Origin of the sequence: Rhodobacter capsulatus SB 1003 (assembly GCF_000021865.1) — a bacterium.
GTDB classification, from domain to species: Bacteria; Pseudomonadota; Alphaproteobacteria; order Rhodobacterales; family Rhodobacteraceae; genus Rhodobacter; species Rhodobacter capsulatus_B.
Genome location: NC_014034.1, coordinates 1,687,065 through 1,741,202 on the forward strand (window position 1 = coordinate 1,687,065; position 54,138 = coordinate 1,741,202).

The 54,138-nt window shown below is 67.0% G+C and carries 56 protein-coding genes (2 of these 56 running past the window's edge); 17 read left to right on the plus strand and 39 right to left on the minus strand.

Annotated elements, in window-relative coordinates:
• On the plus strand, window positions 1–599 hold the 3' portion of the coding sequence (lpdA, locus tag RCAP_RS07710; RefSeq protein WP_013067280.1) for a dihydrolipoyl dehydrogenase. It extends 796 nt beyond the left edge of the window; 599 of the gene's 1,395 nt are visible here — the last part of the coding sequence; the start codon falls outside the window, past its left edge; its stop codon occupies window positions 597–599.
• Window positions 600–745: 146 nt separating this feature from the next.
• Here the strand turns inward: lpdA and RCAP_RS07715 are convergent, their stop codons facing one another.
• Window positions 746–1,162, minus strand: coding sequence for a rhodanese-like domain-containing protein (locus RCAP_RS07715; protein ID WP_238530231.1), 417 nt, complete (start codon window positions 1,160–1,162; stop codon window positions 746–748).
• A 187-nt stretch (window positions 1,163–1,349) separates the two neighbouring features.
• On the opposite strand from RCAP_RS07715, the gene uvrA reads away from it, so the two are divergent.
• Together uvrA and RCAP_RS07725 are read left to right on the plus strand one after the other, a co-directional pair.
• Window positions 1,350–4,223 carry an excinuclease ABC subunit UvrA gene (gene uvrA / locus RCAP_RS07720; protein WP_013067282.1) on the plus strand — a complete coding sequence of 958 codons (2,874 nt, stop codon included), beginning with the start codon at window positions 1,350–1,352 and terminating at the stop codon, window positions 4,221–4,223.
• On the plus strand, window positions 4,220–4,837 hold the full coding sequence (locus RCAP_RS07725) for a class I SAM-dependent methyltransferase (protein ID WP_013067283.1): 618 nt from the start codon (window positions 4,220–4,222) through the stop codon (window positions 4,835–4,837). The genes uvrA and RCAP_RS07725 overlap by 4 nt, the downstream gene beginning before the upstream one ends.
• An 86-nt stretch (window positions 4,838–4,923) precedes the next feature.
• Here RCAP_RS07725 and RCAP_RS07730 read toward each other — a convergent pair whose 3' ends face one another.
• The 6 genes from RCAP_RS07730 to RCAP_RS07755 form a co-directional block, all read right to left on the minus strand.
• Window positions 4,924–5,124 carry a YgaP family membrane protein gene (locus RCAP_RS07730; RefSeq protein ID WP_013067284.1) on the minus strand — a complete coding sequence of 67 codons (201 nt, stop codon included), beginning with the start codon at window positions 5,122–5,124 and terminating at the stop codon, window positions 4,924–4,926.
• 85 nt (window positions 5,125–5,209) lie between these two features.
• Window positions 5,210–5,866 carry a Crp/Fnr family transcriptional regulator gene (locus tag RCAP_RS07735; protein ID WP_013067285.1) on the minus strand — a complete coding sequence of 219 codons (657 nt, stop codon included), beginning with the start codon at window positions 5,864–5,866 and terminating at the stop codon, window positions 5,210–5,212.
• A 53-nt stretch (window positions 5,867–5,919) separates the two neighbouring features.
• Window positions 5,920–6,792, minus strand: a complete 873-nt coding sequence (gene mmsB / locus RCAP_RS07740; protein WP_013067286.1) for a 3-hydroxyisobutyrate dehydrogenase — start codon at window positions 6,790–6,792, stop codon at window positions 5,920–5,922.
• A 30-nt stretch (window positions 6,793–6,822) separates the two neighbouring features.
• The gene (locus tag RCAP_RS07745; RefSeq protein WP_013067287.1) at window positions 6,823–7,863 is read right to left on the minus strand and encodes an enoyl-CoA hydratase/isomerase family protein; all 1,041 of its coding nucleotides are present in this window, start codon (window positions 7,861–7,863) and stop codon (window positions 6,823–6,825) included.
• Window positions 7,860–9,008: an acyl-CoA dehydrogenase family protein gene (locus RCAP_RS07750; RefSeq protein ID WP_013067288.1), complete on the minus strand. Its 1,149-nt coding sequence runs from the start codon at window positions 9,006–9,008 to the stop codon at window positions 7,860–7,862. Before RCAP_RS07750 ends, RCAP_RS07745 begins: the two co-directional genes overlap by 4 nt.
• Before the next feature lie 224 nt (window positions 9,009–9,232).
• Window positions 9,233–10,732, minus strand: a complete 1,500-nt coding sequence (locus RCAP_RS07755; RefSeq protein WP_013067289.1) for a CoA-acylating methylmalonate-semialdehyde dehydrogenase — start codon at window positions 10,730–10,732, stop codon at window positions 9,233–9,235.
• A 100-nt stretch (window positions 10,733–10,832) separates the two neighbouring features.
• On the opposite strand from RCAP_RS07755, the gene RCAP_RS07760 reads away from it, so the two are divergent.
• From RCAP_RS07760 to RCAP_RS07770, 3 genes are all read left to right on the plus strand, one after another.
• Entirely contained in the window at window positions 10,833–11,762 is a 930-nt protein-coding gene (locus RCAP_RS07760; RefSeq protein ID WP_013067290.1) for a LysR family transcriptional regulator, read from the plus strand.
• 91 nt (window positions 11,763–11,853) lie between these two features.
• Complete coding sequence (gene coaD / locus RCAP_RS07765; protein ID WP_013067291.1) at window positions 11,854–12,348, plus strand: pantetheine-phosphate adenylyltransferase; 495 nt, start codon at window positions 11,854–11,856, stop codon at window positions 12,346–12,348.
• 8 nt (window positions 12,349–12,356) lie between these two features.
• A complete protein-coding gene (locus RCAP_RS07770; RefSeq protein ID WP_013067292.1) occupies window positions 12,357–12,863 on the plus strand; it encodes an RES domain-containing protein in 507 nt (168 codons plus the stop codon).
• 42 nt (window positions 12,864–12,905) lie between these two features.
• Here RCAP_RS07770 and purF read toward each other — a convergent pair whose 3' ends face one another.
• The 9 genes from purF to pyrC form a co-directional block, all read right to left on the minus strand.
• The gene (gene purF / locus RCAP_RS07775) at window positions 12,906–14,372 is read right to left on the minus strand and encodes an amidophosphoribosyltransferase (RefSeq protein WP_013067293.1); all 1,467 of its coding nucleotides are present in this window, start codon (window positions 14,370–14,372) and stop codon (window positions 12,906–12,908) included.
• Window positions 14,373–14,488: 116 nt separating this feature from the next.
• Window positions 14,489–15,091: a CvpA family protein gene (locus tag RCAP_RS07780; protein ID WP_013067294.1), complete on the minus strand. Its 603-nt coding sequence runs from the start codon at window positions 15,089–15,091 to the stop codon at window positions 14,489–14,491.
• Between the two features lie 21 nt (window positions 15,092–15,112).
• On the minus strand, window positions 15,113–16,480 hold the full coding sequence (gene radA, locus RCAP_RS07785; RefSeq protein WP_013067295.1) for a DNA repair protein RadA: 1,368 nt from the start codon (window positions 16,478–16,480) through the stop codon (window positions 15,113–15,115).
• A gap of 68 nt (window positions 16,481–16,548) precedes the next feature.
• Window positions 16,549–17,292, minus strand: a complete 744-nt coding sequence (locus RCAP_RS07790) for an ABC transporter ATP-binding protein (protein ID WP_013067296.1) — start codon at window positions 17,290–17,292, stop codon at window positions 16,549–16,551.
• Complete coding sequence (locus tag RCAP_RS07795; protein ID WP_031321150.1) at window positions 17,289–18,065, minus strand: MlaE family ABC transporter permease; 777 nt, start codon at window positions 18,063–18,065, stop codon at window positions 17,289–17,291. Before RCAP_RS07795 ends, RCAP_RS07790 begins: the two co-directional genes overlap by 4 nt.
• Window positions 18,065–19,114, minus strand: a complete 1,050-nt coding sequence (gene alr / locus RCAP_RS07800) for an alanine racemase (protein WP_013067298.1) — start codon at window positions 19,112–19,114, stop codon at window positions 18,065–18,067. Before alr ends, RCAP_RS07795 begins: the two co-directional genes overlap by 1 nt.
• 252 nt (window positions 19,115–19,366) lie before the next feature.
• The gene (locus tag RCAP_RS07805; protein ID WP_013067299.1) at window positions 19,367–20,848 is read right to left on the minus strand and encodes a replicative DNA helicase; all 1,482 of its coding nucleotides are present in this window, start codon (window positions 20,846–20,848) and stop codon (window positions 19,367–19,369) included.
• Between the two features lie 241 nt (window positions 20,849–21,089).
• Window positions 21,090–21,770, minus strand: a complete 681-nt coding sequence (locus RCAP_RS07810; RefSeq protein WP_013067300.1) for an orotate phosphoribosyltransferase — start codon at window positions 21,768–21,770, stop codon at window positions 21,090–21,092.
• A gap of 103 nt (window positions 21,771–21,873) precedes the next feature.
• The gene (gene pyrC, locus RCAP_RS07815; protein WP_013067301.1) at window positions 21,874–22,914 is read right to left on the minus strand and encodes a dihydroorotase; all 1,041 of its coding nucleotides are present in this window, start codon (window positions 22,912–22,914) and stop codon (window positions 21,874–21,876) included.
• Between the two features lie 150 nt (window positions 22,915–23,064).
• Between pyrC and RCAP_RS07820 the strand changes: the two genes are divergently transcribed.
• The 3 genes from RCAP_RS07820 to RCAP_RS18445 all read left to right on the plus strand — a co-directional run bounded on the left by RCAP_RS07820 (window position 23,065) and on the right by RCAP_RS18445 (window position 24,194).
• Window positions 23,065–23,382: a lipoprotein gene (locus tag RCAP_RS07820; protein ID WP_013067302.1), complete on the plus strand. Its 318-nt coding sequence runs from the start codon at window positions 23,065–23,067 to the stop codon at window positions 23,380–23,382.
• A gap of 136 nt (window positions 23,383–23,518) precedes the next feature.
• The gene (locus RCAP_RS07825; RefSeq protein ID WP_013067303.1) at window positions 23,519–23,755 is read left to right on the plus strand and encodes a hypothetical protein; all 237 of its coding nucleotides are present in this window, start codon (window positions 23,519–23,521) and stop codon (window positions 23,753–23,755) included.
• A gap of 109 nt (window positions 23,756–23,864) precedes the next feature.
• Entirely contained in the window at window positions 23,865–24,194 is a 330-nt protein-coding gene (locus RCAP_RS18445; protein ID WP_023911334.1) for an urease accessory protein UreE C-terminal domain-containing protein, read from the plus strand.
• A gap of 39 nt (window positions 24,195–24,233) precedes the next feature.
• Here RCAP_RS18445 and RCAP_RS07835 read toward each other — a convergent pair whose 3' ends face one another.
• From RCAP_RS07835 to RCAP_RS07845, 3 genes are all read right to left on the minus strand, one after another.
• A complete protein-coding gene (locus tag RCAP_RS07835) occupies window positions 24,234–25,199 on the minus strand; it encodes a hypothetical protein (RefSeq protein ID WP_013067305.1) in 966 nt (321 codons plus the stop codon).
• A gap of 156 nt (window positions 25,200–25,355) precedes the next feature.
• Window positions 25,356–26,405, minus strand: a complete 1,050-nt coding sequence (locus RCAP_RS07840; RefSeq protein WP_013067306.1) for a glycosyltransferase family 2 protein — start codon at window positions 26,403–26,405, stop codon at window positions 25,356–25,358.
• Window positions 26,405–28,795, minus strand: a complete 2,391-nt coding sequence (locus tag RCAP_RS07845) for a glycosyltransferase family 2 protein (RefSeq protein WP_013067307.1) — start codon at window positions 28,793–28,795, stop codon at window positions 26,405–26,407. The genes RCAP_RS07840 and RCAP_RS07845 overlap by 1 nt, the downstream gene beginning before the upstream one ends.
• A gap of 245 nt (window positions 28,796–29,040) precedes the next feature.
• On the opposite strand from RCAP_RS07845, the gene RCAP_RS19565 reads away from it, so the two are divergent.
• Both RCAP_RS19565 and RCAP_RS07855 read left to right on the plus strand, forming a co-directional pair.
• Window positions 29,041–29,811, plus strand: a complete 771-nt coding sequence (locus tag RCAP_RS19565) for a class I SAM-dependent methyltransferase (protein ID WP_013067308.1) — start codon at window positions 29,041–29,043, stop codon at window positions 29,809–29,811.
• Between the two features lie 14 nt (window positions 29,812–29,825).
• Window positions 29,826–31,136, plus strand: a complete 1,311-nt coding sequence (locus RCAP_RS07855) for a glycosyltransferase family 61 protein (RefSeq protein ID WP_013067309.1) — start codon at window positions 29,826–29,828, stop codon at window positions 31,134–31,136.
• 15 nt (window positions 31,137–31,151) lie between these two features.
• Here RCAP_RS07855 and RCAP_RS07860 read toward each other — a convergent pair whose 3' ends face one another.
• The 12 genes from RCAP_RS07860 to cobA all read right to left on the minus strand — a co-directional run bounded on the left by RCAP_RS07860 (window position 31,152) and on the right by cobA (window position 41,971).
• Window positions 31,152–32,228, minus strand: a complete 1,077-nt coding sequence (locus tag RCAP_RS07860; RefSeq protein WP_013067310.1) for a GSCFA domain-containing protein — start codon at window positions 32,226–32,228, stop codon at window positions 31,152–31,154.
• Window positions 32,225–33,037, minus strand: coding sequence for a hypothetical protein (locus RCAP_RS07865; RefSeq protein ID WP_013067311.1), 813 nt, complete (start codon window positions 33,035–33,037; stop codon window positions 32,225–32,227). The genes RCAP_RS07860 and RCAP_RS07865 overlap by 4 nt, the downstream gene beginning before the upstream one ends.
• Complete coding sequence (locus RCAP_RS07870) at window positions 33,034–34,041, minus strand: GSCFA family protein (protein ID WP_013067312.1); 1,008 nt, start codon at window positions 34,039–34,041, stop codon at window positions 33,034–33,036. Before RCAP_RS07870 ends, RCAP_RS07865 begins: the two co-directional genes overlap by 4 nt.
• Before the next feature lie 445 nt (window positions 34,042–34,486).
• Window positions 34,487–35,074 (minus strand): L,D-transpeptidase, encoded by a 588-nt coding sequence (locus RCAP_RS07875; RefSeq protein ID WP_013067313.1) that lies wholly within the window; start codon window positions 35,072–35,074, stop codon window positions 34,487–34,489.
• Between the two features lie 181 nt (window positions 35,075–35,255).
• The gene (infC, locus tag RCAP_RS07880) at window positions 35,256–35,843 is read right to left on the minus strand and encodes a translation initiation factor IF-3 (protein WP_444431523.1); all 588 of its coding nucleotides are present in this window, start codon (window positions 35,841–35,843) and stop codon (window positions 35,256–35,258) included.
• 86 nt (window positions 35,844–35,929) lie between these two features.
• Window positions 35,930–37,006, minus strand: a complete 1,077-nt coding sequence (locus RCAP_RS19570) for a hypothetical protein (RefSeq protein WP_131725970.1) — start codon at window positions 37,004–37,006, stop codon at window positions 35,930–35,932.
• Window positions 37,007–37,108: 102 nt separating this feature from the next.
• A complete protein-coding gene (locus tag RCAP_RS07890; RefSeq protein ID WP_013067315.1) occupies window positions 37,109–37,999 on the minus strand; it encodes a ferredoxin--NADP reductase in 891 nt (296 codons plus the stop codon).
• Between the two features lie 78 nt (window positions 38,000–38,077).
• Window positions 38,078–38,464 (minus strand): DUF934 domain-containing protein, encoded by a 387-nt coding sequence (locus tag RCAP_RS07895; protein ID WP_013067316.1) that lies wholly within the window; start codon window positions 38,462–38,464, stop codon window positions 38,078–38,080.
• Window positions 38,461–39,225, minus strand: coding sequence for a phosphoadenylyl-sulfate reductase (locus RCAP_RS07900; protein WP_013067317.1), 765 nt, complete (start codon window positions 39,223–39,225; stop codon window positions 38,461–38,463). Before RCAP_RS07900 ends, RCAP_RS07895 begins: the two co-directional genes overlap by 4 nt.
• On the minus strand, window positions 39,215–40,876 hold the full coding sequence (locus tag RCAP_RS07905) for a nitrite/sulfite reductase (protein WP_013067318.1): 1,662 nt from the start codon (window positions 40,874–40,876) through the stop codon (window positions 39,215–39,217). The genes RCAP_RS07900 and RCAP_RS07905 overlap by 11 nt, the downstream gene beginning before the upstream one ends.
• A complete protein-coding gene (locus RCAP_RS07910) occupies window positions 40,869–41,183 on the minus strand; it encodes a DUF2849 domain-containing protein (RefSeq protein WP_013067319.1) in 315 nt (104 codons plus the stop codon). The genes RCAP_RS07905 and RCAP_RS07910 overlap by 8 nt, the downstream gene beginning before the upstream one ends.
• Complete coding sequence (gene cobA, locus RCAP_RS07915) at window positions 41,180–41,971, minus strand: uroporphyrinogen-III C-methyltransferase (RefSeq protein WP_013067320.1); 792 nt, start codon at window positions 41,969–41,971, stop codon at window positions 41,180–41,182. Before cobA ends, RCAP_RS07910 begins: the two co-directional genes overlap by 4 nt.
• Window positions 41,972–42,100: 129 nt before the next feature.
• Here cobA and RCAP_RS07920 point away from each other — a divergent pair, with 129 nt between their 5' ends.
• Complete coding sequence (locus tag RCAP_RS07920) at window positions 42,101–42,562, plus strand: Lrp/AsnC family transcriptional regulator (RefSeq protein WP_013067321.1); 462 nt, start codon at window positions 42,101–42,103, stop codon at window positions 42,560–42,562.
• Between the two features lie 152 nt (window positions 42,563–42,714).
• Here RCAP_RS07920 and tpiA read toward each other — a convergent pair whose 3' ends face one another.
• The 4 genes from tpiA to RCAP_RS07940 all read right to left on the minus strand — a co-directional run bounded on the left by tpiA (window position 42,715) and on the right by RCAP_RS07940 (window position 45,512).
• Window positions 42,715–43,458 (minus strand): triose-phosphate isomerase, encoded by a 744-nt coding sequence (gene tpiA, locus RCAP_RS07925; RefSeq protein WP_013067322.1) that lies wholly within the window; start codon window positions 43,456–43,458, stop codon window positions 42,715–42,717.
• Between the two features lie 69 nt (window positions 43,459–43,527).
• A complete protein-coding gene (locus tag RCAP_RS07930) occupies window positions 43,528–43,887 on the minus strand; it encodes a HesB/IscA family protein (RefSeq protein WP_013067323.1) in 360 nt (119 codons plus the stop codon).
• Between the two features lie 70 nt (window positions 43,888–43,957).
• A complete protein-coding gene (locus RCAP_RS07935; protein ID WP_013067324.1) occupies window positions 43,958–45,031 on the minus strand; it encodes an alkene reductase in 1,074 nt (357 codons plus the stop codon).
• A 115-nt stretch (window positions 45,032–45,146) separates the two neighbouring features.
• Entirely contained in the window at window positions 45,147–45,512 is a 366-nt protein-coding gene (locus RCAP_RS07940) for an SUF system Fe-S cluster assembly protein (RefSeq protein WP_013067325.1), read from the minus strand.
• Window positions 45,513–45,914: 402 nt separating this feature from the next.
• Here RCAP_RS07940 and tgt point away from each other — a divergent pair, with 402 nt between their 5' ends.
• The gene (gene tgt, locus RCAP_RS07945) at window positions 45,915–47,042 is read left to right on the plus strand and encodes a tRNA guanosine(34) transglycosylase Tgt (RefSeq protein WP_013067326.1); all 1,128 of its coding nucleotides are present in this window, start codon (window positions 45,915–45,917) and stop codon (window positions 47,040–47,042) included.
• Here tgt and trhA read toward each other — a convergent pair.
• From trhA to RCAP_RS07960, 3 genes are all read right to left on the minus strand, one after another.
• Window positions 47,039–47,683 carry a PAQR family membrane homeostasis protein TrhA gene (trhA, locus tag RCAP_RS07950; RefSeq protein WP_013067327.1) on the minus strand — a complete coding sequence of 215 codons (645 nt, stop codon included), beginning with the start codon at window positions 47,681–47,683 and terminating at the stop codon, window positions 47,039–47,041. The genes tgt and trhA overlap by 4 nt on opposite strands.
• A 192-nt stretch (window positions 47,684–47,875) precedes the next feature.
• Complete coding sequence (locus tag RCAP_RS07955; protein WP_013067328.1) at window positions 47,876–48,559, minus strand: nucleoside/nucleotide kinase family protein; 684 nt, start codon at window positions 48,557–48,559, stop codon at window positions 47,876–47,878.
• Window positions 48,559–49,176: a thiamine phosphate synthase gene (locus RCAP_RS07960; protein WP_013067329.1), complete on the minus strand. Its 618-nt coding sequence runs from the start codon at window positions 49,174–49,176 to the stop codon at window positions 48,559–48,561. Before RCAP_RS07960 ends, RCAP_RS07955 begins: the two co-directional genes overlap by 1 nt.
• 81 nt (window positions 49,177–49,257) lie before the next feature.
• Here RCAP_RS07960 and RCAP_RS07965 point away from each other — a divergent pair, with 81 nt between their 5' ends.
• From RCAP_RS07965 to RCAP_RS07980, 4 genes are all read left to right on the plus strand, one after another.
• The gene (locus tag RCAP_RS07965) at window positions 49,258–49,995 is read left to right on the plus strand and encodes an RNA methyltransferase (RefSeq protein WP_013067330.1); all 738 of its coding nucleotides are present in this window, start codon (window positions 49,258–49,260) and stop codon (window positions 49,993–49,995) included.
• Between the two features lie 290 nt (window positions 49,996–50,285).
• Window positions 50,286–51,020, plus strand: coding sequence for a hypothetical protein (locus RCAP_RS07970; protein WP_013067331.1), 735 nt, complete (start codon window positions 50,286–50,288; stop codon window positions 51,018–51,020).
• 28 nt (window positions 51,021–51,048) lie between these two features.
• Window positions 51,049–52,233, plus strand: coding sequence for a COX15/CtaA family protein (locus RCAP_RS18450; protein ID WP_013067332.1), 1,185 nt, complete (start codon window positions 51,049–51,051; stop codon window positions 52,231–52,233).
• Entirely contained in the window at window positions 52,230–53,699 is a 1,470-nt protein-coding gene (locus RCAP_RS07980; protein WP_013067333.1) for a carboxypeptidase M32, read from the plus strand. The genes RCAP_RS18450 and RCAP_RS07980 overlap by 4 nt, the downstream gene beginning before the upstream one ends.
• 134 nt (window positions 53,700–53,833) lie before the next feature.
• On the opposite strand, the gene RCAP_RS07985 is transcribed toward RCAP_RS07980, so the two are convergent.
• Window positions 53,834–54,138, minus strand: the 3' end of a protein-coding gene (locus RCAP_RS07985; protein ID WP_013067334.1) for a hypothetical protein. The gene runs 910 nt beyond the window's last position; 305 of the gene's 1,215 nt are visible here — the last part of the coding sequence; the start codon falls outside the window, past its right edge — the gene reads right to left on this strand; it ends in the stop codon at window positions 53,834–53,836.

The window sequence follows — 54,138 nt, forward strand, 5'->3', positions numbered from 1 at the left end:
TTTCGGCGGTGGGGATTGTCGGCAATGTCGAGGGGCTGGGGCTGGAAGCTTTGGGCGTGAAGATCGACCGGACGCATGTGGTGGTGGATGAGTTCTGCCGCACCGGCGTTCCGGGGCTTTACGCCATCGGCGACATCGCCGGGGCGCCGTGGCTGGCGCACAAGGCCAGCCATGAAGGCGTGATGGTGGCGGAACTGATCGCGGGCAAGCACGCCCATCCGATCAAGCCGGGCACGATTGCCGGCTGCACCTATTGCACGCCGCAGGTCGCCTCGGTCGGGCTGACCGAGGAAAAGGCGAAAGCCGCGGGCCATGAGGTGCGGGTCGGCCGCTTCCCCTTCATCGGCAACGGCAAGGCGATTGCGCTTGGCGAGCCCGAGGGGATGGTGAAGACCGTTTTCGACGCGAAGACCGGCGAGTTGCTCGGCGCGCATATGGTCGGCGCCGAGGTGACCGAGCTGATCCAGGGCTATGTGATCGGCCGCACGCTGGAAACCACGGAAGAAGATCTGATGCACACCGTCTTCCCGCATCCGACGCTGAGCGAGATGATGCATGAAGCGGTGCTCGACGCCTATGGCCGCGCGCTGCACATGTGACGGCAGGGGGGCTCTGCCCCCCGTCCGCAAGCGGACTCCCCCCGGGATATTTGGAGCAAGATGAAGGGCGCCCATCGCGGAGCGCCCTTTGTGTTTCATCTTGCCGCAAATATCCTGGGGGTGCAGGGGGCAGCGCCCCCGCTTTCTTACACCCGAACGACCGCGCCGCCGCCCGAGACCCAGTCGTTGAAGCCGCCAAGGTTGTAGACCTCCTTGTAGCCCATTTCGACCAGCATCTGCGCCGCGCCCGCGCTGCGCCCGCCCATCGCGCAGAAAAGAACCACGGGTTTGTCCACCGACAGCTCCTTCAGGCATTCCGGGCTTGACGGGTCGCATTTCATCTTCACCGTGGCCAGCGGCACATGCAGCGCCCCCTTGGCCGTGCCCGAGGCGCGCAGCTCCATCCCGTCGCGCACGTCGATCAGGGTGATCTCGCCCGCCGCCGCCTTGGCCACCGCCTCGCGCGGGTCGATCTTTTGCACGCGGGCCCCGCCCGACACGGCGGAGCGCAGGAAGTTGAACATCGAAAACTCCTTTTCATGCGCCCCGACCGGCGCGTTCATTTCATGCCGCCAAAGCCGGGCGGGTTTCAAGTCTCTTCATATTATACATGCGAAGGTTTGAATGCAACGGTTGCATCGCCCGGTTTTTCGGGGGTGGCGCGGGAAAAGTTCCTGTTCCGTTCGCAATTTCTCGTTGGAGACTCGGGCGCAACCCCCTATCTATGGGGCCTGACATCTGGGGGCGGGCATGGCCGAGCAAAAGTTCATCGAAGTGCGCGGGGCGCGCGAGCATAACCTCAAGGGCGTCGATCTCGACATTCCGCGCGATGCGCTGACGGTGATCACCGGGCTTTCCGGCTCGGGCAAGTCCTCGCTCGCCTTTGACACGATCTATGCCGAGGGGCAGCGCCGCTATGTCGAAAGCCTCTCGGCCTATGCGCGGCAGTTTCTGGACCAGATGGGCAAGCCCGATGTCGATCACATCTCGGGGCTGAGCCCCGCGATTTCGATCGAGCAGAAGACGACCTCGAAGAACCCGCGCTCGACCGTCGGCACGGTGACCGAGATTTACGACTATCTGCGGCTGCTCTTTGCCCGCGCGGGCACGCCCTATTCGCCCGCCACCGGCCTGCCGATCGAGGCGATGCAGGTGCAGGACATGGTCGATCGCGTCATGGCGATGGAGGAGGGGGCGCGGGGCTATCTGCTGGCCCCCGTCATCCGCGACCGCAAGGGCGAATATCGCAAGGAATTCGCCGAATGGCGCAAGGCGGGCTTTCAGCGGGTGAAGGTGAACGGGGCGTTTTACGACCTCGAGGAGCCGCCCGTGCTGGACAAGAAATTCCGTCACAACATCGATGTGGTGGTGGATCGGATCGTCGTGCGGCCGGGGCTGGAGACGCGGCTGGCGGACAGTTTCCGCACCGCGCTCGATCTGGCCGACGGCATCGCGCTGTGGGAAGACGCTCTGTCAACCGAGGAGACCGAGGCGGGCAAGGAAGCGCAGCGCATCACGTTCTCGGAGAAATTCGCCTGTCCGGTCAGTGGCTTCACCATTGCGGAAATCGAGCCGCGGCTGTTTTCCTTCAACGCGCCCTTTGGCGCCTGCCCGGTTTGCGACGGGCTGGGGGTGGAGCTGTTCTTCGATGACCGGCTGGTGGTGCCCGACACATCCCTGACGCTGGCCGCCGGGGCGCTGGCCCCCTGGGCGAAGTCGAAAAGCCCCTATTTCATCCAGACCATCGACGCGCTTTCGAAACATTACGGCTTTGACAAGAAGAAGCCGTGGAAATCGCTGCCGCCCGAGGTGCAGCGGCTGTTCCTTTATGGCTCCGGCAAGGACGAGATCAAGTTCCGCTTTGACGAGGGCGGCCGGGTCTATGAGGTGACGCGCAGTTTCGAAGGCGTGATCCCGAACATGGAGCGACGCTATCGCGAGACCGACAGCGCCTGGGTGCGCGAGGAATTCGAGCGCTATCAGAACAACCGCCCCTGCGGCGCCTGCGGCGGCTACCGGCTGAAACCCGAGGCGCTGGCGGTGAAGATCGCCGGGCTGCACATCGGCCAGATCGTCGAAATGTCGATCAAGGAGGCCTTCGCGAAGATCGAGGACATCCCCGTCCAGCTGAGCAAGCAAAAGAACGAGATCGCCCGCCCGATCCTCAAGGAAATCCGCGAGCGGCTGGGCTTTCTGATCAATGTCGGGCTGGATTATCTGACCCTGAGCCGGGCGGCGGGGACGCTTTCGGGCGGCGAAAGCCAGCGCATCCGGCTGGCGAGCCAGATCGGCTCCGGCCTGACCGGGGTGCTTTACGTGCTCGACGAACCGAGCATCGGGCTGCATCAGCGCGACAATGACCGGCTGCTTTCGACGCTGAAAAACCTGCGCGATCAAGGCAATACGGTGCTGGTGGTCGAACATGACGAAGATGCGATCCGCCATGCCGATTATGTCTTCGACATCGGCCCGGGCGCGGGGGTGCATGGCGGGCAGGTGGTGGCGCAGGGCACGCCCGCCGAGATTGCCGCCGATCCGGCCAGCCTGACCGGGCAATATCTGGCGGGCACGCGGCGCATCGAAGTGCCCGTGCAACGGCGCGAGGGGAATGGCAAGAAGCTTGTGATTTCAAAGGCCTGCGGCAACAACCTGAAAGATGTGACGGCTGCGTTTCCGCTGGGCAAATTCGTCTGCGTGACCGGCGTCTCGGGCGGCGGCAAATCCACGCTGACCATCGAGACGCTTTACAAGACCGCGGCGATGCGGCTGAACGGCGCGCGGGAAACGCCTGCGCCTTGCGACAGCATCAAGGGCTTCGAGCATCTCGACAAGGTGATCGACATCGACCAGCGGCCGATCGGGCGCACGCCGCGCTCGAACCCCGCGACCTATACCGGCGCCTTTACCCCCATCCGCGACTGGTTCGCGGGCCTGCCCGAGGCGCAGGCGCGCGGCTACAAGCCCGGGCGGTTCAGCTTCAACGTCAAGGGCGGGCGCTGCGAGGCCTGTCAGGGCGATGGCGTGATCAAGATCGAGATGCACTTCCTGCCCGACGTGTACGTCACCTGCGAGACCTGCAAGGGCCACCGCTACAACCGCGAGACTTTGGAGATCAAGTTCAAGGACAAGAGCATCGCCGATGTCCTTGAAATGACGGTGGAAGATGCGCAGGAATTCTTCAAGGCCGTGCCCTCGATCCGGGAAAAGATGGATGCTTTGGTCGAGGTGGGGCTGGGCTATATCAAGGTCGGGCAGCAGGCGACGACGCTTTCGGGCGGCGAGGCGCAGCGGGTGAAGCTGTCAAAGGAACTGGCGCGCCGCGCCACCGGGCGGACGCTTTACATCCTCGATGAACCCACGACGGGGCTGCATTTCGAGGATGTTCGCAAACTTCTGGAAGTTCTGCATTCTCTGGTCGATCAGGGCAACACGGTCGTGGTGATCGAGCACAATCTTGACGTGATCAAGACCGCCGACTGGATCATCGACATCGGTCCCGAGGGCGGCGATGGCGGCGGGCGGATCGTGGCCGAGGGCACGCCGGAACAGGTGGCGGCCCATCCGGCCAGCCATACCGGGCGCTATCTGGCGCCGATGCTGGGGATGAAGGTGGCGGCGGAATGAGCGCGGATCAGATTGGTTTCTGGGATCGGGTGGCGGACCGCTATGCGGCGCGGCCGGTCCGCGACGTGGCGGCCTATGAGGCGATGCTGGCCGAGGTGGCGGCGCGGCTGCACCCCGGTGACAAGGTTCTGGAAATCGGCTGCGGCACCGGGTCCACGGCGCTGCGGCTGGGGCCGGGGGTGGGGCTCTGGCTCGCCACCGATCTTTCGCCGGAAATGCACCGCATCGCCTGTGCCAAGCCCGGCTGCGCTCAGGTGCAGTTCCGCCAGACCGCGGCCGAGGCCCGCCATGCCGAGGCGCCCTTTGACGTGATCTGCGCCTTTCACATCCTGCATCTGGTCCCCGATGCCGCGGCGACGCTGGCCGCGCTGTTCGGGCAGCTGAAACCGGGCGGGCTCTTCCTGTCGAAAACCTGGTGTCTGGCGGATCTGCCGTTCTGGATGAAGGCAATCCTGCCGCTTCTGCGGCTGCGCGGCTGGATGCCGCCTGCCCGCGCGCTGCGGGCGCCCGAGCTGCGGGCGCTGATCACGGCCGCGGGTTTCGTGATCGAGGAAGAGCGCACCTTCGGCAAGGGCGCGCACAGCCGCTACATCGTCGCGCGCAAGCCGGTCTGACCGGGCCGGTCTGAGCGGGGCGCCGCAAGGAAAACCCGCCGCGACCGGGGCCGCGGCGGGACAGCAGAGGCGGTCCGAGCCTGCGGTCAGTTCTTGCAGGTGTTGATGCCCAGCACGCTGTAAAGCGGGCAGGTGTTCATCAGCCCGGTGGCCAGCGGCACGATGCCGATCAGGAAAATCCAGTTGTAGCCCGCTTCACCGCCGGTCAGAAACCCGGCGACCAGCAGGACGATGCCCGCCGCGATGCGCAGTTTCTTGTCCATGCCGCCCACATTGGTCTTGAACATCTCTTGCTCCCTTGGTGTCAGAAGGCCGGGTCTCCGGCCGATGGCTGACCTTAGCAGGGCGGCTGTGCCGGTGTCGGTGACCTCGTCACAAAGCCTCGGTCGCGGCGAGCCGGGCCAGCGCGGGCGCATCGCGCAGCTCGACCGCGCCGCGTTCGGTGCGCACCCAGCCGCGCCGCGCAAAGGCGTCAAGGCGACGCGACACCACCTCGCGCGCGGAGCCGATCTGCACCGCGATTTCCGCATGGGTGGCCTGCACCCGCCCGGCCTCGGCCCGCGCCACCAGCCAGCCCGCCAGACGGCTTTCGACCGACTGGAACGAGACCCGCTCCATCAGCCGGATCACCTCCTCCATCCGCACCGCCATGGCGGCAAAGACAAGGCTGCGGAAGCCCGGGGAATTTTCCATCAGTTTCAGGAAGATGGGGCGGGGCACAAGGACAAGGCGGCAAGGCGCGGTGGTGATCGCCTCACCGCTGTAGGTGGCCTCGCCCAAAAGGCCGAGTGTCGTCTGCACGCAGGTCTGCCCCGGTTCGACCGCATAAAGCAAGAGTTCGCGGCCGTTCGCCCCGGTCAGGAAGACCTCTATCCGGCCGTCGAGCATCAAGACGAAGCCCTGCACCGCATCGCCGGGGCGAAACAGCACGGTGCCCTTTGGCACCTCGCCCGGCACAAGCGGCGCCAGCGCGGCGCGGGCCGGGGCGTCAAGGCAGGCAAGCGAGGGGGAGGTGTCGATCCAGTCCATGCGTCTTATCTAATCACCCCCCCGCCCGGTGCAAGCGCAACCGGGTGAGGCGCTCAGCCGCGGCCGCGCTTTTCGAACCGCGGCAGCATGGCGGAAAAGTCCATTCCCTTGCCGTCCTCCTCCTCGACGAAGCGGGCGTAAAGGGCGGCGGCCAGTTCGCCCATCGGCGTGTCGGCATCGGCGCCCGTCGCCGCCTGTTGCGAAAGCCGCAGGTCCTTCAGCATCAGTTCGGCCGCAAAGCCGGGCTTGTAGCCATTGTCCGCCGGGCTTTTCGGCCCGATCCCCGGGGCCGGGCAATAGGCGTTCATCACCCAGCTGTAGCCGGACGAGGTCGAGACGACATCGAACATCTTGCCCCGGTCCAGCCCCAGCTTGTCGGCCAGTGCAAAGGCCTCGCAGGTGGCGATCATCGTGACGCCCAGGATCATGTTGTTGCAGATCTTCGCCGCCTGACCCGCGCCGGAGGCACCGCAATGCACGGCCTTTTGCCCCATCACGTCAAAAAGCGGTTTCACCGTGGCAAAGGCGGCGTCAGAGCCGCCGACCATGAAGGTCAGCGTGCCCGCGCTCGCCCCGCCGACCCCGCCCGAGACCGGCGCGTCAAGCGCCCCCATGCCCGCCGTCGCCGCCTCGGCCGCCACGGCGCGGGCGCTTTCGACATCGACGGTCGAGCAATCGCAAAGCACCGCACCGGGGGTCATCGCCGCCAAAGCCTCGTCGGCCACCGCGCGCAGGATCGCGCCATTGGGCAGCATGGTGATCACCACCTCGGCGCCCTGCACCGCCGCGGCGATGCTTTTCGCCGCTGCGACGCCTTCGGGCACGGGCGCGGCCAGATCGAAGCCCGTCACCGCATGGCCCGCCTTTGCCAGGTTCGCCGCCATCGGCGCGCCCATGTTCCCAAGTCCGATGAACCCGATTTTCATTTTGTCTCCCAAGGATTTGTGACGCGATCTTCAGGCGTCGAAAGGAATTTCCCAGCCCGCGGGCAGGGGGGCAAGCAGCTCGGCCAGAAGCGGCTCGGGCAGGGTGTCGAGGCTGTGGCGCCAGTTCGGCTTGCGGTCCTTGTCGATGATCTGCGCCCGCACGCCTTCCAGAAATTCCGCCTTTTCGACCGCGCGCAGGGTAAAGCGGAACTCGTTCGAGAGCGCCTCGCGGATCGTCGGCGTCGCCCGCGTCATGCGGATCAGCCGCAGCGTCGCCTCGGCCGAGAGCGCCGAGACCCGGCGCAGCGTCGCGGCCGTGTCCTGCGCGAAATCGCACGGCATCCGGTCAAGGGTTCCGACGATTTCGCGCAGGCTTCCCCCGCCGAAAGCCGCTTCGATCTCGGGGCGGAGATCGGCCAGACGACCCTTTTGCGCGGGGGAATGCTGTTTCGGCAGGCAGCCGGGATCGCCGGTCTCGGCGATCTTCGCGATCAGGCCGGGCCAGTCCGCCTCGGGGATGTAAAGATCGGCAAAGCCCGCATAGATTGCATCCGCCGCGCCGATCCGCCCGCCGGTCAGGCCCAGATATTCGCCCACCCGCCCGGGGGCGAGGGCCAATATCAGCGTGCCGCCCACATCCGGGATCAGGCCTATGCCGGTTTCGGGCATGGCGATTTGCGTCGTGTCGCCGACGATGCGGTGCCGCGCGTGCCCGCCGATGCCGACGCCGCCGCCCATCACGAAGCCCTGCATGAAGGCGAGGATCGGCTTTTCATATTCCTTGATCCGCGCATTGAGCCGGTATTCGGCCCGCCAGAACCGCGGCCCGATCTCGAAATCGCCTTCTTTGCCAAGGTGATAGATCGTGGCAATGTCGCCGCCCGCGCAAAAGGCGCGCTCCCCCACGGCGTCGATGATCACGACCTCAACCGCGGGATCATGGCGCCAGCCCTCCAGCGCGGCTTCGATCGCCCCGGCCATGTCGTGATCGAGCGCATTCAGCGCCGCGGGGCGGTTGAAGGTGATGCGGCCCGCGCGGCCCTCTTTGCGGGCCAAAATCCAGTCACTCATCGGTCGCGCTCCGCCATCAGGTTGCGGGTGATGATCAACCGCATGATTTCATTCGTGCCTTCCAGGATCTGATGCACGCGCAGATCGCGCACCAGTTTCTCGATGCCGTAATCGGCCAGATAGCCGTAGCCGCCATGCAGCTGCAGGCATTGGTTGGCCACATCAAAGGCCGCATCGGTGACGTAAAGCTTTGCCATGGCACAGAATTTCGTCGCATCCGGGGCGGCGTGATCCAGCTTCCAGGCCGCCTGCCGCAGGAAGATCCGCGCCGATTGCAGCTTGACCTCCTGCTCGGCCAGCCGGAACTGCAGCGCCTGGAACTGGTCGAGCGACTGGCCAAAGGCCTTGCGCTCGCCCATGTACCGCAGCGTCGCGTCAAACGCCGCCTGCGCGCCGCCAAGGGCCGAGGCTGCAATGTTCAGCCGCCCGCCATCGAGCCCCGCCATCGCATAGGCAAAACCCTTGCCCGCGACCCCCACAAGGTTCTCGGCCGCAACCATGCAATCGTCGAAATTCACCTGCGCGGTCGGCTGCGCGCGCCAGCCCATCTTGTCTTCCAGCCCGCCGAAAGACAGCCCCTTTGTCCCCGCCTCGACCACCAGCGTCGAGATGCCCTTCGGCCCCTCGCCGCCGGTGCGCACCATGGTCACATAGGCGTCGGAATAGCCGCCGCCCGAGATGAAGGCCTTGGTGCCATTGAGCTTGTAGCCCCCCGGCACGGCTTCGGCGCGGGTGCGCAAGGCGGCGGCATCCGAGCCCGAGCCGGGTTCGGTCAGGCAATAGGAAAAGATCGTCTCCATCGTGCACAGCTTGGGCAGGAACCGGGCCTTCGTCTCCGGGCTGCCGAATTTGTCGATCATGCCGCCGCACATGTTGTGGATCGACAGGAACGAGCCCACCGCCGGGCAGGCCATCGCCAGCGCCTCGAAGACGAGCGTCGCGTCAAGACGGCTCAGCCCCGAGCCGCCGTAGTCCTCGGACACATAGATGCCCCCCAGCCCCAGCGCCGCCACCTTGGGCCACAGATCGCGCGGGATCGTCCCCGCCGCCTCCCAGTCGCGCGCATGCGGCGCGATTTCCTCCTGCCCGAAGGCGAAGGCCATGTCGAAGATCGCCTGCTGCTCCTCGCTCAGCGCGAAATCCATGCGCTCCTCCCAAAGTGCCTGAATTGAACGTCTGTTTAATTTCGAATCCTTGCACGAATTTTGCAAGGAGGGGAGAAGGGCAGCTTGCCCCTCATGGCCTTTCGGCAATTCCACCCGGGAAGGTTGGGCCAAAGGGTGAAACCACCCTGGCTTTTTCTTGGCGCAAATACGCCTCTGGCCCGAAGGGCAAGCCGCGCCGAAGGCGCGGCCCCCCTGATCGTGCCTCAGTCGAGCGCCTTGAAGTTCAGCGCCACGCCATCCTTGATCCCCGAGAACCAGCGCGCAGTGACGGTTTTCGTCTTGGTGTAGAAGCGGAAGGCGTCGGGCCCGTATTGGTTCAGATCGCCAAAGGCCGATTTCTTCCAGCCGCCGAAGCTGTAATAGGACAGCGGCACCGGGATCGGGAAGTTGATCCCGACCATGCCGACATTGACCCGGCTGGCGAAATCGCGCGCGGTGTCGCCATCCGCCGTGAAGATCGCCGTGCCGTTGCCGTAGTCGTTGTCCATGACCAGCTTCAGCGCCTCCTCGTAGCTCTCGGCGCGCACGACGCTCAGCACCGGGCCGAAGATCTCCTGCTTGTAGATCTCCATCTCGGGGGTGACGTGGTCGAACAGCGACGGGCCGGTGTAGAACCCGTTTTCATAGCCCTGGATCGTCAGGCCCCGCCCGTCGATGAGCAGTTGCGCGCCCTGTTCCACGCCCGAGGCGATCAGCCCCTCGATCCGGTCACGCGCCTGTGCGGTGATCACCGGCCCGAAATCGACATCGGCGCCGCCCGTATAGGGGCCGACCTTCAGCTTTTCGATCTTCGGGATCAGCCGCGAGATCAGCGCCTCGGCCGTGCCCTTGCCCACCGGCACCGCGACCGAGATCGCCATGCAGCGTTCCCCCGCCGCACCGTAGCCCGCGCCCACCAGCGCATCGGCGGCTTTGTCCATGTCGGCATCGGGCATGATCAGCATGTGGTTCTTGGCGCCGCCAAAGCACTGCGCGCGTTTGCCATTCGCACAGGCGCGGCCATAGATATATTGCGCGATCGGCGTCGAGCCGACAAAGCCCACGGCCTGGATGGTCTCGTTGTCAAGGATCGCATCGACCGCGTCCTTGTCGCCGTTCACCACCTGCAGCACGCCATCGGGCAGGCCCGCTTCCTTGGCCAGTTCCGCCAGACGCAGCGCGGTCGAGGGGCAGCGCTCGGACGGTTTCAGCACCATCGCATTGCCCGCCGAGAGCGCCGGACCCATTTTCCACAGCGGGATCATGGCGGGGAAGTTGAAGGGCGTGATCCCCGCGACAACGCCCAGCGGCTGGCGCATCGCATAGATGTCGATCCCCGGACCCGCGCCATCGGTATATTCGCCCTTCAGCATCGCGGGTGCGCCCATGCAGACCTCGATCACCTCGAGCCCGCGTTGCACGTCGCCGCGGCCATCGGCCAGCACCTTGCCATGCTCGACCGAGACGAGTTCGGCCAGCTCGTCCATATGGGTGTTGATCAGATCGGCGAATTTCATCATCACCCGGGCGCGGCGCTGCGGGTTCGTTGCGGCCCAGCCGGGCTGCGCGCGTTCGGCGGCGGCGACGGCGGCGTCAAGTTCCGCCTTGGTGGCCAGCGCCACTTTCGCCCGCACCTCGCCCGTGGCCGGGTTCATCACCTCGGCAAAGCGGCCCGAAGTGCCCGCGACCATCTTGCCGTCGATCCAATGTCCGATCTCTTTCATTCTATCCTCCCTGACAGGTTTGGCGCAGATTACCCTTGCGAAAATGCCGCCAAAAGAGGAAGTCAGGCAAAAGCATTTTGCAATTTTGCAAAGGTGGCGGATGGATTGGGATGATCTGCGGGTGTTTCTGGCCGTCGCGCGGGCGGAAAGCCTGTCCGGTGCCGGGCGGGGGCTGAAATGCGATGCGGCGACGGTGGGGCGGCGGGTGGCGCGGCTGGAGGAAGCGGTCGGCGCGAAGCTGTTCGCGAAATCGCCGCAGGGCTATGCGCTGACCGCCGAAGGCGCGCGGCTGATGCCGCATGCCGAGGCCGCCGAGGCCGCCTTTGCCGCCGCGACCGAGGAGCTTTCGGGCGCGGCAGGCCAGATCACCGGGCAATTGCGCATCGGCGCCCCGGATGGTTGCGCCAATTACCTGCTGCCGCAGGTCTGCGCCGAGATCTGCGACAGCCATCCCGGGCTGGAAATCCAGATCGTCGCGCTGCCGCGGGTCTTCAACCTCTCGAAACGCGAGGCGGATATGGCGATTGCCGTCTCGCCGCCCTCGGCCGGGCGGCTGACGGTGCAGAAACTGGTGGAGTATCAATTGCATCTGGCCGGGCACGAGGCCTATCTGCGCCGCCATCCGCCGATCCTGGAACGCGCGCAGCTCAAGGGGCACCGCATCGTCGGCTATATTCCCGACATGATCTTCGACAAGGAGCTCGATTATCTGGCGCAGACCGGGGCTTCGACGGTGGAACTCGCCTCGAATTCGGTCTCCGTGCAGATGCAGATGCTGCGGGCGGGGGCAGGCTTGGGCATCGTGCATGATTTCGCGCTGCCCTTCACGCCGGGGGTGCTGCGGGTTCTGCCCGGGGATATCGCGCTTTCCCGCGCCTTCTGGCTGATCCGGCATGCCGATGACCGCCGCTCGGAACGGCTGGACCGGCTGGCCGAGGCTTTGGGGCGCGGCATGCGGCGCGAGGTGGCGCGGCTCGAGGCGCTGGCTGCGGCGGGGGCGGCGGTGGGCTCGCCGACGCGCGCGCTGTGACGCTGCGGCGCGGGTGCTTCGGCTTGCAAATTCCGCGCCGATGCTGTTGCGTGCGCTCACCTTTCGGTGAGTGCGGTCTGAGGAGGACTGGATGCGGATCGGCCTTTACCCCGGAACCTTCGACCCGGTGACCCTTGGGCATATCGACATCATCGAGCGCGCTTTGGCGCTGGTGGATCGGCTGGTGATCGGGGTGGCGATCAACCGCGACAAGGGGCCGCTGTTCTCGCTCGAGGAGCGGGTGGAGATGCTCAAGGCGGAATGCGCGCCGATCACCGCAAGGCGCGGTGGCGAGATCGTCGTGCATCCGTTCGAGAACCTGCTGATCGACTGCGCCCGCGATGTCGGCGCCGGGGTGATCGTGCGCGGGCTGCGGGCGGTGGCCGATTTCGAATATGAATTCCAGATGGTGGGGATGAACCGGGCGCTGGATGCCAGCGTGGAAACCGTGTTCCTGATGGCCGATGCGCGGCGGCAGGCGATCGCCTCGAAGCTCGTCAAGGAGATCGCCCGGCTGGGCGGCGACGTGTCGAAATTCGTCACGCCGACGGTGGCCGAACGGCTCGCCGCACGGCTGAGCCGCTAGGCCGCGCCGTGGCGGGGGAGCGCGGATTTCACCAGATCTCCGGCCGCTTCTATCGCATCGTTCCCGCCGCCCGTGTCAAGACGGCGCTGGACCGCGCGCCAAGCCGCGAGGGGCGGTTTCACCACGACTTTCAGCCGACGCTTTATGTCTCCTCCCGGCCCGACTGGGCGCAGCATGCGGTGCGCGTTTACATCGGGCCGGATGATCCGCCGCGGGTGATCTGCGAGATGACGATCGGGCCCACGCGGGTGCTGGATCTGCGCGACAGCGCGCAATGCGCCGCCTGGGGCGTCGATCCGCGGCTGGCGGCGGTGCCCTGGTTGCCCGAACGCGCGCAGGGTCTTGCGGCCTCAAGCTGGCAGGTGGCCGATGCGGCGCGCGCGGGCGGCGCGGCGGGGATGATCTACACCGCCCGCACCGCGCCCGAGCGCTGGCATCTGGTGCTGTTTCGCTGGAGGGAGCCGCCGATCTCGGCGCAACTGACCGGCCATCGCCAGCCTGCGGATTTCGGTTGAGGGAAGAGTTTCGCCTCGGCTGCGCCGAGGCGAAATACCCCCTCAGCCCTTCATCTTGAAGCCCTTGCCGATCTGATCGGAGGGCTTCACCGGATAATCGCCCGAGAAACAGGCGTCGCAATATTGCGGACAGGCGTTGTCGCGCCCGGCCTCGGCCCCCGCGGCGCGGTAAAGACCGTCGAGCGAGATGAACTCGAGGCTGTTTACCCCGATCCACTCGCGCATCTCCTCGACCGACATCCGCGCCGCCAGAAGCTTGTTCCGGTCGGGCGTGTCGACGCCGTAAAAGCAGGGCCAGGCGGTGGGCGGGCTGGCGATGCGGAAATGCACCTCGGCAGCACCTGCTTCGAGGATCATCTCCTTGATCTTGCGGCTGGTCGTGCCGCGCACCACCGAATCGTCCACCAGCACCACCCGCTTGCCCTTGATCAGGCAGCGGTTGACGTTCAGCTTCAGCCGCACGCCCATGTTGCGGATATGCTCGGTCGGCTCGATGAAGGTGCGGCCCATGTATTGGTTGCGGGTGATCCCAAGCGCGAAGGGAATCCCCGATTCCTGGCTGTAGCCGATCGCGGCGGGGGTGCCGCTGTCGGGCACCGGGCAGACCAGATCGGCCTCGACGGGCGCCTCGCGCGCCAGCTCCACCCCGATCTGGCGGCGCGTCTCATAGACCGAGCGGCCGCCGATGATGCTGTCGGGCCGCGAGAAATAGACATGCTCGAAGATGCAGAACCGCGGTTGCGCCGCATGGAAGGGGCGCGTGCTTTCGATCTGGCCTTCGTGGATGATCACCATCTCGCCGGGCTCGATCTCGCGCACCAGTTCCGCCCCGATGATGTCGAGCGCGCAGGTCTCGGACGAGAGCACATAGCCGTTTTCACCCAGCCGCCCCAGCACCAGCGGCCGCACGCCCAAGGGATCGCGCACGCCGATCAGCTTGGTGCGCGTCATCGCGATCACCGAAAACGCCCCCTCGACCCGGCGCAGCGCATCGGCGATGCGCTCGGCATGGTTGGTCTGGATCGAGCGTGCCATCAGATGGATGATGCATTCGCTGTCCGAGCCGGATTGAAAGATTGCACCGCGGTCGATCAGCTCGCGGCGCAGCGCATCGGCATTCGTCAGGTTGCCGTTATGGGCGATCGCACAGCCGCCCATCGAAAACTCGCCGAAGAAGGGCTGGATGTCGCGGATCACCGCCGCTTTCGAGCCCGCCGTCGAATAGCGCACATGGCCGATGGCCAGCGGCCCCGGCAGCGTCTCCATCAGCGAGGCCTTGGTGAAATTGTCGCGCACATAGCCGAAGCGATGCGCCGAATTGAAGCCCTTGGCCGGATCATGGGCGACGATGCCGCCCGCTTCCTGGCCGCGGTGCTGCAGCGCATGCAACCCGAGCGCCACGAAATTCGCCGCATCGGCAACGCCGATCACGCCGAAGACGCCGCATTCCTCCTTCAGCTTGTCGTCGTCAAAGGGATGCGACAGGAAGGTCTTTTCGGCAACGGTCATGGGAAGGCTCCAGGGATCTTGGGCTTGGCGCGGCTTTAACGCGAAACGGGAGGGGTGTTAAGCCCTCCCGCTCGGAATTCCTTACAAAGCTGTCACGATTTCGCGCGGGTCATGGCTCAGTTCGTGGCGGGGGGCGTCACGCCGCCGGGCAAAACCGTCTCGGCGGCGGGGGTGCATTTCGCCACCAGGGTTTCATAGCGCGCGACGATCCAGCCCGGCGCATCATCGGGCATCGTGTCGTCCATCTGCCCGCTCAGCTTCGAAAACACCTTGGCCGAGCGGGAATTTTCCACCACCGGCATCGCCTGCGCCGTGACCAGCTTGTCATAGACGACAAAGGCCACGGCAACGAGGATCACGCCCCGCGCGACGCCGAAGAGAAAGCCGAGCCCCTGATCGAGCCCCCCCAGAACCGAGCGCTGCACCAGCGTCGCAAAAAGCGGCGTCAGGATCGAGAAGAGCACCAGCGAGAGCGCAAAGACCGCGGCGAAACCGCCGATCGTCGCCAGTTCGCAGCTGTCGGCCAGGAATTTGTTCAGGACCGGCAGCTGCGCGATCAAGGGCTTGGCGGCATCGGCAAAAGTATAGGCCAGCACCGCGGCGCCGATCCAGCCCATGATGGCCAGCCCCTCGCGCACGAAGCCGCGGCTGTAGGCGAGGATCGCCGACAGGATGATGGTGATCGCCACGATGGCGTCGACGATGGTGAACCCTTCCATGGTTCCAAACCCCCTGTGACGCTAGCCCGCGCCGAACATGTCCCCAACGAATGTCACGAGGTCGGGCAGCTTGCGCAGCGCCATCCCCGCCCCGCCTTCAAGCTTGGTGCCCACCGGCAGGATCGCCTGTGAGAAACCAAGTTTCTCCGCCTCTTTCAACCTGTTTTCCGCCTGACCCACCGGGCGCAGCGCCGCCGAAAGCGAGATTTCCCCGAAAATCACCAGATCGGCCGGAAGCGCCACATCCTCGCGCGCCGAAAGCAGCGCAGCCGCCAAGGCGAGATCGGCGGCGGGCTCCAGCACCTTCAGCCCGCCCGCGACATTGAGGAACACATCCAGCCCGGCAAAGGGAATGCCGCAGCGGCTTTCCAGCACGGCCAGAATGGTCGAGACCCGCCCCGAATCGAGCCCCACCACCGTGCGCCGGGGGCTGGCGAGTGAGGAGGGGGCAACAAGCGCCTGAATTTCGGTGAGCACCGGCCGCGTGCCCTCGATCCCCGCAAAGACCGCCGAGCCGGGGGCGGGCTGGCCGCGCTCAGAAAGAAAGAGGGCCGAGGGGTTGGCGACCTCGGCGAGGCCCCCGCCGGTCATCTCGAAAACGCCGATCTCGCTGGCCGGGCCGAAGCGGTTCTTCACCGCGCGCAGGATGCGGAACTGATGGCCGCGTTCGCCCTCGAAATACAGCACGGTGTCGACCATGTGTTCGACGACGCGCGGACCGGCAATCTGGCCTTCCTTGGTGACATGGCCCACCAGGATCACCGAAACCCCGCGCGATTTGGCAAAGCTCACCAGCTCATGCGCGGCGGCGCGGACCTGGCTGACCGAGCCCGGGGCGGCTTCGACCATGTCGGCCCACATCGTCTGGATCGAGTCGATCACCACCAGATCGGGCCGTTCGGCTTCAAGCGTCGTCAGGATGTCGCGCAGGTTGGTCTCGGCGCCAAGGCTGACGGGCGCATCGGCCAGACCCAGCCGCAAGGCCCGCATCCGCACCTGCGCCGAGGCTTCCTCGCCCGAGATGTAAAGGCATTTCAACCCCTTGCGGGCGAAAGCCGCAACGGCCTGCAAGAGCAGCGTCGATTTCCCGATCCCCGGATCGCCCCCCACCAGGATCGCCGAGGCGGGGACAAGCCCGCCCCCCAGCACCCGGTCAAACTCCGCCATGCCCGAAAGCGTGCGCGGCGGCGGCGCCTCTTCATGGGCAAGCGTCGTCAGATCGATGCGCCGCCCCTTGGCCCCGCCCAGGCTCTTGCCCGCGGGGCCGGTCGAAAGCGGCGCCTCTTCGACGATCGAATTCCACGCGCCGCAGGCGTCGCAGCGCCCCGACCATTTGCGATGGACAGCACCACAGCCGGTGCAGGTGAAGTTTGCGGATGCCTTGGCCATGCGCCCTTGTGGCAGAGCCCCGCGCAGCCTGCAAGCGCCGGGCAGAGAAGGGGGCGCCGCAGCCTGTCTCAGCGGATCGCGGCGATCGGGCCCTCGGCCCGGCCATGGATGAATTGCGTCACATAAGGGTCTGACGTCGCGTCCATTTCCGCAATCGAGCCATGCCAGCGAATGAGCCCGTCATGCAGCATGGCCACCCGGTCGGCGATGGCCCGGACCGAGGACATGTCATGGGTGATGGTGATCGCGGTCGCCCCCATCTCGCGCACGACGGAATTGATCAGATCGTTGATCACGCCTGACATGATCGGATCAAGCCCCGTCGTCGGCTCGTCGAAGAAGATCACCGTGGGGTCGGTGGCAATGGCGCGGGCCAGCCCCACCCGCTTTTGCATGCCGCCCGAGAGTTCGGCCGGGAAAAGATCGGCGACCTCGGGGCCAAGGCCGACGCGGGCGAGTTTCTCCACCGCCACGGCGCGGGCCTCGGCCTTGGGGCGCTTGTGCGGGCCGCGCAGCAGCCGGAAGGCGACGTTTTGCCAGACGCTCAGGCTGTCAAACAGCGCCGCGCCCTGAAACAGCATGCCGAAGCGCGACAGAAACTCTTCGCGCGCCGCGACCACGGGGGCGCCGTTGACCCGGATCGACCCGGAATCGGGCGTCACGAGGCCGAGGATGCATTTCAAAAGCACCGATTTCCCGGTGCCCGAGCCGCCGATGACCACCAGGCTTTCGCCGCGTTCGATGCGCAGGGACACGCCGCGCAGCACCTGTTTCGACCCGAAGGATTTCGCGAGGGTTTCGATCTCGATCATTTGGAGAAGAACACCTCGGTCAGCAGGTAGTTAGAGGCAAGGATCGCGACCGAAGCCGCGACGACCGCGGATTTCGTCGCCCGGCCCACGCCCTGCGCGCCGCGGCCCGAATTCATCCCGTAATAGCAGCCCATCAGCGCGACCAGGAAGCCGAAGGCCGCGCCCTTGACCAGACCCGAGCCGACATCCCACAGTTCCAGATATTCCCAGGTGTTGCGGATATAGGTCGCCGAGTTGAAACCGAGCCGCTCCGTCCCGATCAGCCAGCCGCCCAGAACACCGATGACATCGCCCACGGCCACAAGCAGCGGCACCGAGAGCGTCGCCGCCAGAACGCGCGGAACCGCCAGATATTTCAACGGGTTGGTGGACAGTGTGACCAAAGCGTCGATCTGTTCGGTCACCTTCATCGTGCCGATCTCGGCCGCGATGGAACTGGCCACCCGCGCCGCGACCATCAGTCCGCCCAGCACCGGGCCCAGTTCGCGCACCATCCCGATCGCGACGATCGAGGGCACGACGCTTTCGGCCGAAAACCGCGCCCCCCCCGCATAGATCTGCAGCGCCAGCGCCGCGCCGGTGAAGAAGGCCGTCATGCCGACGACGGGCAAGGACAGCCAGCCGATCTGCAAGAGCGCCTGCAGGAATTCGCGGCTGTAAAAGGGCGGGCGCAGCATGTGGCTCAGCACAGCACCGGTGAAAAGGCTGATCCGGCCCGCGCCCGCAAGCGCCGCCAGAACGGTGCGGCCAAGCCCGGCCAGGGCCGAGAGGATCACGCCAACCCCCCGACATAGCTGCGCTGATAGCGTTGCCCCAGCGCGGTCAGGATTTCATAGCCGATCGTGCCCGCGACCTCGGCCAAAGCATCGACACCCTGATGCGGCCCAAGGATCTCAAGGCTTTGCGGCACCTCGGGCAGATCGGTGACATCGACGGTGATCAGATCCATCGAAACGCGGCCGACGAGCGGGCAGGGGGTGTCGCCCGCCCAGAGCGTCGCCTTGCCCGAAAACCGGCGCGAGAGCCCGTCGGCATAACCCGCGGCGACGGTGGCGATGCGGCTTTCGCGCGCCGCCGTCCAGCTGTTGGCATAGCCCACCGTCTCGCCCGGCGCGACGGTGCGGATCTGCACCACCGGCAGCGACAGCCGCACCACCGCACGGGCGGTTTCGAACGGCAGCCCGCCATAAAGACCGATGCCGGGCCGGGTGACGTCGAAATGATAGTCGGGGCCCAGCAGGATGCCGCCCGTCGCCGAAAGCGCGCGTTTCAGCCCCAGACCGTCGGTCATGGCGCGGAAATTCTTCAACTGCATCGCATTCATCGGATGCTCGGGTTCGTCCGAACAGGCCAGATGGCTCATCACCAGCTTCGGCCCGGCGGCGATCAGCTCGGCCGAAACCGCCGCCCAATCGGCGGGCTCAAGGCCAAGCCGGTTCATCCCAGTATCCAGCTGCACGCCAAAAGCCGCGCCGGGCAGGGCGTCGACATGGCGCTTCACCTGCTCGACCGAGTTCAGCATCGGCGTCAGGCCCAGATCGCCGATCATCTCGGTGTCGCCCGCCATATGGCCGGAAAAGACAAAGATCTCGGGGCCTTCGCCCAGGGCCTGGCGGACGGCGGCGCCCTCCTCGGCGGCGGCGACAAAGAACTTGCGTGCCCCCGCCCGGGCCAGAACCCGCGCCACCCGCGCGGCGCCAAGGCCGTAGCTGTCGGCCTTGACCACCGCCCCGGTCTCGGTGGCGGCGGAAGTCATTGCGTCAAGCGCCCGCCAATTGGCAAGCACGGCGTCAAGATCGATGCGGAGCGATGCTGTGGTCATGCGGTTTTCTTGAGCCTGAGGGGCCGAAGGTCAAGCGCAAACATCCGTGAACGCGCGCGCCCGCGGCAGATGTGGCAGGGGGGCTCGTTCAGGGGGCTTGCGCGGCGCCACTGGCGCCACGGTCCCCCTTCACCCCGTCCGCAAGCGGACTCCCCGAGGTATTTCGGGCAAGATGAAAACACCCCGGGTCGGCTTTCATCTTGCCACAAATATCCCGCGGGGGTCCGGGGGCGCGAAGCCCCCGGCCTTGGCTCAGAACCCGTCCGAGCCGTCGCCCTGCCAGGGCCGGGCGAGGTCCGAAAACCGGGTGAAGCGGCTTTCGAACGCCACTTCGACGGTGCCGATCGGGCCGTGGCGCTGCTTGCCCAGGATCACCTCCGCCTTGCCATGCACGCGTTCGGCCTTTTGCATCCATTCGGCGAATTTCGGATCGTCCTCCGGCGGCTTCAGACGTTCGTGATAATATTCGTCGCGATAGACGAACATCACCACGTCGGCATCCTGTTCGATCGAGCCCGATTCGCGCAGGTCGCTCAGCTGCGGGCGCTTGTCCTCGCGGCTTTCCACCGTCCGGCTCAGCTGCGAGAGCGCCATCACCGGAATGTTCAGCTCTTTCGCGATCGCCTTCAGCCCCATCGAGATCTCGCCGATCTCCTGCACCCGGTTGTCGGTCCGCCCCGAGCCGCGCAGCAGCTGCAGATAGTCGACGATCACCACATCCAGCCCATGCGTGCGCTTGAGCCGCCGACAGCGCGCCGCCACCTGCGAGATCGGCAGGGCGGGGGTGTCGTCGATGTAAAGCGGGCAGGTTTCCAGCGCCTTCGCCGCCTCGACGAAACGGCGGAATTCGGCCTCGGTCATGTCGCCGCGGCGGATCTGTTCCGAGGGCACTTCGGAGGCTTCCGACAGCACCCGCGCCGCCAGCTGTTCGGCCGACATCTCGAGCGAGAAGAAGCCGACGACGCCCCCCTCGACCGCGCCTTCGGTGCCGTCATGGCGCATCCCGCGCTTGTAGGCCTTGGCGATGTTGAAGGCGATGTTGGTCGCAAGCGAGGTCTTCCCCATCGAGGGGCGCCCGGCCAGGATCAGAAGGTCGGAAGGGTGCAGCCCGCCCAGTTTCCGGTCGAGATCACGCAGGCCGGTGGAGACGCCCGCAAGCCCGCCCTCGCGCTGATAGGCGGCGTTCGCCGATTGCACCGCCTCGGTCACCGCCTTGAGAAAGCTCACAAATCCCTTGTCGGCCGTGCCCGATTCCGCCAGCTTGTAAAGCGCGCCCTCGGTCTTGACGATCAGGTCTTCGGGCTCCAGCCCGACCTCGACCTTCTGCGCGGACGCCGACAGATCCTTGCCCAGCCGGATCAGCTCGCGCCGCAGCGCCAGATCATGGATCATCTGCGCATAGTCGCGCGCGGCGTAAGACGAGATCGCCGCCCCGGCAAGACGCGCCAGATAAGTGGCGCCGCCAAGCGCCTTGAGCCCCTCGTCATCCTCCAGATAGGCCTTGAGCGTCACCGGCGAGGCGAGCGCGTTCTTCTGGATCCGCGCCGCCGCCACCTCGAAGATGGTGCGATGCACGGGTTCGAAGAAATGCTCCGCCCGCACCACCGAGGCGATCCGGTCCATGACATCGTTATTCGTCAGGATCAGCCCCAGAAGCTGTTGTTCCGCCTCGATATTATGCGGCAGAGCCTCTTCTTCCGGCATCTCGGGTCTGATCGGTGCAAGCGTGTTCATTTCTGCCTCATGATCCCATCCCCCGGGCTCTTCTAGCGACGGGCGGGGGAAAACGGAAACCTTCCGCAAGGTCGGATAACCCTGTGGACAAAAGCGCAACCGCGCCGCAGTTTAGCGCATTTTTGGGGGAATTTCCACCAAGGACCACAAGATATTGCGGGTATCCCCCCGGGCGCGCGAGTCGCCCCGGGTTGTCCCCATTTCATCCACAGGCGTATCCCCGGGGTTCTCCCCGGAAATCTCAGCCCTTCTTGTGGGCCTCCTGCCAGGCGCGCGGGGCGCTCAGGAAGGCCTCGACCTCGTCAAGCGTCGCGGCGTCAAAGGCACCCTGCGCGCGGGCCTCGGCCAGAACGTCCCACCAGGTGCAGAGATGGTGCAATTGCACCCCATGCGCGGCCAGATTGGGCACGGTTTCCGGGAAGATGCCGTAGTAGAAGATCACCGCCGTATGGGCGCAGGTCGCGCCGGTCTCGCGGATCGCATCGACGAAGCTCAGCTTGCTGCCGCCGTCGGTGGTCAGATCCTCGACCAGCAGCACGCGCTGGCCTTCGGTCATCGCGCCTTCGATGCGGGCATTGCGGCCGTAGCCTTTCGGCTTTTTGCGCACATAGGTCATCGGCAGCGCCAGCCGCTCGGCCACCATCGCGGCAAAGGGGATGCCCGCGGTTTCGCCACCCGCGATATTGTCAAACGCCTCGAAGCCCGCGTCGCGCAGCACGGTGACGGCGAGGAAATCCATCAAGGTCGAGCGGATGCGCGGATAGCTGATCAGCTTGCGGCAGTCGATATAGGTGGGCGAGGGCAGGCCCGAAGCCAGCGTGAAGGGCGTCTCGGCGTTGAAATGCACCGCCTTGATTTCCAGAAGCATCCGCGCGGTCAACCGGGCGATTTCTTCCCGGGCGGGATAGGAGGAGGGGATCATGTGCTTGTCCTCATGCTGTTTTTTCTTGGTGCAAATACGCCTCTTTTCGACCGTGGTGCCTGTGGCGCGGGTGGAAAGGGCGTATTTCGGCCAAGAAGAAGGATCAGTCGATTGCGTGCCAGAAGACCGGGAAGCCCGGGTCGAAGACGGTGACGGGACCGGCGCCGGTCTCGATCTTGGCGGGCCAGCTCGCGGGCGTCGCGGTCTTTTCCAGCGTCAGCGTCGCGGTGTTGACCGGCAGGCGATAAAAGCGCGGCCCGTTTTCCGAGGCGAAGGCGGCCAGATTGGCCAGTTTCCCCTCCTCCTCGAAGACATGGGCGAGAAGTTGCATCGTGTTCGTCGCAGTGAAACAGCCCGCACAGCCGCAGGCGCATTCTTTCAGCGGATCGACATGCGGTGCGGAATCGGTGCCAAGGAAGAAGCGCGCTTCGCCGCTCGTCGCCGCCTCGCGCAGCGCCAGGCGGTGGTGTTCGCGTTTCGCCACCGGCAGGCAGTAGTAATGCGGCTTGATCCCGCCCACGAGGATATGGTTGCGGTTGAGGATCAGGTGATGCGTGGTGATCGTCGCGCCCAGATCGTCGCCTTGCGCGCGGGCATAATCGACGCCGTCCCTGGTGGTGATATGTTCCATCACCACGCGCAGCCCGGGCGTCGCGCGGCGGATCGGATCGAGCACCGTCTCGATGAAGACCGCCTCGCGGTCGAAGATGTCGACGGCGGGATCGACCACCTCGCCATGCACGCAAAGCGGCAGGCCGATCTCGGCCATCTTTTCCAGCACGCCCCGCACCTTGTCGAAATCGCGCACGCCCGAATGGGAATTCGTGGTGGCGCCTGCCGGGTAAAGCTTCACCGCTTTCACCAGACCCGAGGCCGCCGCCGCCGCGACATCGGCGGGATCGGTGGTTTCGGTCAGATACAGCGTCATCAGCGGCTCGAAGCCCGCGCCTGCGGGCAGCGCGGCCAGGATGCGGGCGCGGTAGGCCGCGGCCTCGGCGCCGGTCACCACCGGGGGCACCAGATTGGGCATCACGATGGCGCGGGCGAAATGGCGCGTGGTTTCGGGCAGGACACCCGTCAGCATCGCGCCGTCGCGCAGATGCAGGTGCCAGTCGTCGGGGCGGGGAAGGGTGATGCGGGTCATGCGCCCCGGTTACACCCAAGGCCGCGGCATTTCCAGTGCCAGCTTTGTCCCGCCCGCAGGCGGCTTCGCGCTCATGTGACCTTGGGGCTCTGGACGGCGGCTGCCCCATGCGTCACCCTGCGCGGGCCTCGGGGGAGGATGGAGAGACACATGACGACACGGTTCATCGCCTTGGCGGGCCTTGCCGCCGCAATCACCGCCCTTGCGGGCTGCAACGATCCGGGCTTTCGCGGTGTGCCCGAGGTGCGCATCGCCAGCGCGGCCGAGGTGACGCAATGCCGCCTGACCAGCACGATCACCAATGAACCCGGGCTTTACGGCCCCGTGGTCGGGCGCGAGGCGGAACGCTATGCCCGCAACAAGATCCTCGACATGGCCAAGGGCGACGGCGCCAATACCGTCGTCTTCGATCCGGTGATGCCGGGCGAGCCGGTCTATCTGCTGACCGCCAAGGCCTATCGCTGCTGATCCGCTCACGGATTCTTTACGCTGCATTGCAGAAAATGCAGGGCGGGGTTTCGGCAAACGTTCTTGTCGGGTCCCCGCCCGCTGCCTATATCCCGGCTCAGGGAGGAAACATTCTGCACCCTGTCAGGAGGTTTCCATGAGTTATGTCGAACTGTTCGAAGCGCCCGCCAAGACCCCGGTCAAGGGCATGGCGGCGCGTCTGTCGCGGCTTCCTGCGGCCCTGGGCGAGGGGCTGGTGGAGGTGCTGGAAACCGGCGCGCGTCTGCGCGAGGTGACCCGTCTGCGGGCGATGTCGGATGCCGAACTGGCGCTGCATCACATCACCCGCGACGAGATCGTGCCGCACGTCTTCCGCGACCGTTACTGCTACTGAGACGGCCGGAGAGGCCGCCGCGGCTTTTGCCTGCGGCGGCCCATCCTCTTGCGCCGGACGCCCGCGCGGCCGATAGTGAGCCCGTCGAACTATGCTGAAGGAGCGGGCGATGTCGCAAGAAACCCTGACCGAAGTGCGCGGTGATCTGGTTCTGGCGGCGCTTTGCGTGGGACAGTTCCGGGCGCCCTGCCAGATCGAGGCGGAACGGCTGCTGGTGCGCGCCGACGAGTCGCTGATGCAGGCGCTGCGGGCGCTGGGTCTGGAGATTGCCGCGGTTTTCGAGGTCTTCACCCCGGCGCCGATGTTCGCGCCCGACGAGCTGATCCTGGATCAGGTGGCGCGGGGCATCATCCGCCGTCAGGTCACCACCCATGTCTTCCGGCCGCATGACGACGAAAGCGCCGAGGAAGACGGCGATTCCGTGGCTGCGGCGGTCTGATCCGCCGCGCCGCCCCGCGCCCAACCCGGGGCCTGTTGCTCAGGCGGCGGTGCCGCCGGTCGCGGGCTCGGGCCGGGCGGATTTTCCCAGCTGATCTTCCAGCACCACCAGCCGGTTGCGGAACCGTGGCCAGCCCAGCCGCCGCACCACGTTGCGGCACAGCATCGCCTCCAGCCCGGGGCGGCCCGAGCTGTTCAGATAGCCCGCCAGCCGGCGCAGATAGCGCATCGCATTGCGCCGCCCGCGCCACAGCTTCCAGAACGCCGTGGCGGTGAAGGTGCCCGCGCAGGCCTGCGCCAGCATCGGTTCCAGCGCGTCGATCTCGGCCAGGGCGGTTTCGGGCGTGCTGCCCAGATTGCGGCAGGGCAGCAGCGTCACATGCGGCCGCGCCATCAGCGCGGCGTGCATCGCATCGGGGCCGATCAGCGGATCATAGATCACATGCACCGCCCCGGCGCCGTCGAGCATGTCGGGGGCAAAGCCGTAACGGTCGGTGAAATTCTGCCGCCGCCGCCGCCGGAAGCGGTCGTCCCAGGCGGTCAGCCGCGCCTCGAGCGTCGCCTGCGGCGCCAGCGTGATCACCGTCGCCCCCGGCGCCGCGACCGAGAAGGCCGCCGCCGCATAGCCGCAACTGCCCGCGCCGTAAAACACCACGCGGTCGAAATCCTCGAAAAACGCCTCGTCCACGAGGCGGTCGACATAGGCATAGACGGCCGGATCGCGAAACCAGCTTTCGTCATGGGCGATCAGCGTCAGGCTGGAATGACCGCCCGCCTCGGCTAGGGTGAAGCCAAGCGGCAGCTGATCTTCGGAGCGGGCGCGGATCGCGGCGCGGATCTCGAAACTGACCAGAAGCACCGGGCCGCGGTCGGCAAAAAGCACCGAATGCTCTGCGCCAAGCGGTTCCCAATAGCCCTCAAGCTCGCCCAGTTCCTCGATGTGGCGCAGCCAGTCGCTGTCGTTCAGATCGCGCATCGTGCTGGTTTCCAACTTTCCCCCGTCCATCGCCGCTCTCCCGCTTTTGTGCGGAAGTCTGCCTGAACAGGGTTAATCTATCATTCCCGCCGCCTGCCGGAAATGCGCGGCAGGCAAGAAAATAGCTTGGATTGTCGGGAAGGCGGCGCCAATCCGGCGAAAGGCGGGCCAGTGTTTCCTCCGCGGTTACGCCCGCGGCTTTCGGGCCGCGGCGGCCAGACCCAGCGCCTGCATCCGCGCGGCCAGCGCGGGCGGCAAGGGCTGCGAGGGCGGGGTCAGCATCAGCCGCCCGAAAAGCGCGCGGAACGGCTCCTCTGCCATCAGCCTTGCAAAGCGTTCGTGCCGCCAGGCCACGCCCGCGCGGTGCAGCCGGTCGATCTCGGCATCAGCGCGCAGCTGCGCCAGCCCCGCTGCCGTGGCGGCGGCATAGCGGGACATCGAGCGATCCTCGACATCGCAGAAATTGCGCTCGACCCAATAGCTCAGATCGAAGGTCGAGGCGTCCCGATTGGCCCTGCCGCGGTCGCATTTGAGCACGTAGCTCTGCATCGCCCCCAGCGCGTAATGGTTGAGCTGCACCAGCTGCCAGGGGTTTTCGCCCAGGGGCGTGAACAGCCGCCCGCTGCGGTAGGCCTCGGGCAGGGCCCGGCCGCTGCCATCGACCCAGACCGTCTGCGCGATCCGGTCGGGGTCGGGGGCGCGGGGGCGGTGCACGCCCAGCTTGCGATAGGCGCCATCGTTGCGAAACAGCGTCTTGATCAGGCTTGCCCGCCAGGGCCAGGTCATGCCCGGGGGGGCGGCGCGGGTGAATTGCGCGCTCACCGGCGCGTCGATGAAATCGACCACCCCCGCATTGCCGAACAGCCGCCAGGTCAGCGCGATCGCTGTCGCCTGCGGGCGCGCGGCCAGCAGCGCCGCCAGCGTGCCGTCGCCCGCATGGATGTTGACGAATTCGTCGATGTCGAGGACCAGAACCCAGTCGGCGGCGCGCATCAACGGGTGCTTGTCGGCCGCCTTCAGCGCCGCCCATTGCGGCCCCTCGCGCCAGGGGCCGGGGTTGCGGATATGGGTCAGCGCGCCCAAAGCCTGCAGCCGGTCCAGAAGCGCATCGGTGCCGTCGCTGCAATCGTTGGAAAAGACAAGGAAATCGGTGAACCCCACGGCGCGGTGATGGGCCAGCCATTCCAGCAGGAAGGCCGCCTCGTTCTTCACCGTCAGAATGGCCAGCGCCCGCATCAGTGGTTCGCCTCGCCCTCGTGGTCCACGGTGAAGAAGAAATCAGCCGGCAGGTCGCGCAGGTGCAGATCCTCCGGGATCACCCCCGGACCGGCGTTGAACACGGCCGAGCCGAAGACATGGAGAATGCGGGACAGCTTCTCGAACCGGTCCGAACAAAGTTCGGCGTAGAAATTCGCGTAAGCCTCGGTCGCGCGCAATTCCGCGATCTTTGCCCGATGCGCCGCGACGGAATGCTCATGCGCGGCGCGGATCTCGGGATCGGCCATGAGCCGGTCGAACTCCGCCCGCGCGCGCGGGATCATCCGCTGGATCGAGCGATCCTCGACCGCGTTGTGATTCATCCGGAACCAGTAGTTCAGCCCCTGATCGCGGTCGACATGGTTCACCCGGCCACGGTCGCGCTTGACCAGAAAGCTCTCGGCCGAGCGCACGGCGTAGTGATTGAGCTGCACCCAGTCATAGCCGTAAGTGCTTGATGTCGAACGCCAGCCGTTGCGATACATCTCGCGCGGCATCGGCTTGCCCGAGCCGTTCAGCCACTGCACCTGATCCCACAGATCGGGCAAAAGCCCCTTCGGCCGGTGCACGCCGAGCTTTTTATAGATGTCGATGTTGCGAAACAGCGTCTTGAAGCCCCAGGCCTGATGCGGCTTGCGCACGATCTCGGGGGCGCAGGTGGTGAATTGCTCGAGCAGGAAGCGGTCTTCGTAGTCATGCACGTCCGAGTTGCCGAAAAGCCGCCAGGTCAGGGCGATCATGTTCGCCGTGCCCATCGCCTCATACAAAGCGCGAAGCGTGCCGTCGCCGATCTTCACATCGATGAATTCATCGACATCCATGCAGATCGCCCAGCCGCAATTCTGAATGAGCGGCTCGCTCTCGGCGCTTTCAAGGGCGGCATGCTGGGGCGGCATGTCCATGCTGCGAAACGGGTTGTCGCGGTGCTGGCAGATGCCCTTGCGTTGCAGCAGCTCCAGCATCGTGTCGGTGCCGTCGGTGCAGTCATTGGTGTAGATCAGGAAATCATCGACGCCGATGGCGCGGTGATAGGCGATCCATTCGAGGATGAAGGGCCCTTCGTTCTTCATCGTGGTGACGATGCAGGTGCGGCCCGCTTCCGTTGCCCGCACCGGCGCGGGGCGCGGTTTCGAGACCGGCGGGCGGATCGGTTTCGCCCCCCAGATCCCGGTCGCCACCTGCAAGAGTTCCGGGTCTTCGATGAGCGAGGTTTTCGGCGCCAGTTCCGAGGCCGCCCGCCCCGGCACCCGCAGCCCCATCGCGCGCCAGAACGGGATCAGGCTGGCCGGATCGGGTTTCGTATAGGCGATGCGCAGCAGCCGCCAGGTCGCATCAAGCCCGACCTTGCCCGGCGCCACCCCCCAGCGGGCAATGCCGCGCGTCGCGTCGAACTGACGGCAGAGGTGATCGGAAAACCGCGCTTCGGCCCCCGCCCGCACCCGCCAGGGATAGATCCGCCGCCCCACCAGCGTCACCATGCCCGAGGGCGCAGCCAGACAGCGGTCAAAGGCCGAGGGCGTGCCCGCGGGGCGCGGCTGCAAAAGGTCGGTCACGTCCAGCTGCAGCACGACACGCGCCCGGGCCAGAAAGCGCCATTTCGCCAGTTCAAGCACGATCCCCTGACCGAGTGGCGCCCGCCAGGGATCGTTCGGCGGAACCTCCATCCGGTCCTTGCCCGGCGCGTCGGGGGCGTGGAACGGGTGGTTTTCCGGCCCGTGATCGGGCTTGCCCAAGGGGGTGTCCGAAGACAGCACCACGACCGTCATCGCCCGGTCCCGCCCCGCCAATTCGCGCGCGATCGCCGCAGCCAGAGCCGGGCCGTGCAGGGCGTCGCTGTCGGGGGGCGAGCGGTCAAGGATCAGCGCAGCTTCGGCCCCGTGCTGGTCGTGATGCCAGACCAGCCAATCGGCAATGGTCAGCGCGCTTTCTTCGAGCCGTTGCGCGAAAAGACAGAATTTGCCCGCGAAAAGATCTGTTTCGGCCGCGGCGGGGGTGATTTCGACCGGCACCACAGCGCCTTGCGGCGGCGTGACCGGGGCAGGGGCGTCGTCATCGCTGTCCGGCTTCAGCGGGCGGATCGCCTCGGGGCAAAGGCCAAGCCGCAGCGGCCCCTCGGGCGCGGCGCGGCCATGCACCATCACGCCGCCCGCCACCTCGCGCCGGTCGATCACCTCGAACCCGCCCGCGGGCGGATCGGTGGCGATCTGCCCGGCAAAGGCGGGATGGGCAAAGAAAAGCCGCAGCGTGCGGCCGGGGCGGCCGTTGCGGACCTCGGGCCAGATCACGGCATCAAGCAGCCGCAGCCCCGCGGGCCCCTGCGCAAAGCTTTGCCCCTGCATCTGCCGTGCGACGACCGTCGATCCGTTCATGCTGCCCCCGTTTTGACCAGTCCTAGCAGGGCCCCGGCCCGCTTTCAAACGGGCGCTGGTCTGCGGGGTGATTGTTTCGCCTGTGGTGACAGTGGCGGCGGATCGTTGCCGGGTCCGCTGCCCGGAAATTGCCCGAAATCCGCTGCGAAATCGGCCAAAGCCCGTGATGACTGGGGCCGGGGGCGCTATCCTTGCCAAGCCGGTGATTGCGGATAGAATGCCCGGGCAAGGAAAAGGGTGTGCAGATGGACGAGCAAGACGGCAAGGTGGGGCTGCGCCGCAACCCCGGTCAGAAATACAGCCTGTTTCTGGACGAGCTGCACAGCCGGATGGTGTTCGACTGGTACATGGAAATCGGCTGCCGCGCCGGGCGCAGCTTTGCCCCGGTGACGGGCAAGACCATCGCCGTCGATCCCTTTTTCAAGGCGGAAACGAACATCATCGGCGCCAAGCCGCAACTGCTGATCTTTCAGCAGACGAGCGACGATTTCTTCGCCTCGGGGATGCTCGAGCGGATGGGGATCAAGCTGTCGCTCTCGTTCCTCGACGGGATGCATCTTTTTGAATATCTGCTGCGCGATTTCATGAATACCGAGGCGGTCTCGAACCCCGATGGCGTGATCGCGCTGCATGACTGCCTGCCCTTCAACCAGCGCATGCTGACCCGCGATCTGCAGAACCTGCCGAAGGGGCCCTGGACGGGCGATGTGTGGAAGCTGATCCCGATCTTGCGCAAATACCGCCCCGATCTGCAGCTGACGGTGCTGAACTGCCGCCCGACCGGGCTGGTGTTCGTGTCGAACCTCGATCCGAAAAACACCGTGCTGCGCGACAATTACGACGCGATCCTGGCGGAATGGACCTCGATCGATCTGGTGCCCTATGGCGTCGGGCGCTTCTACGACTGTTTCGAAAGCGTCGATGCCGAGACCTTTGCCGCCGCCGATTACCCGATCTTCGCGAAGATCCGGCAGGCCCCCGCGACGATCCGCAAGCCCACCAAGGTCACGAAATAACCCCGGAGGCAGCGATGTCGGCACGCGAAGACGATCCCTCCCGCGCCCCGGAGCCGCAGGGCGGCTGGTCCACCAGGATCGTCTGCGTGCCCGATGCGCTGGTCGTGCCCGCAACCGTGCCCGACATGGTGCAGCCGATGGGCATCTATGATGCCGAGGGCGCCTATGTGCGCGAAGGGGTGCTCTGGCGTGGCCGCCGCCTGATGGTCGAACCCGAGATCCGCCCCGAGCCGGTGGCGGATCTGCCCGGGCGCTGGATCTGGGGCGGCATCCTGCTCAATCACTTCGGGCATTTTCTGGTCGAAAGCACGCCGCGGCTTTGGGCGCTGGACGCGGTCGAGGGGGCGGTCGACGGCCTGATCTTCACCGTCAAGCGCGAGACGATCGAGGAAGCGGGAGAGCTGAGGCTGCAGCCGTTCCAGCGGCTCTTCTTCGATCTTCTGGGCATCGACCTGCCGATCCGCATCCTGTCGCAGCCGACCCGGGTCGCGCGGCTGGAGGTGCCCGGGCAGGGCTTCGGTCTGGGCGCGATCGCCGCCGGGACGGCGCCGTTCCGGGCCTTTTTCGAGACCCGCTTTGCCCGCAACATCGCCCCGCAGGGCGCGGAAAAGCTTTATATTTCCCGCTCGGCGCTCGGGCCTGCGCGCGGCGGCGTGCTCGGCGAGGACCGGATCGAGGCGGCGCTCTCGGCGGCGGGCTACGAGATTTTCCACCCGCAAAAACACAGCCTGCAATCGCAGATCGCGCATTACAAGGCGGCGCGGCAGGTGGTGGCGCTCGATGGTTCGGCGCTGCACATGGTGGCGATGGTGGGGCGGCGCGATCAGCAGGTGGCGATGATCCGGCGCCGGGTGTCCGACGTGTCGGACAGCATCGTGACGCATCTGACCGCCTTCACCGGGCGGGCGCCGCAGGTGATCGACGTGATCGAACAGGACTGGGTGCGCTCCGACCGCAAGCGGGCGGACCGGCATTCGGTGGGCCAGCTCGATCTGCCCGCGCTCGGCCGGGCGCTGGTGGCGGGCGGTTTCCTGCCCGAAGGCGCCGGGATCGCGGCGATGACCGAGGCCGAGATCCACGCCGCGGTGCATGTTTTCGAGGATGCGCTGAGCGGCAAGCTGAGCTTCGAGCCGCTGGCCCGCGGGGCGCAGCGCGTGCTGCCCGAGGCCGGGCCGGTGGTGCGGCGGCGCAAGGACAAGCCGGGGGCTGCGCCCGGCCAGGAAGGCAAGCTCAAGGGCGAGGACCGGCGCGCGGCGCGGATGGCGCGGCGGGCCGAAAGGACCGAACGGCGCGAAAAACGCGCGGCGGCCCGGCCCGAGGGCTGAGACCGCCGCGGCCCTTCACTTGCCGCGCGCGGCCCGGCGGGCTTCGCGGGCGGCCTTGCGTTCCTGCCGGTCGGCGCGGCGGGCGGCGCGGTCTTCGGCGCTTTCCCCTGCGGGCAATTCCACGGCGGGCTCTGCCGCCGCCGCGCCCAGATGCGCGCGGGTAAAGACCGCCATCACCTGTGCCACCGCAGCTTCGCGCACCGAGCGCAGGTTCGGCTCGAACCAGCCCGCCCCGGCCCGGACCGACGTCACCAGCTCATAGGAGGGGAAATAATCCACCTCCGGGTGATCGTCCTGCATCTCGCCCGCCACCGCGCGCAGCACGGATTTCGACAGCACCGTAGCGGGCAGCACATGCGCCTGCGACGCCGTCGCGGTCAGCGGCACCGGCGAGACGGTCAACAGCACCCGCAGCGCCGGGTTGAGCGCCCGGAGCCGCGCCAGCGCCGCTTCCAGATCGGCCTTGACCTCGGAGACACGGAAATTCGCAAACGCGTGGATTTCGGGGTCGTAGCGGCCCGCGATCGTGCCGGGCGCGGTGGCATAGACCTGACCCGAGGGCTTGTGCAGCCAGGCCTCGGTCAGGCCCAGGGTGAAGATGAAGACATCGGCCTGCGTGAAGACTTCACGCACCTTTTCAAGGTGTTGCGCGCGGGCGGCCCGGACCGCTTCGGCGCTTTCAAACCCGCCCGGTTCGATGTTCGGGCGCAAAGCGTCGTAAAACCGGCCGTCCTTTTCCCAGATCGCGTCGAAATCGCGGGGGCTGCCCCAGGCTTCCTCGAGCAGCTGGCGCAGCTGGCGGGTGGTGTAAAGGTTGCCATACCGGGCCGAATACATGTCATAGCCGTGGCTTGGCCCGTCTTCGGCGGCGATGCCCGCGGGGCGCGGCTCGGCATCGAGCACGTTGAAGCCGTTCCTGCGCAGGGCCCGGCCGACATGCTGGGCAAAGCAGGACCCGGCGGTGACGATGCGGTCGCCTTTCGTCAGCTCCCAGCGCGGCCGGTAAAGATCGGGCGGCGGATAGGCGGCCTCGGCGAGGCCAGTGCGCCAGAAGGCGCGGGCGTCAATGCCTTGATAGGGCGAGCGGGTCATGCGGACACTCCTTTGCGGCAGTAGGCCGCGGCGAGGGCGGGCTGGAGCGCGTCCCAGCAGGCCAGCCCGAAATCGGCGTTCATATGCGAGGCATCGGTGCCGCCGCCTTCGCCGGAAATCAGCCGCGAGGCCTCCTTGTTATAGGCGCCGCGGGTGGTGATGCCATCGGCCACGGTCTGCGGCGGCTGGGCGATGAACTGCGCCTGCGGGGCCAGCGCCGCGCCGACCGCGGTTTCGAACATCTGCCCCAGCGCCGGGCCGTCGCCCGCGGTGATCGCCGCATCCCAGCCGTAATCCGAGGTGCCCTCGGGCGCCTGCCGGGCCCAGTCGGCCCAATGCGGTTCGGCCAGCGCCAGCACGGGCCTGTCCGTCGCCTCTGCGATCGTGCGGGCATGTTCCACCAGCTGCGTCGTGCCGTAGCGCTCGGTCAGAAACGCCGCGGCAAAGGCCGGATGCACCAGCGTCTTGCCCGCAGTGCCGGCAAGCCCGACCCAGGCGTGGCTTTTGTAAAACCGCAAGATCCGCTTGGAGGAGACGTTCAGCCCCACCAGCACGAAAGCGTCGAAGCGGGACAGCTCGATCCGGTCATAGCCGCCCGAAAGCTGGCGGAAATGGCTGGCGATCTTTGGCCGCGTCGGCACCAGCGCCGTGCCCTGCAGCGCCACATGGCGCATCCCGTCCGAGGGCGCGCCGAAGAAGACCGGCTCGACCGCCTCCCAGCCCGGGACATTGTCGGCGATCAGCCGGTCCCAGCCCAGTTTCAGCGCCGCAATATGGGAATTGCCGATCACGCACAGCCGCAGCGTCATTTCGAGAACGCCTCCAGCAATTCGTCTTCGCACATCACTTTCGCGGTCTTGCCCCGGGCCTCGGCCCTTGCCTTGCGCCGGGCCCGCCGCTCGGGGTCCTTTGCCCGGCGCTTGCGGTCGGTCGCGGCATCGGGGGTATCGGCGTCGGGGGCGGCGCCCGCGACCAGATCGAGCAGATCGGCGCCGCCGCAGAGCCGCACGACGAGCGAGGCCAGACGGTCGGGATCGGCGTCGTCGCCCGGGGCCAGCAGCCGCCCCACCAGCGCATCGAGCACCGGATCATGCCGCACCTGCGCCGTGCCGCGCGCCCAGTCGGCGGCACGGGCGGCCAGAAGCGCATGGCTCGCCCGGGTCTCGGCGCGCGCGCCGGGCGGGGCGGGCAGCACGATCAGGCAAAGCCGCAGCGCCGGGTTGAGCGCCTGCAGCCCCGCCCACAGCCGGGCAAAACCGGCGTCCAGATCCCGGGCGGTGGTGCGGGCCTCGGGCCAGTCGGGGGCAAGGAGGGCGGCGGGCGGGCGGGGAAAGACCTGCCCGCCATCCGGATCGGCCAGCAGCGCGGGCGTGCCAAGCGGCAGCACCAGCGTTTCGGCCTCCGCCAGCAGCCGCGCCAGCGCCCTCAGATGCGCCTGCCGATAGGCGGTGGCGGTGGCAAGATCGGGCAGGCCCGCCGGATCGACCTCGGGGCGGGCGGCATCGACCAGCGTGCCGTCGGGCTGCGGCCAGAACACCGGCTGCGCTTCGCCCCGCGCCGCCGCGATCAGCTGCGCGATCAGCCGCACATCGCCCAAAGCCCCGGCCCGCGCCGAGGCAAGCCCGTAGTGAAACTGCGCCAGAAGCGCCGCCGAGGCCTGTTTCGGCCCGGGTTCGGCATCGTCCAGCCGCGCGCCGCCGCGGCGCAGGGCCTGCGAAAAGGCCGGATCGCCGCCCAGAACCGTCAGCCGGACCGCGCCTTGCGGCACGGGCGGGGCGGGATCGGTGTCGGCCCTTGTCGTCTCGTCGCTCATTCTGTCCTGCCTTCCTTCCGGCGCAGATTAGGCGCCGCGCCCGCAGTTTGAAAGCCAATCATGGACATTTGAGGGCAGTCCGGAGGTTTGCCTGCGGGGTTTTGCCTGCGGGCGCGGCGTGCGGGGACGGCGTGCGGGGACGGGGGCTGCCGGGGCTGCCGCCAAAATGTCGCACCGGGCTCGGCGGGCGGGTTGACCTATGTCAAAGTGGATCGGGCCGTCCAGCCGCTAGAAGAGGCGCATCAGGTTCCCGATCTCCCTGAAACGGCGCAAGCCAGCGGAACCTGAAACAGAACCCGGACGTTCTCCCTCGTCGGGTTCCAAATAACGCGCTGCGGGCCTCCCTCCCGCAGCGCTTTATTTTTGGCCGGTCGCCTTGGGGATTTCGCCTCGGCTGCGCCGAGGCGACCCGCCGGGCTGCGCCCCCGGACCCCCCCCGAAGATCTCAGATCACCTTGACCTGCGTGCCGACCGGGCAGAGCGGATAAAGTTCCTCGACCTGGGCATTGAACAGTCCGATGCAGCCCGAAGAGCTTTTGCGGCCGATCTTGCGGGTGTCATGGGTGCCGTGGATGATATAGGCGGGCCAGTCGAGATACATCGCCCGGGTGCCCAGCGGATTGTCGGGGCCGGGCGGCATCGGGCGCAGGCTGGGATCGGCGGCGATCATCGAGGCGGTCGGCGTCCAGCTCGGGTTTTCGCGCTTGCGCACGATCTCGGTATAGCCGGTGCGGGTCAGCTCGGGGCTTTTCGGCACCGAGGTCGGGTAGATGCGATAATCCGCCCCCTCGGCCGCCCAGTAATGCAGCGCCTTCGAGACCGTGTCGGCGATCAGCGTCACCCGGTCGAGCCGGTCGAAATGCGCGCGCCAGTCGATCTGGCGGAAGCCCGAGATATTGGCGCGCGTCGGCGGCGCCACGATCGCGGGCTGGGCCGCCATCGGCACGTCTTGCGTATTCGCCCGCAGCAGCGAGGGCGCGAAAAGCGCGACGGTGCCCGAACCGAGCAGCAGACGACGGGTAAGACGGGGCATCCGGACCTCCTGAAACAGCGTATTGCGGATGCATCATTCGCGCTCCGCGCCGCGGGGTCCAGTCAACTCCTGTCACGAGGCAGTGACAGGATGGGCGGTGACAGGGGGAGCCGTGACAGCAGGGGGGACAGCAAAAGGCCCTCCGCAGGGAGGGCCCTTGTCGTGGCAGGGATCGCGGCGCTTATTTCGGCGCGATCATCATCACCATCTGGCGGCCTTCGAGCTTCGGCATCGATTCGACCTTGCCGGCATCGCCGACATCGCCCACGACCCGGTTCAGCAGCTCCATGCCAAGCTGCTGGTGCGCCATCTCGCGGCCGCGGAAGCGCAGCGTGACCTTGACCTTGTCGCCTTCCTCCAGGAATTTCATCACCGAGCGCATCTTGACCTCGTAGTCATGCGTGTCGGTGCCCGGACGGAACTTGATTTCCTTGATCTCGATGACCTTCTGCTTCTTGCGGGCCTCGGCCTCTTTCTTCTGCTGTTCGTATTTGAACTTGCCGAAGTCCATGATCTTGCAGACCGGCGGAACGGCGGTGGGCGAGATTTCCACGAGATCGAGCCCGGCCTCTTCGGCCATCTGCATCGCACGGGCGGGGGTGACCACGCCGACGTTTTCCCCATCCGCCCCGATCAGGCGGATTTCAGGCGCGCGGATGCGGTCGTTGATCCGGGGGCCGGTCTCGCGTTGCGGCGGGGCATTGTGCGGTCTGCGGGCTATGGCTGTGATCCTTTTGTGGTGCGCGGTTGGCGCGCAAAATAGGGGCAGGGGCCTTGTCTTTCAACCGGATTCCGCAGCCGGTTCGGCGGGAATCGGCTTGTGCTTCGAAAAAGGCGGCAATGCGACACGTTTCCTTATTCCCAAGTGCAGGCGATAGTTGGAATTGTTGATCGTTCCCATGAGAATCCCAACATGAAAAGGGGGGAAGAATGACCGAAGTGAAATGGAAAGACCTGCCGCAAAATGCCAAGGCGACGCTTGGCATCATCGGCGGGGGGATCCTGCTGGCTCTGATCCTTGGCTTGATGTCGCCGGGTCGCACCGTGGTCACCGTGCCCGTTGATGAACTGCCGCCGGGTGTCCCGGCAACCCCGGCCGCCGCCGCCGCCGCTCCGGCTGCGGAAGCTGCCCCGGCCGCTGAGGCCCCGGCTGTCGAAGCTCCGGCCGCCGAGGCCCCGGCTGCGGAAGCTGCCCCGGCCGCTGAAGCCCCGGCTGCGGAAGCCGCTCCGGCTGTCGAAGCCCCGGCCGCTGAAGCTGCCCCGGCTGCGGAAGCTGCCCCGGCTGCGGAAGCTGCCCCGGCTGCGGAAGCTCCGGCCGCTGAAGCCCCGGCTGCGGAAGCTGCTCCGGCTGTCGAAGCTCCGGCCGCTGAAGCCCCGGCTGCGGAAGCTGCCCCGGCTGTCGAAGCTCCGGCCGCTGAAGCCCCGGCTGCGGAAGCTGCCCCGGCTGTCGAAGCTCCGGCCGCTGAAGCCCCGGCTGCGGAAGCTGCTCCGGCTGTCGAAGCTCCGGCCGCTGAAGCCCCGGCTGCGGAAGCTGCCCCGGCTGTCGAAGCTCCGGCCGCTGAAGCCCCGGCTGCGGAAGCTGCTCCGGCTGTCGAAGCTCCGGCCGCTGAAGCCCCGGCTGCGGAAGCCGCTCCGGCTGTCGAAGCTCCGGCCGCTGAAGCCCCGGCTGCGGAAGCCGCTCCGGCTGTCGAAGCTCCGGCCGCTGAAGCCCCGGCTGCGGAAGCTGCTCCGGCTGTCGAAGCTCCGGCCGCTGAAGCCCCGGCTGCGGAAGCTGCTCCGGCTGTCGAAGCTGCTCCGGTTGATCCGGTTGCCGCCGCGCTGGCCGCTGCCGAAGCTGCGAAACTCGCCGCCGAAGCCGCGACCGCTGCCGCCGCCGCTGCCGAAGCTGCCGCCGCTGCCGCTGCCGCGAAATAAGCGCCGCAGGCCTGACATCGACAAACGCCGCCCTTCGGGGCGGCGTTTTCTTTTGGTCCTCCGCCGCGCCAAAGAAAAAGGCCGCCCCGAAGGACGGCCCGTTTCGAAATGCCGGAAGGCTCAGATGCCTTCGCCGACGAAGGCCTTTTCCACCACGAATTCGCGCGGCTCGGAATTGGCGCCCTCGCGCAGGCCGTAGCTTTCCAGAACCTTCATCACATCGACGTTGAAGGCAAGCGAGCCGCAGACCATCGCCCGGTCGGTTTCCGGGTTCATCGGCGTGATCCCCAGATCCTCGAACACCTTGCCCGAGGCGAGGTTGTCGGTGATCCGGCCCATGTGATGGAACTCTTCGCGCGTGGTGGTCGGGTAGTATTTCAGCTTGCCCTCGACCAGCTCGCCGATCAGCGGGTCCTCTTGCAGCGCCTCGACCAGCTGGCGGCCGTATTCCAGCTCGGCCACCGTGCGGCAGGTGTGCATCATGATGACTTCGTCGAATTTCTCATAGGCCTCGGGCTCGCGCATCAGCGAGGCGAAAGGCGCAATCCCGGTGCCGGTGGCCAGGAACCACAGCCGTTTGCCGGGCAGAAGCGCGTCGATCACCAGCGTGCCGACGGGTTTCGGGCGCAAGATGATCTGCTCGCCCACCTTGATGTGCTGCAGACGCGAGGTCAGCGGGCCATCGGGCACCTTGATCGAGTAGAATTCGAGCTCTTCGTCCCAGGCGGGCGAGGCGATCGAATAGGCGCGCATGATCGGCTTGCCGTTGTCATCCAGCAGCCCGATCATCACGAATTCGCCCGAGCGGAAGCGCAGCGTCTGCGGACGCGTGACGCGGAACGAAAACAGCGTGTCGGTCCAGTGCCGGACAGAGGTCACCGTCTGCGCATCGGGCAGGACTTTCGCGGGGGCAATCGGCGTGGTCTCGTTCACGGTCGTCTCGTCTTTGAGGCCCGAAGGGGCGATGAAGAAGCGCCGCACCGGCGCATGCGAAGGCGCGGCAGGAAACATGCGCCGCAATTACCACAAAAGGCGGCGGCGTGCCATGACTATGGGCAGATGCCGCCTGCGACCTTTCGCGTCAAGCGATCACGCTGTCGCAACCGAGCCGAACAGCCGCGCGCGATAGTCATGCGCCTGCCAGTCGGCGCGGGCGAGCCACTGCGCCTCGCCCTGCCGGGCGGCCAGATCTTCGGGGATCTCCACCTCGTCAAAGCCGGACCGCCGCGCCATGCCGTATTGATCGGCGATGATCGGCCCGCTGGCGCGCAGCCGCCCCGTATAGCCCGCGTCGCGGATCAGCCGGCCAAGGGTGAAGCCGCGCCCGTCCGAAAAGCTGGGGAAAAGCACCTTGACGAGCTCTGCCCCCGCGATCAACCCGGCCAGCGCCTCGGGGGCGGTGGTGGGGGGAACCTCGACGGCCACCCCGGTGAAATCCTCGGGCGCAAAGCCCGTATCGCGCACGATCACGCTCATGCCACCTTGTCCTTGTCGCTGCCTTCGGTTGCGTCCTCGGCCGGTTTGACCCGCACCATCTTGCCGCCGATGAAATGGATGCCGCATTCGGTCTTTTGCGAGCCGCGCCAACGGCCTGCGCGCGGATCTTCGCCCGGTTTCACCGGCGAGGTGCAGGGCGCGCAACCGATCGAGGGATAGCCCTTGGCCACCAGCGGATGCCGGGGCAGGCGGTTTTGCACCATGTATTCTTCCAGATCCTCGCGCCCCCAATGCGCCAGCGGATTGATCTTCATCCGGTTGGGGGTTTCGACTTCAAAGAAATCGATCTCGGCCCGGGTCGCGCCCTGATAACGCTTGCGCCCGGTGATCCAGGCGTCAAAACCCGCAAGCGCGGTTTCCAGCGGCACGGTCTTGCGCAGATTGCAGCAGGCATCGGTGTTGAACTGATAAAGCGTGCCGTCGGGGTCATCCAGCGCCAGCGCGGCCTTGGTCGCGCGGATGGTGCGAATCTCCGACAGGCCCAGTTTCGAGGCGACCTCCTGCTGATAGGCGAGCGTTTCCGGAAACAGCATCATCGTGTCGACGAAAAGCACCGGCGTCGCCGGGGCGATCAAGGAGACCATGTGCAAAAGCACGACCGATTCCGCGCCGAACGAGCTGACCATCGCCACCCGCCCGGTGTCGGGATCGGCCAGCGCCTTTTCCATCACCGAAATGGCGGCGTGATGCCGGTAGCGCTCGTTCAGCCCCGCAACGCGGGGGCCGATGTCAGGCAGCATCTTGGGCCTCGTCATAAAGCGCGGCGCGGAAGGGCTCGCGGCCAAGCCGGTGCAGCGCGGCAAGGAAGGTTTCGCCCTCCGAAAGCCGAAGCGTCAGATAGGCACGCACCAGCCGCTCGATCGCCGGGACAACCGCGTCATAGGCAAAGCCCGGCCCCATCTTTTCGCCGATCGCGGCTTCGGGGCCCTCGGCACCGCCAAGGGTGATCTGGTAATTCTCGGCCCCGGCGCGATCAAGCCCAAGGATGCCGATGGCGCCCAGATGGTGATGACCGCAGGCATTGATGCAGCCAGAGATTTTCAGAGGCAGCGGCCCGATGGTTTCGACCAGCCCCAGCGTCTCGAAATGCTGCGCGATCTCTTGCGCGAGCGGGATCGAGCGGGCGGTGGCCAGCGCGCAGTAATCCATCCCCGGGCAGGCGATCATGTCGGAAATCAGCCCGACATTCGCCGCCGCCAGCCCGACCTTGCGCAGCGCGGCATGAAGGGCGGGCAGATCGGCGCGCGCGACATGGGGCAGAACGATGTTCTGCATGTGGGAAATCCGCAGCTCGCCGTAGCCATGCAGATCGGCCAGATCGGCAACGGCCCGCATCTGCGCCGCCGAGACATCGCCCGGTTCCTCGCCCGGGGTCTTGACCGAGATCGTCACCACCGCATGATCGGGGCGCTTGTGATCGGTGACCGAGTGCTTGACCCAGGCCGCGAAAGCCGGGTCGGTGACCTGCGCCGCGGCAAAGGGGGCGGGGTCTTTCGCGACCAGATCGGGCAGGGCGAAATGCGGGGTGATTTCCGCCAGAAGCGCCTGATCGGCGCCGGTGAATTGCGGGCGGATACGCTCGAATTCCTGCTCTACCAGATCGCGGAAGGGCTCGATCCCGGTCTCGAAGACGGTGATCTTGATCCGCGCCTTGTATTTGTTGTCGCGCCGCCCGATCAGGTTGTAGGCGGCCAGGATCGCCTCCAGATAGGGCAGCAGATCGGCTTTCGGAAGGAAATCGCGCAGCTCGGGCGCCAGCATCGGCGTGCGCCCCAGCCCGCCGCCCACCAGCACGCGAAAGCCGGTTTCGCCCCCGCGCTGGATCAGTTGCAGCCCGACATCATGGGCGCGGATCGCGGCGCGGTCCTCCGGGCTGCCGGTGATCGCGATCTTGAACTTGCGCGGCAGGAACTGGAATTCGGCATGATCCGAGGACCATTGCCGGATCAGCTCCGCATAGGGGCGGGGGTCTTCGATTTCATCCGCGGCGGCCCCGGCAAAGGCGTCGGTCGTGACGTTGCGGATGCAATTGCCCGAGGTCTGGATCGCATGCAGCCCGTCATCGGCGAGCCGCTCCAGAATGTCGGGCGTGTCGGTCAGCTTGATCCAGTTGAACTGGATGTTCTGGCGGGTGGTGAAATGGCCATAGCCGCGGTCGAACCGGTCGGCCACATCGGCGAGCGCCCGCATCTGGTTCGACGAGAGCGTGCCATAGGGGATGGCGACGCGCAGCATGTAGGCATGCAGCTGCAGATAAAGCCCGTTCATCAGCCGCAGCGGGCGGAATTCCTCCTCGGTCAGGCTGCCGTCCAGCCGTCGCGCCACCTGATCGCGAAACTGCGCCACGCGGTTGCGCACGAAGGCTTCGTCGAAGTCGGAATATTCATACATGTGCGGCGTCCTTGGCGGCGGCTTCTTTCGTCGGGCGGATCGAGGGGCCTTTGGCGCGGAACTGCTCGCGCAGCGCCACCGGCACCGGGCCCTGCGGTCCTTGCGTCACATCCACCAGATAGACGCCCACCGCAACCGTCGTGTGACCCATCGCGGAAAGCAGGCGCAGCTGCGCCTCGGCCTCGTCGGTCAGCACTTCGGCTTCTGCAATGTCACGCACCCAGGTCTCGGCGGCCGAGAAATAGACGACGTGACCGGCGCGCAGATCATTGGCGCTGACGACTTTCGGAACGAAGGAACGACTCATATCACGGCCTCGAGCGATTGGGCGGCGGCCGCGCGCGGGGCGAGACCGAACAGGATGACGGCGGGACCTTCCAGACGCGCGGCGGCGGCGGGCAGATCGGCCAGGGTGGTGGCGATCACGCGCTCCTCGGCGCGGGAAACATTTTCTACGAGCGTGACCGGCGTCGTGGCAAGGGCGCCGTGCATCATCAACCGCCCTTGCAGGAACCTTGCGGCCTTCTTGCCCATGTAGATCGCGGCAACGGCGCCCGGACGGGCAAGGCCCGCCCAATCCGCCTCGGCGAAACCGGCGACGTCATGGCCGGTGATCAGGCGCAGCTCGCGGTTGCGGCCGCGCTCGGTCAGGCTTTGCCCAAGGCCTGCCGCGGCGGCCGAGGCGGCGGTGATCCCGGGCAGGACGGTGAAGCCGATCCCGGCAGCTTCAAGCGCGTCCAGTTCCTCGCCCAGACGGCCGAAGACGCCCGGATCGCCGGATTTCAGCCGCAGCACATTGCGCCCGGCCTGCGCAAAGCCCAGCATCAGCGCGATGATCTCCTCCTGCGGCATATGGGCGCCAAAGCCGGTCTTGCCGGTCTCGATCACCTCCGCCTGCGGTCCGGCCAGCGCCAGCACCTCGGCCGAGACCAGCCGGTCATGCAAGATCACATCGGCCGCAGCCAGCGCCCGCGCCACCGCCAGCGTCAGATGATCCGCACAGCCCGGACCGGCCCCTGCCAGGGTGACATGGCCAGTGCGATGGTCCGTGCGGCGGGGGGCTTGGGTCTCGGAGGTGCGAAGGATCTGGGTCATGGTGGTCTCCTTTCGCGCAATATAGGAAATTTTTCCCCGTGAGCGCCATGCCCCCTTGCGAATAAGGAACTTCGTTTTCTATCCTGGCTCCGACAGAGGATATTTCCTGCAAAACGGGGGAAAAGGCGAATGGCGGTCCGGTTGGACGAGATGGATCGGAAGATCCTGTTTCAGATGCAGGAAGACGCGAGCCAGTCGCTCGACGAGATCGCGCGCAAGGTGGGCTCGTCGAAGACCCCGGTGTGGAACCGGATCCGCAAGATGAAGGATCTGGGCGTGATCGGGCGGCAGACGGTGCTGCTCGACGCCGAGGCGCTGGGGCTGGAGGCCTGTTTCTTCGTGCTGATCCGGACCTCGGAACACGAAGCCGACTGGCAGCGCCGGTTTCTGGCGACGCTGCGCGCGCGCCCCGAGGTGCTGGAAGCGCATCGGCTGGCGGGCGATATCGACTATATCCTGAAGGTGCGGGTGAAGAACGCGCGCGCCTATGATCTGTTTTATCAGGCGCTGATCTCCGAGGTGAAGATCTACAACGTCACAGCACTTCTGAGCATGGAAGAGATCAAGTCGACGACGATTCTGCCGGTGTGACCCGGTCGGGCCGGGCAGGGGGGCGCTGCCCCCTCTGGCCTCGCGGCCATTCACCCCCCGGGATATTTGGAGCAAGATGAAAAACAACCGGAGCTGATTTCATCTTGCTCCAAATATCCCGGGGGTCTGGGGGCAGCGCCCCCAGCCTCGCCTCAGGCCGCGTCGAGCGCGCTCAGGATCGCGCCGAAATCGGCGGCCTTGAGCGAAGCGCCGCCCACCAGCGCGCCATCGACATTCGAGGTGGCAAAGATCTCGGTCGCGTTCGAGGGTTTCACCGAGCCGCCGTAAAGAAGCCGCATGCCTTCGCCCTCGGCGCCGAAGCGCGCGACCAGTTCCGCGCGCAGGAAATCATGCACTTCGGCGATCTGTTCCAGCGTCGGCGTGCGGCCGGTGCCGATCGCCCAGACGGGTTCGTAGGCGATGACAGTATTCGCCGCGGTGGCGCCGTCCGGAACCGAGCCCGCCAGCTGCGCGCCGACCAGTGCCAGCGTCTCGCCCGCATCGCGCTGCGCTTCGGTCTCGCCAACGCAGATCACCGCGACCAGACCCGCGGCGCGGGCAGCGGTGGCCTTGGCGCAAACCATCTCCGAGCTTTCGCCATGATCGGCGCGGCGTTCGGAATGGCCGAGGATCACATGGGAGGCGCCGCAATCGGCCAGCATTTCGGCCGCGATGTCACCGGTATGCGCGCCCGCGGCCTTCATGTGGCAATCCTGCCCGCCGACCGCGATCCTGCCCGCCGCCGTCGCCACCATCGCCGCGACCAGCGTCGCGGGCGGGCACAGCAGAACTTCGGATTTCGGATCGGGATGCGCCGCGATCAGCGCCGCCACTTCGGCCAAGCTTGCCTTGGTGCCGTTCATCTTCCAGTTGCCCGCGGCCAATTTTCTGCGCATTCCTGCCTCCTTGCCAAAGTCGGGCGCAGATTAGGCAGGCGCGCGGCCCGTGCAAGCAAGAAATGGGCCTCAGCCCGCGGGCGCGTCGCGGAACTTCACCGATTCGCCGCAGCCGCAGCTTTCGACCACATTCGGGTTGCGGAACTTGAAGCCCGATTCGAGCATCGTTTCCTCGTAGTCGATTTCGGTGCCCAGCAGGAACATCTGGGCCAGCGGCGCGATCAGCACGCGGGCCGGGCCTTCCTCGACGACGATATCCATCGGATCGGCCTCGGAGGCGATTTCCATCGTGTATTCCATGCCCGCACAGCCGCCCTTCTTGACGCCGATGCGGAACCCGGCGGCGCCTTCGCGCGCCATCAGCTCGGCGATCTGGGCGACGGCCGCGGGGGTCAGGGTGACGGGGGGCTTGCCGGGGAGTGCGAACATGGGGGGCTCCTTTCGCCTCAAGATAGGCGTGCGGGGGCGGTCCGGCAAGCGGCCGGGCCGCCCGGAGAGATCAGGGCAGGGCGGGATAGTCGGTGTAGCCCTCGGCGCCGCCGCCATACATCTGCGCCAGCCGCAGCGGGTTCCATTCGGCGTTCCGTTCCAGCCGCGCCACCAGATCGGGGTTGGCGATGAAGGGCTTGCCAAAGGCCACCGCGTCGGCCGTGCCCGTTGTCACCGCGGCCAGCGCGCTGTCACGATCGTAGCCGTTATTGGCGACATAGGGCGCGCGGATCGCCTCGCGCAGCGCTTCCAGCTCGCCCGCGGGCCAGTCGCGCGGGCCACCGGTCTGACCCTCGACCATATGGACAAAGGCCAGCGGCCGGTCGTTCAGCGCGGCGATGGCGGCGCCGAAGAGCGCGGGCGTGTCGCTGTCGAGGCCGATATTGTTGGCGTTCGAGAAGGGCGAGAGCCGCACGCCGACCCGCCCCGGGCCCCAGACCGCGACGCAGGCATCGACGGCGCCCAAAAGGAAGCGGATGCGGTTTTCGACCGGGCCGCCCCAGCCGTCGCTGCGCTTGTTCGACGTGTCACGCAGGAACTGGTCGATCAGATAGCCGTTCGCGCCATGCACCTCGACCCCGTCGAAGCCCGCCTGTTTCGCCAGCTGCGCCGCATGGCCGTAATCGAGGAAGGTGCGTTCGATGTCTTCCTCGGTCATCTCGCGCGGCATGCCCGTTTCGACGAAGCCCTTGCCGTCAAAGGTTTTCGAAGCCGCCGACAGCGCCGAGGGGGCGACCGGCGTCAGCCCCTCGATGATCGTCTCATGCGAGACGCGCCCGACATGCCAAAGCTGGATCACGATCTTGCCGCCTTCGGCATGCACCGCGTCGGTGACCCGGGCCCAGGCCGCCGCCTGCGCCTCGCTGTGGATGCCCGGCGTCCAGGCATAGCCCTGCCCGACAGGCGAGATCTGCGCGCCCTCGGTGACGATCAGCCCGGCGGTCGCGCGCTGGCGGTAATATTCCACCGTCAGATCGGTGGGCATCCGGTCGGGGGCGCGGTTGCGGGTGAGCGGCGCCATCACGACGCGGTTGGCGATGGAAATTTCCCCGAGATGGCCGGGGGAAAACAGGGTGTCGGTCATCTGACCCTCCGTTCAAGAAGACCCCCACCGTAAAGGATCGGCGCAAGGGGACAAGGGCGCTGCCGCACAGGGGGGCCGTCCGCTCCGCACAGCCCGGCGTGCCGCCCCCGCAAGCTCACATGAAGCCGAGTTCGAGCCGGGCCTCGTCCGACATCATGTCCATGCCCCAGGCCGGGTCGAAGGTCATCTCGATCTCGCAGCGCTGCACGCCTTCGACCGCCTCGACTGCGTCTTGCAGCCATTGCGGCATCTCGCCCGCCACCGGGCAGCCCGGGGCGGTCAGCGTCATGGTGATGGCGACGACGCCGTCCTCGCCGATCCGGATCGTGTAGATCAGACCCAGATCGAAGATGTTGACCGGAATTTCCGGGTCGAAGACGGTGCGGCAGGCCTCGACCACCGAGGCGTAAAGCGGGTGCTCGATATCGGACGGGGCAATCAGAGGGGCCCCTTCGGGGAGCGCGTGTTCGGTGCTGGTCATGACTCTCTCGGGCTATTTCCTAGAGTTTATATAGGGTATCGGGGGGAGAGGTAAAGGCCGTCGGTGCGGGGCGGAAAGCCGCGTGCCAAGCAGGGTTTCGCCGCGGCGGGGCCGCGGCGACCGGGCGGGCGGGGCCCCCGCACCCCCGGCGTATTTGCGCCAAGAAGAAACAAGCGGGACCAGGCCCCCCTGCAGCCGCATGCCGTCCGCGTCAACAGGCAAGGGCCCCGCTTTTCCTAGGCAAAATACGCCCTTCTTTCTTTTCGGGGGGGCGGGGGGTGAAGCCCCCCGTCCGCCTCGGGCTTGCCCGAGGCGAAAGCTTCCCCCCGTGAAAACCTTGCCTGCGCGCGTCGCTTTCCCTTTCGGCCCGGCGCTGCTAAACGCGCGCCAAAGGAGCGCCCGATGACCCAGTTCAGCTTCACCCTCTCCGCCACCGACGGCGCCGCCCGCACCGGCGTCATCCACACCCCGCGCGGCGAGATCCGCACCCCCGCCTTCATGCCTGTCGGCACTGCCGCCACGGTCAAGGCGATGCTGCCCGAAAGCGTGCGCGCCACCGGCGCCGACATCCTTTTGGGCAACACCTATCACCTGATGCTGCGCCCCACGGCCGAGCGCATCGCGCGGCTGGGCGGGTTGCACAAGTTCATGAACTGGGAGCGCCCGATCCTGACCGACTCGGGCGGGTTTCAGGTGATGAGCCTTGCTTCCGTGCGCAAGCTGACCGAGGAGGGCGTGACCTTTTCCAGCCATATCGACGGCTCGAAACACCATCTGTCGCCCGAACGCTCGATGGAGATCCAGAAGCTTCTGGGCTCGGACATCGTCATGGCCTTTGACGAATGCCCGGCGCTGCCCGCCGATGACGCGACGGTGGCGAAATCGATGCGGCTCTCGATGCGATGGGCGCAACGCTCGCGTGATGCCTTCGGCGACCGGCCCGGCCATGCGCTGTTCGGCATCATGCAGGGCGGTGTCACCCGCGATCTGCGCGAGGAATCGGCCACGAAACTGAAAGAGATCGGCTTTGACGGCTATGCGATCGGCGGCCTCGCCGTGGGCGAGGGGCAGGAGGCGATGTTCTCGGTCCTCGATTACGCGCCCGGCTTCCTGCCCGCGGACAAGCCGCGCTATCTGATGGGCGTGGGCAAGCCCGACGACATCGTTGGCGCGGTCGCGCGCGGCATCGACATGATGGATTGCGTGCTGCCCTCGCGCTCCGGCCGGACCGGGCAGGCCTGGACCCGGCGCGGCCAGATCAACATCAAGAACGCCCGCCACATGGACGATCCGCGCCCGCTGGACGAAGCCTGCAGCTGCCCGGCCTGCCGCAATTACTCCCGCGCCTATCTGCACCATGTCTTCAAGGCGCAGGAGATGATCTCGGGCATGCTCCTGACCTGGCACAACCTGCATTACTATCAGGATCTTATGGCAGGCCTGCGCGCGGCGATCGCGGCGGGGCAGCTTTCGGCCTTCGTCGCAGACTTCCATGCCCAGCGCGCGGCGGGGGATATCGACCCGCTCTAATGCCCGGCGATCAGGATGACGGCGGCATAATGCGTTGCGGCCGCCGCGATCACATGGCCATGCCAGATCGCGCGGGAAAACGGCATCCGCTTGAGCTTGTAGAACACCGTGCCCAGCAGATAGACCGCGCCGCCGATGCCCAGCAGGATCAGCACGGCGAGCGGCAGCCGCTCGATCAGCGGCCAGATCGCGACCAGACCCAGAAGCCCCATCACAAGGTAAAGCAGGAACCCGGCCTTCTCGGCGGCATGAAAGAAGCCCAGCTTCATCACCATGCCGATCAAGGCCAGCGTCCAGATCGTTACGGTCAGCGCGATGCCCACCTTGCCACCCAGCCCGATCAGCGCCATCGGCGTGTAGGTGCCCGCAATCAAAAGATAAATCGCCGCATGATCGAAGCGGCGCAGCACCGCGCGGGCGGGCGCGTAAAGCGTCAGGTTGTAGCCCGCCGAAAACCCGAAAGAGGCGATCAGCCCGACCGCATAGACGACCAGCGGCCAGATCTTCGGCCCAAGCCCCGCCATCGCCGCCCAGACCATCAGCGCCGAAACCGCGGCCACGGCAAAGGTGACGCCCAGCACATGCATCACGCCATCGGCGAAATGCTCGCGGAACGAATGGGCCAGCTCATGTCGTGTCATCGAAACCTCCGGGGAATGGCGCATCCTAGCAGCCGGGGCGGGCAAGCCAAAGGCTGACGCTGCGTCAGCCGACGGGCCGGGCAGGGGGGCGCTGCCCCCGTCCTGCGGACTCCCCCCGGGATATTTATGGCAAGATGAAACTGCGGCCTTCATCTTGCCATAAATATCCCGGGGTGCGGGGCAGAGCCCCGCTCAACCGAAGATGACAAGATCCGCGGCCCGGTTTTCGCTGATGAGCAAGCGCCCGTTCGGCAGGTCGTTTTCCTCGGTCCGGCGCGTGGCTTCCGCCAGCGGCAGATCGGACCAGCGCGCCATCAGGCGGCGGCGCAGTTCGGCCTCGGGCACGGCCAGCCGGATCGACAGATCGAAAAGCGGCGCCAGATCGCGCCAGCCCGGGCGGGTGAGGAGCAGGTAATTGCCCTCGACCAGGATCACCTGCGCCGTGGCGGGGATCACCGCGCCCGCAGGCACGACGGCATCGGCTGTGCGATCGAAGCCGGGCACCGGGCAATCTTTGGTGGCGGTCCTGACCTGCGCCAGGCAGGCGGCAAGGCCCGCGACATCGAAAGTGTCGGGGTTGCCCTTGACCGCGCGCAGGCCCCGCGCATCCAGCCAGTCATTGTCGCGATGAAACCCGTCCATCGGCAGGATCGCGGCGCGGCCGGGGCTGCGGGCGTTCAACTGCGCCGCCAGCTCCGCCGCCAGATGCGACTTGCCCGAGCCGGGCGCGCCCACCAGCGCCACCAGCACGCGGTCTTCGCCCAACTGCCCGATGTGACCGGCCAGATCGGCGCGGTCCACCCGCAGCTCGGAGCCCATGAAGGCGCCGACATCGCCCATCGGGCCGTTGGAATCGCCCAGCCAGAATTCCGCCATCAGCCCATCGCCGCGACAAGACGGCCCAGCGCCGCCACCGGGTCTTCGGCGGTCCAGATTTCCTCGCCCACGGCGAAGAAATCGGTGACCGGGGCGAAGTCGCGCACCAGATCCTCGGTCAGCGCGCCCTCGGCGACGACCGGAACCTCGATCACCTCGGACCACCACTGGAAGAGGTCGCGCTCGGCCCGGGCGCCGGTGCCAAGGCCGGTTTCGCCCACCGGACCGAAGCAGACGTAATCCGCCCCGGCCTCGCCCGCGGTCATGCCGTCATGCTGCGAGGCGGCGCAAAAGGCGCCGACGATCGCATCCTGGCCCAGCTCCTTGCGGGCATAGCGCACGGTGCGGGCGCCATCGGTCAGATGCACGCCGTCAAGCCCGTGCCGTTCCACCAGCGCGATGTGGTTCTCGATCACCAGCGCGACATCGAATTCATGCGCCACCTGACGCACCGCATCGGCCGCGCGCATCACCTTGTCCTCGTCCTTCGTCGCCAGACCGAGACGGATGCAGGCCACCTCCTGCGCGCCGAGAACCCTGGCCAGAAGCTGCGGGAAAACGTCCAGATCGAAGCTGGGCGGGGTGGCCAGATAAAGCTGCGGGCGATCCTCGGACATGACGGCTCCTTTCGGGTTTCGCGCCTTCTAGCGCAGGCGGCCCCGCCTTGCCAGCGGCTTTGCGCTTCTGTATCGGGGGGCATGACTTCGCATCCGACCCCCGTCTTCATCCTGATCCGTCCGCAGATGGGCGAGAATATCGGTGCCGCCGCCCGGGCGATGCTGAATTTTGCGCTCTCGACGCTGCGGCTGGTTGATCCGCGCGACGGCTGGCCGAACCCGAAGGCGGTGGCCATGGCCTCGGGCGCGGCGGGCAAGGTGCTCGATCATGCTGGGGTCTTTCCCACCACGGCCGAGGCGATTGCCGATTGCGATTTCGTCTTTGCCACCACCGCGCGCGGGCGCGAGCTGACAAAGCCCATTTACACCCCCGAAGCCGCGATGGCCGAGGCGCGGGCGCGGATCGCCGCCGGGCAGCGGGTGGGGGTGATGTTCGGCCCCGAGCGCACCGGGCTGGAAAATGACGACATCATCCGCGCGAATGCGATCATCACCGTGCCGGTGAACCCCGAGTTCTTCTCGCTCAATCTGGCGCAGGCGGTGCTGCTGACGGCCTACGAATTCGCCCGTCAGGGCAGCGAGGCCCCGGCGATCGACCCCGGTCTGGCGGGGGCCGAGATGGCCAATGCGCTCGAAATCGAGAAGCTGGGCGATCATTACGAGGAGCGGCTGGATCAGGCCGGGTTCTTCTTTCCCGCGGGCAAGGCGCCGATGATGAAGCGCAATCTGCGCAACATGTGGAGCCGGTTCGGCCTGACGCGGGCGGATGTGCAGACGCTGCACGGGATGTTGCGGCAGCTTTTGCGCCAGCGGGATTGAGGTCGACGGATCTGACCGAGGCCATCGCCGAGGTCACGCGCGACATTGGCCCCATGACCGCCGGGGGCCCAAAGGCCCTCGGCCAGCGCCCGCCCCGCCCATGGCGGGCGCTTCTCGCCCGCCGGGGCAGGCGCCGGCCTCTGTTGCGCTTGATCGAAACGGTCTTGCCATGGCCGTTGCGCAGCGGGCGGGAAACGCGGATCGCGTTTCCTGATCCGCCCGACCCACGCAAGGGCAGACTTGCGCCGCCCGCGCGCGCCCGTCATCCTGCGCCGATGCGACACTTTCTGATGCGATCGCTTCTGGCGCTGGGGCTGGGCGGCCTGCTGGGCCTTGTGGCGCTGCTCGCGCTCCTGCCCGCGCCGCGCGCCGCCCTTTGTCCCGGCTGTTTCGGGCTGGTGCGCGCGACCGACACGCTCTGGGTCGAGGCGGCGATGCCCGCCCCCGACCGGCTGCGCCTGATCGCCCAGATCGCCGCGGCGAAGGCGCAGGTGGCCCGGGCCCTCGGCCCGACCCGGGGCCGGTTGCGCCTTCTGGCCTGCCAGACCGCCGCCTGCGATCGCCGTCTGGGCGGGCGGGGGGCGGCCGCGGTGACCTATTCCTTTGGCCCCGTTGCCGTCGTGCGTCTCTCGCCGCGCGGGCTTTCGACGACGATCCTGACGCATGAGCTGACCCATGTCGCGCTGCATGCCCGGATGGGCCCCGTCGGGCAGCTGGCCGACCGCCTGCCCGCCTGGGCCGACGAGGGGCTGGCGGTGATCGTCTCGGACGATCCGCGCTATCTGGCCCCGGGGTCCGGCCTGCGGCGCTGCCGCAAGACCCCGCGTCCCGTGCTGCCCGAAACCGCCCGCGACTGGCTGCATCTGGCCGCGCAAGAGCGCGACATTTACGCCGAAGCGGCCTGTGCCATGCTGGGCTGGATGGCGGAAAATGACGGCTGGACGGGGGTTTGGGCGGTGATCGAGGGCAGGCGCACGCTTCATCCGCCCGCCAATCCCCTTGCCCCCGCCCGTGCCGCGCCCTAGTGTCGCGCCAAAGCGACAGGAGGCCCGCATGGGGATGAAACCCGCCAAGAACCGCTCGCGCGCGATCTTCGAGGAGGTGGGCGTCGAGACCCCGAAACAGATGCCCGTGGCGCCGAAAGGCGGCATGATCGACGCGCGGCCGAAAGGCGCGCGCAAGGCGCTGCTGGTCTGGATGGTCTCGCTGATCGTGCTGGCCGTGCTGCAGCTGGGGCTGGATGCGACGCCGGGCTTCGGCATTGCGGAACTCGATCTGCTGCAGCCCTACACGGGCTTGGCGCTTTTCGCGGTCTGGGCGCTGGGGGCGCTGGGTCTTGCCCTCAGCCGCCGCCTGCCGCCGGGCTGGGGGCTGCGCGTCGCCGGTCTGGGGCTGGGCTGCCTGCTGCTCGCGGCCTCGGACCCGGCGCCGATCGCCAAGCTTTCCAAGGCCTTGGCGCCCGAACCCGCGGCCGCGGTGCTGCCGCAGACGGGCGCGCTGCCGCCGCTGCAGCTTTTGCCCGCAACGCCGCCGACGCCCGCGCCCGTGGCGGCCCCCCCGACCCCGCAGGAACGGGTGGCGCAGGCCGCCGATCTGGTCACGGCACAGATCGACCGGGCGCAGACGACCCTTGGCGCCGCGCCCTTCGCCACGCTGCGCCTCGGCCTCGCCTTTGCGCTTCTGGGCTTTGCCTTCTGGTATGCGCTCTTGGCTGCCCGGACCGAGGCGGCGCTGATCGCGGCCCGGCGTCAGGCGGAACCGGGGCTGGTCGGGCTGGCGACGGGGCTGATGCATCTGAGCTTCCTGCAGCTGCTGGTGGGCGGGCTGGTGACCGGGATTGGCGCGGGGGCGGTCTTCACCGACTGGCCGTTGATGGGCGGCGTCTGGCTGCCGCCCGACATGCTTTCGCTTGAACCGATCTGGCGCAATGCGCTGGAAAATCAGGCGCTTTTGCAGTTCAGCCACCGGGCGCTCGGCTATCTGCTGCTGGCTCTTGCGGCTTTTGCGCTGATCCGCTCGCGCCGGTCGGTGCATGCGGTGACCCGCATGGCCTTTGGTCTGGCGGCGATCTGGGTGCTTTTGCAAGCCGTTCTGGGCGTCGTCACGCTGCTGCATGGCGATCCGCTGGCGCTGCGGCTGGCGCATCTGGGCGGGGCGCTGGTGCTCTGGCTCTTTCTCATCCGCGCGCGCTTCCTCGCGCGCTATCCGCGCGTGCAATCGATCCGGGGGATCAAATGACAGCTCTGGCCGACCTGAAAGCCTACCTTCGCGAAACCGAGGCGCTGACCTGTGTGGCCGAGCGTCTGGGCTGGGATCAGGAAACGATGATGCCGCGCGGCGCCGCCGAGCAGCGGGCCGAGGAACTGGCGGCGATGGAATCGGTGCTGCATGCGCGGCGCACCGATCCGCGGCTGGAGGACTGGCTGGCCCGGGCCGAGGCGACGACCGAGGCCGAGGCCCGGCTGCTTGACCTGGCCGGGCGCAATTACAACCGCGCGACGCGGATCCCGGCGCGGCTCGCCACGGAACTGGCCCGCCTCACCTCGCTCGCCCAGGGCGTCTGGGCCGAGGCCCGCGCGGCCGAGGCCCCGGCCGCCTTCCTGCCGACGCTCGCGCAGATGGTGGCGCTGAAGCGCGAGGAGGCCGCCTGCCTGTCGGAAGGCGATCTTTACGATGCGCTGCTCGATGATTACGAACCCGGCGCGACGCATCGCGTGCTTGGCGCGATGTTCGACCGGATGCGCCCGCGTCTGGTCAGCCTGCGCGAAAAGGTGCTGGGGGCCGCGCATCAGCCGCCCGCGCTTGACCATGTCTTCCCCGAGGCGACGCAGCTGCGCATCGCGCGGATCTGCGCCTCGGCCTTCGGATATGACTGGACTCTGGGGCGGCTCGATCTGGTGGTGCATCCGTTCTGCTCGGGCTCGGGGCGGGATGTGCGCATCACCACGCGGGTCTGCGAAAGCGATCCGTTCAACTGCCTGTATTCCACCATCCACGAGGTCGGCCATGCCTGCTACGAACAGGGGATCGCGGCGGAGCATGCGCTGACGCCGCTTGGTCGCGGCGTTTCGATGGGGGTGCATGAAAGCCAGAGCCGGATCTATGAAAACCAGCTTGGCCGCTCGGCGCCCTTCACCGGCTGGCTCTATCAACGGATGGTCGATGCCTTTGGCGATTTCGGCGTCGCGGACGCGCAGGCCTTCCATGCGGTGGTGAACCGGGTCAACCCGGGCTTTATCCGCACGGAAGCGGACGAGCTGCATTACAACCTGCATGTGATGCTGCGCTTCGATCTGGAACGGCAGCTGATCACCGGCAAGCTCGAGGTCGCGGATCTGGAAGCGGCCTGGAATGTCCGGTTCCTGGCCGATTTCGGCGTCGCGGTCGAGAAACCCTCGCAGGGCTTCCTGCAGGATGTGCATTGGGCGGGCGGGCTTTTTGGCTATTTCCCGACCTATACGCTGGGCAATGTCTATGCGGGCTGCCTGAACCGGGCGATGCGCGCGGCAGTGCCCGGGATCGACGCGGCGCTGGCCGAGGGCTCGGCGAAACCCGCCACCGACTGGCTGCGCGAAAACCTGCAACGCCATGGCGGGCTGCGCCCCCCGCGCGAGACGATCGTGACCGCCTGCGGGTTCGAGCCGACGGAAGAACCGCTTCTGGACTATCTCGAAAGCAAATACGCCGCGATCTACCGGCTTTGAGGGCGAGGGGCGCTGCCCCCCGCGAGGCGATGCCTCGGCCCCCCGGGATATTTCGAGCAAGATGAAAGGCATCCGGTTTCATCTTGCTTCAAATACCTCGGGGGGAGTCCCGCAGGGACGGGGGGCAGCGCCCCCTACGCCATTGACGTGAAGCGGTTCACCGGCGTCTCGATCACGCTTTTTGACGGCGGCGTCTGGGCGAAGCGCTCGGCCAGGGTCAGGGGTCCCGCGGTGATGCGGAAGTAATCATAGGCACCGGGGCGGTCGAAGGCGCACAGATACTGGAAATGCAACCGGAAGAAGCGCCAGCGCAATTGCTTCCAGCGCGCGGGCGAGAGGGTTTGCGTGAAGGCGGCCGACAGGATCAGCGGCTGGTGTTGATCGGCGGGGCCGACGCCCGAGACCTTGACCGGATCGCACAGCGCAAAGGCGCAGCCGT

What these genes read in the sequence shown, in the direction of transcription:
- RCAP_RS07730 (WP_013067284.1), bottom strand. Translation starts at nt 5,124, where the DNA reads ATGTTCAAGACCAATGTGGGCGGCATGGACAAGAAACTGCGCATCGCG.
- RCAP_RS07725 (WP_013067283.1), top strand. Translation starts at nt 4,220, where the DNA reads ATGAGCGCGGATCAGATTGGTTTCTGGGATCGGGTGGCGGACCGCTAT.
- RCAP_RS07870 (WP_013067312.1), bottom strand. Translation starts at nt 34,041, where the DNA reads ATGAGCGACGAGACGACAAGGGCCGACACCGATCCCGCCCCGCCCGTG.
- RCAP_RS07835 (WP_013067305.1), bottom strand. Translation starts at nt 25,199, where the DNA reads ATGGACGGGGGAAAGTTGGAAACCAGCACGATGCGCGATCTGAACGAC.
- pyrC (WP_013067301.1), bottom strand. Translation starts at nt 22,914, where the DNA reads ATGACCCGCATCACCCTTCCCCGCCCCGACGACTGGCACCTGCATCTG.
- RCAP_RS07750 (WP_013067288.1), bottom strand. Translation starts at nt 9,008, where the DNA reads ATGGATTTCGCGCTGAGCGAGGAGCAGCAGGCGATCTTCGACATGGCC.
- RCAP_RS07780 (WP_013067294.1), bottom strand. Translation starts at nt 15,091, where the DNA reads ATGGAAGGGTTCACCATCGTCGACGCCATCGTGGCGATCACCATCATC.
- RCAP_RS07960 (WP_013067329.1), bottom strand. Translation starts at nt 49,176, where the DNA reads ATGTCCGAGGATCGCCCGCAGCTTTATCTGGCCACCCCGCCCAGCTTC.
- RCAP_RS07825 (WP_013067303.1), top strand. Translation starts at nt 23,519, where the DNA reads ATGAGTTATGTCGAACTGTTCGAAGCGCCCGCCAAGACCCCGGTCAAG.
- RCAP_RS07810 (WP_013067300.1), bottom strand. Translation starts at nt 21,770, where the DNA reads ATGATCCCCTCCTCCTATCCCGCCCGGGAAGAAATCGCCCGGTTGACC.
- RCAP_RS07920 (WP_013067321.1), top strand. Translation starts at nt 42,101, where the DNA reads ATGGCGGTCCGGTTGGACGAGATGGATCGGAAGATCCTGTTTCAGATG.
- RCAP_RS07745 (WP_013067287.1), bottom strand. Translation starts at nt 7,863, where the DNA reads ATGAGTGACTGGATTTTGGCCCGCAAAGAGGGCCGCGCGGGCCGCATC.
- RCAP_RS07905 (WP_013067318.1), bottom strand. Translation starts at nt 40,876, where the DNA reads ATGTATGAATATTCCGACTTCGACGAAGCCTTCGTGCGCAACCGCGTG.
- RCAP_RS07865 (WP_013067311.1), bottom strand. Translation starts at nt 33,037, where the DNA reads ATGACGCTGCGGCTGTGCGTGATCGGCAATTCCCATATTGCGGCGCTG.
- RCAP_RS07805 (WP_013067299.1), bottom strand. Translation starts at nt 20,848, where the DNA reads ATGAACACGCTTGCACCGATCAGACCCGAGATGCCGGAAGAAGAGGCT.
- RCAP_RS07840 (WP_013067306.1), bottom strand. Translation starts at nt 26,405, where the DNA reads ATGCGGGCGCTGGCCATTCTGACGGTGAAGAACGAGGCGGCCTTCCTG.
- RCAP_RS07845 (WP_013067307.1), bottom strand. Translation starts at nt 28,795, where the DNA reads ATGAACGGATCGACGGTCGTCGCACGGCAGATGCAGGGGCAAAGCTTT.
- RCAP_RS07890 (WP_013067315.1), bottom strand. Translation starts at nt 37,999, where the DNA reads ATGTTTCCTGCCGCGCCTTCGCATGCGCCGGTGCGGCGCTTCTTCATC.
- RCAP_RS07910 (WP_013067319.1), bottom strand. Translation starts at nt 41,183, where the DNA reads ATGAGTCGTTCCTTCGTTCCGAAAGTCGTCAGCGCCAATGATCTGCGC.
- RCAP_RS07980 (WP_013067333.1), top strand. Translation starts at nt 52,230, where the DNA reads ATGACAGCTCTGGCCGACCTGAAAGCCTACCTTCGCGAAACCGAGGCG.
- RCAP_RS07875 (WP_013067313.1), bottom strand. Translation starts at nt 35,074, where the DNA reads ATGCCCCGTCTTACCCGTCGTCTGCTGCTCGGTTCGGGCACCGTCGCG.
- purF (WP_013067293.1), bottom strand. Translation starts at nt 14,372, where the DNA reads ATGACCGTTGCCGAAAAGACCTTCCTGTCGCATCCCTTTGACGACGAC.
- coaD (WP_013067291.1), top strand. Translation starts at nt 11,854, where the DNA reads ATGCGGATCGGCCTTTACCCCGGAACCTTCGACCCGGTGACCCTTGGG.
- RCAP_RS07735 (WP_013067285.1), bottom strand. Translation starts at nt 5,866, where the DNA reads ATGGACTGGATCGACACCTCCCCCTCGCTTGCCTGCCTTGACGCCCCG.
- RCAP_RS07715 (WP_238530231.1), bottom strand. Translation starts at nt 1,162, where the DNA reads ATGAACGCGCCGGTCGGGGCGCATGAAAAGGAGTTTTCGATGTTCAAC.
- RCAP_RS18445 (WP_023911334.1), top strand. Translation starts at nt 23,865, where the DNA reads ATGTCGCAAGAAACCCTGACCGAAGTGCGCGGTGATCTGGTTCTGGCG.
- RCAP_RS07935 (WP_013067324.1), bottom strand. Translation starts at nt 45,031, where the DNA reads ATGACCGACACCCTGTTTTCCCCCGGCCATCTCGGGGAAATTTCCATC.
- RCAP_RS07820 (WP_013067302.1), top strand. Translation starts at nt 23,065, where the DNA reads ATGACGACACGGTTCATCGCCTTGGCGGGCCTTGCCGCCGCAATCACC.
- RCAP_RS07955 (WP_013067328.1), bottom strand. Translation starts at nt 48,559, where the DNA reads ATGGCGGAATTCTGGCTGGGCGATTCCAACGGCCCGATGGGCGATGTC.
- RCAP_RS19570 (WP_131725970.1), bottom strand. Translation starts at nt 37,006, where the DNA reads ATGTCAGGCCTGCGGCGCTTATTTCGCGGCAGCGGCAGCGGCGGCAGC.
- tpiA (WP_013067322.1), bottom strand. Translation starts at nt 43,458, where the DNA reads ATGCGCAGAAAATTGGCCGCGGGCAACTGGAAGATGAACGGCACCAAG.
- RCAP_RS07855 (WP_013067309.1), top strand. Translation starts at nt 29,826, where the DNA reads ATGTCGGCACGCGAAGACGATCCCTCCCGCGCCCCGGAGCCGCAGGGC.
- RCAP_RS07930 (WP_013067323.1), bottom strand. Translation starts at nt 43,887, where the DNA reads ATGTTCGCACTCCCCGGCAAGCCCCCCGTCACCCTGACCCCCGCGGCC.
- RCAP_RS07900 (WP_013067317.1), bottom strand. Translation starts at nt 39,225, where the DNA reads ATGCTGCCTGACATCGGCCCCCGCGTTGCGGGGCTGAACGAGCGCTAC.
- radA (WP_013067295.1), bottom strand. Translation starts at nt 16,480, where the DNA reads ATGGCCAAGGCATCCGCAAACTTCACCTGCACCGGCTGTGGTGCTGTC.
- mmsB (WP_013067286.1), bottom strand. Translation starts at nt 6,792, where the DNA reads ATGAAAATCGGGTTCATCGGACTTGGGAACATGGGCGCGCCGATGGCG.
- tgt (WP_013067326.1), top strand. Translation starts at nt 45,915, where the DNA reads ATGACCCAGTTCAGCTTCACCCTCTCCGCCACCGACGGCGCCGCCCGC.
- RCAP_RS07895 (WP_013067316.1), bottom strand. Translation starts at nt 38,464, where the DNA reads ATGAGCGTGATCGTGCGCGATACGGGCTTTGCGCCCGAGGATTTCACC.
- trhA (WP_013067327.1), bottom strand. Translation starts at nt 47,683, where the DNA reads ATGACACGACATGAGCTGGCCCATTCGTTCCGCGAGCATTTCGCCGAT.
- uvrA (WP_013067282.1), top strand. Translation starts at nt 1,350, where the DNA reads ATGGCCGAGCAAAAGTTCATCGAAGTGCGCGGGGCGCGCGAGCATAAC.
- RCAP_RS07965 (WP_013067330.1), top strand. Translation starts at nt 49,258, where the DNA reads ATGACTTCGCATCCGACCCCCGTCTTCATCCTGATCCGTCCGCAGATG.
- RCAP_RS07970 (WP_013067331.1), top strand. Translation starts at nt 50,286, where the DNA reads ATGCGATCGCTTCTGGCGCTGGGGCTGGGCGGCCTGCTGGGCCTTGTG.
- RCAP_RS07860 (WP_013067310.1), bottom strand. Translation starts at nt 32,228, where the DNA reads ATGACCCGCTCGCCCTATCAAGGCATTGACGCCCGCGCCTTCTGGCGC.
- RCAP_RS07755 (WP_013067289.1), bottom strand. Translation starts at nt 10,732, where the DNA reads ATGAAAGAGATCGGACATTGGATCGACGGCAAGATGGTCGCGGGCACT.
- RCAP_RS07760 (WP_013067290.1), top strand. Translation starts at nt 10,833, where the DNA reads ATGGATTGGGATGATCTGCGGGTGTTTCTGGCCGTCGCGCGGGCGGAA.
- alr (WP_013067298.1), bottom strand. Translation starts at nt 19,114, where the DNA reads ATGACCACAGCATCGCTCCGCATCGATCTTGACGCCGTGCTTGCCAAT.
- cobA (WP_013067320.1), bottom strand. Translation starts at nt 41,971, where the DNA reads ATGACCCAGATCCTTCGCACCTCCGAGACCCAAGCCCCCCGCCGCACG.
- RCAP_RS07940 (WP_013067325.1), bottom strand. Translation starts at nt 45,512, where the DNA reads ATGACCAGCACCGAACACGCGCTCCCCGAAGGGGCCCCTCTGATTGCC.
- RCAP_RS19565 (WP_013067308.1), top strand. Translation starts at nt 29,041, where the DNA reads ATGGACGAGCAAGACGGCAAGGTGGGGCTGCGCCGCAACCCCGGTCAG.
- RCAP_RS18450 (WP_013067332.1), top strand. Translation starts at nt 51,049, where the DNA reads ATGGGGATGAAACCCGCCAAGAACCGCTCGCGCGCGATCTTCGAGGAG.
- RCAP_RS07790 (WP_013067296.1), bottom strand. Translation starts at nt 17,292, where the DNA reads ATGATCGAGATCGAAACCCTCGCGAAATCCTTCGGGTCGAAACAGGTG.